Annotated in this window: 64 protein-coding genes (2 of these 64 running past the window's edge); 41 read left to right on the top strand and 23 right to left on the bottom strand. The window is 64.3% G+C overall.

Features of this window, described 5'->3' with window-relative positions:
• The 16 genes from rpmC to JNM03_RS12740 all read left to right on the top strand — a co-directional run.
• On the top strand, window positions 1-28 hold the end of the coding sequence (gene rpmC, locus JNM03_RS12815) for a 50S ribosomal protein L29 (RefSeq protein WP_294037117.1). It extends 176 nt beyond the left edge of the window; only the last 28 of its 204 coding nucleotides appear in the window; its start codon lies beyond the left edge, outside the window; it ends in the stop codon at window positions 26-28.
• A 12-nt stretch (window positions 29-40) separates the two neighbouring features.
• Window positions 41-307 carry a 30S ribosomal protein S17 gene (rpsQ, locus tag JNM03_RS12810; RefSeq protein WP_294037116.1) on the top strand — a complete coding sequence of 89 codons (267 nt, stop codon included), beginning with the start codon at window positions 41-43 and terminating at the stop codon, window positions 305-307.
• Window positions 308-371: 64 nt separating this feature from the next.
• Window positions 372-740 carry a 50S ribosomal protein L14 gene (rplN, locus tag JNM03_RS12805; protein ID WP_011543078.1) on the top strand — a complete coding sequence of 123 codons (369 nt, stop codon included), beginning with the start codon at window positions 372-374 and terminating at the stop codon, window positions 738-740.
• Between the two features lie 2 nt (window positions 741-742).
• Complete coding sequence (rplX, locus tag JNM03_RS12800; protein WP_294037114.1) at window positions 743-1060, top strand: 50S ribosomal protein L24; 318 nt, start codon at window positions 743-745, stop codon at window positions 1058-1060.
• Window positions 1053-1631 (top strand): 50S ribosomal protein L5, encoded by a 579-nt coding sequence (gene rplE, locus JNM03_RS12795; protein WP_294037112.1) that lies wholly within the window; start codon window positions 1053-1055, stop codon window positions 1629-1631. The genes rplX and rplE overlap by 8 nt, the downstream gene beginning before the upstream one ends.
• 50 nt (window positions 1632-1681) lie before the next feature.
• Window positions 1682-1987, top strand: a complete 306-nt coding sequence (gene rpsN / locus JNM03_RS12790; RefSeq protein ID WP_294037111.1) for a 30S ribosomal protein S14 — start codon at window positions 1682-1684, stop codon at window positions 1985-1987.
• Between the two features lie 12 nt (window positions 1988-1999).
• The gene (gene rpsH, locus JNM03_RS12785; protein WP_037515661.1) at window positions 2000-2404 is read left to right on the top strand and encodes a 30S ribosomal protein S8; all 405 of its coding nucleotides are present in this window, start codon (window positions 2000-2002) and stop codon (window positions 2402-2404) included.
• A complete protein-coding gene (gene rplF / locus JNM03_RS12780) occupies window positions 2404-2937 on the top strand; it encodes a 50S ribosomal protein L6 (RefSeq protein ID WP_294037108.1) in 534 nt (177 codons plus the stop codon). The genes rpsH and rplF overlap by 1 nt, the downstream gene beginning before the upstream one ends.
• 3 nt (window positions 2938-2940) lie before the next feature.
• On the top strand, window positions 2941-3294 hold the full coding sequence (gene rplR, locus JNM03_RS12775; protein WP_294037106.1) for a 50S ribosomal protein L18: 354 nt from the start codon (window positions 2941-2943) through the stop codon (window positions 3292-3294).
• A gap of 2 nt (window positions 3295-3296) precedes the next feature.
• Window positions 3297-3995, top strand: a complete 699-nt coding sequence (gene rpsE, locus JNM03_RS12770; RefSeq protein ID WP_294037104.1) for a 30S ribosomal protein S5 — start codon at window positions 3297-3299, stop codon at window positions 3993-3995.
• A 4-nt stretch (window positions 3996-3999) separates the two neighbouring features.
• Window positions 4000-4185 (top strand): 50S ribosomal protein L30, encoded by a 186-nt coding sequence (gene rpmD / locus JNM03_RS12765; protein ID WP_294037103.1) that lies wholly within the window; start codon window positions 4000-4002, stop codon window positions 4183-4185.
• 6 nt (window positions 4186-4191) lie between these two features.
• Entirely contained in the window at window positions 4192-4398 is a 207-nt protein-coding gene (locus tag JNM03_RS12760) for a DUF1737 domain-containing protein (protein ID WP_294037102.1), read from the top strand.
• Window positions 4399-4443: 45 nt separating this feature from the next.
• On the top strand, window positions 4444-4965 hold the full coding sequence (gene rplO, locus JNM03_RS12755; protein ID WP_294037100.1) for a 50S ribosomal protein L15: 522 nt from the start codon (window positions 4444-4446) through the stop codon (window positions 4963-4965).
• A 203-nt stretch (window positions 4966-5168) separates the two neighbouring features.
• Complete coding sequence (secY, locus tag JNM03_RS12750) at window positions 5169-6542, top strand: preprotein translocase subunit SecY (RefSeq protein WP_294037098.1); 1374 nt, start codon at window positions 5169-5171, stop codon at window positions 6540-6542.
• A gap of 54 nt (window positions 6543-6596) precedes the next feature.
• On the top strand, window positions 6597-7253 hold the full coding sequence (locus JNM03_RS12745) for an adenylate kinase (RefSeq protein WP_294037134.1): 657 nt from the start codon (window positions 6597-6599) through the stop codon (window positions 7251-7253).
• Window positions 7254-7299: 46 nt separating this feature from the next.
• On the top strand, window positions 7300-7974 hold the full coding sequence (locus tag JNM03_RS12740; protein WP_294037096.1) for a hypothetical protein: 675 nt from the start codon (window positions 7300-7302) through the stop codon (window positions 7972-7974).
• On the opposite strand, the gene JNM03_RS12735 is transcribed toward JNM03_RS12740, so the two are convergent.
• Together JNM03_RS12735 and JNM03_RS12730 are read right to left on the bottom strand one after the other, a co-directional pair.
• Window positions 7971-8498 carry a YceD family protein gene (locus tag JNM03_RS12735; protein ID WP_294037094.1) on the bottom strand — a complete coding sequence of 176 codons (528 nt, stop codon included), beginning with the start codon at window positions 8496-8498 and terminating at the stop codon, window positions 7971-7973. The two genes, JNM03_RS12740 and JNM03_RS12735, sit on opposite strands and share 4 nt — an antisense overlap.
• Window positions 8495-9028, bottom strand: a complete 534-nt coding sequence (locus JNM03_RS12730) for a ubiquinol-cytochrome C chaperone family protein (protein ID WP_294037092.1) — start codon at window positions 9026-9028, stop codon at window positions 8495-8497. Before JNM03_RS12730 ends, JNM03_RS12735 begins: the two co-directional genes overlap by 4 nt.
• Before the next feature lie 170 nt (window positions 9029-9198).
• Between JNM03_RS12730 and JNM03_RS12725 the strand changes: the two genes are divergently transcribed.
• A complete protein-coding gene (locus tag JNM03_RS12725; protein ID WP_294037090.1) occupies window positions 9199-9693 on the top strand; it encodes an outer membrane protein assembly factor BamE in 495 nt (164 codons plus the stop codon).
• Window positions 9694-9757: 64 nt separating this feature from the next.
• Here the strand turns inward: JNM03_RS12725 and JNM03_RS12720 are convergent, their stop codons facing one another.
• Window positions 9758-12022: an NADP-dependent malic enzyme gene (locus tag JNM03_RS12720; RefSeq protein ID WP_294037088.1), complete on the bottom strand. Its 2265-nt coding sequence runs from the start codon at window positions 12020-12022 to the stop codon at window positions 9758-9760.
• Between the two features lie 133 nt (window positions 12023-12155).
• Here JNM03_RS12720 and mutS point away from each other — a divergent pair, with 133 nt between their 5' ends.
• Together mutS and JNM03_RS12710 are read left to right on the top strand one after the other, a co-directional pair.
• The gene (gene mutS / locus JNM03_RS12715) at window positions 12156-14816 is read left to right on the top strand and encodes a DNA mismatch repair protein MutS (RefSeq protein WP_294037086.1); all 2661 of its coding nucleotides are present in this window, start codon (window positions 12156-12158) and stop codon (window positions 14814-14816) included.
• A complete protein-coding gene (locus JNM03_RS12710) occupies window positions 14813-17572 on the top strand; it encodes a [protein-PII] uridylyltransferase (protein ID WP_294037084.1) in 2760 nt (919 codons plus the stop codon). The genes mutS and JNM03_RS12710 overlap by 4 nt, the downstream gene beginning before the upstream one ends.
• Here the strand turns inward: JNM03_RS12710 and JNM03_RS12705 are convergent.
• The 10 genes from JNM03_RS12705 to JNM03_RS12660 form a co-directional block, all read right to left on the bottom strand.
• Window positions 17569-18525: an alpha/beta hydrolase gene (locus tag JNM03_RS12705; protein WP_294037082.1), complete on the bottom strand. Its 957-nt coding sequence runs from the start codon at window positions 18523-18525 to the stop codon at window positions 17569-17571. The genes JNM03_RS12710 and JNM03_RS12705 overlap by 4 nt on opposite strands.
• A 36-nt stretch (window positions 18526-18561) precedes the next feature.
• Window positions 18562-20943 (bottom strand): phenylalanine--tRNA ligase subunit beta, encoded by a 2382-nt coding sequence (gene pheT / locus JNM03_RS12700; protein WP_294037080.1) that lies wholly within the window; start codon window positions 20941-20943, stop codon window positions 18562-18564.
• Window positions 20940-22034 carry a phenylalanine--tRNA ligase subunit alpha gene (gene pheS, locus JNM03_RS12695; RefSeq protein ID WP_294037079.1) on the bottom strand — a complete coding sequence of 365 codons (1095 nt, stop codon included), beginning with the start codon at window positions 22032-22034 and terminating at the stop codon, window positions 20940-20942. The genes pheT and pheS overlap by 4 nt, the downstream gene beginning before the upstream one ends.
• A 144-nt stretch (window positions 22035-22178) precedes the next feature.
• Window positions 22179-23081, bottom strand: coding sequence for an AraC family transcriptional regulator (locus JNM03_RS12690; RefSeq protein WP_294037078.1), 903 nt, complete (start codon window positions 23079-23081; stop codon window positions 22179-22181).
• A 328-nt stretch (window positions 23082-23409) separates the two neighbouring features.
• Window positions 23410-23775 carry a 50S ribosomal protein L20 gene (rplT, locus tag JNM03_RS12685; protein WP_294037076.1) on the bottom strand — a complete coding sequence of 122 codons (366 nt, stop codon included), beginning with the start codon at window positions 23773-23775 and terminating at the stop codon, window positions 23410-23412.
• 13 nt (window positions 23776-23788) lie between these two features.
• On the bottom strand, window positions 23789-23992 hold the full coding sequence (gene rpmI / locus JNM03_RS12680) for a 50S ribosomal protein L35 (protein WP_037555449.1): 204 nt from the start codon (window positions 23990-23992) through the stop codon (window positions 23789-23791).
• A 129-nt stretch (window positions 23993-24121) separates the two neighbouring features.
• A complete protein-coding gene (locus JNM03_RS12675) occupies window positions 24122-24472 on the bottom strand; it encodes a GFA family protein (RefSeq protein ID WP_294037074.1) in 351 nt (116 codons plus the stop codon).
• 16 nt (window positions 24473-24488) lie between these two features.
• A complete protein-coding gene (gene hisN / locus JNM03_RS12670; protein WP_294037072.1) occupies window positions 24489-25271 on the bottom strand; it encodes a histidinol-phosphatase in 783 nt (260 codons plus the stop codon).
• A gap of 43 nt (window positions 25272-25314) precedes the next feature.
• Window positions 25315-25947, bottom strand: coding sequence for a hypothetical protein (locus JNM03_RS12665; protein WP_294037071.1), 633 nt, complete (start codon window positions 25945-25947; stop codon window positions 25315-25317).
• Window position 25948: 1 nt separating this feature from the next.
• The gene (locus JNM03_RS12660; protein ID WP_294037069.1) at window positions 25949-26884 is read right to left on the bottom strand and encodes a ribose-phosphate pyrophosphokinase; all 936 of its coding nucleotides are present in this window, start codon (window positions 26882-26884) and stop codon (window positions 25949-25951) included.
• 264 nt (window positions 26885-27148) lie between these two features.
• Here JNM03_RS12660 and JNM03_RS12655 point away from each other — a divergent pair, with 264 nt between their 5' ends.
• The 5 genes from JNM03_RS12655 (at window position 27149) to JNM03_RS12635 (ending at window position 31860) form a co-directional block, all read left to right on the top strand.
• Entirely contained in the window at window positions 27149-28807 is a 1659-nt protein-coding gene (locus JNM03_RS12655; RefSeq protein ID WP_294037067.1) for an NAD+ synthase, read from the top strand.
• A 47-nt stretch (window positions 28808-28854) separates the two neighbouring features.
• Complete coding sequence (locus tag JNM03_RS12650; RefSeq protein WP_294037066.1) at window positions 28855-30162, top strand: glutamate--tRNA ligase; 1308 nt, start codon at window positions 28855-28857, stop codon at window positions 30160-30162.
• 172 nt (window positions 30163-30334) lie between these two features.
• Complete coding sequence (locus JNM03_RS12645) at window positions 30335-31063, top strand: energy transducer TonB (RefSeq protein ID WP_294037064.1); 729 nt, start codon at window positions 30335-30337, stop codon at window positions 31061-31063.
• A 216-nt stretch (window positions 31064-31279) separates the two neighbouring features.
• A complete protein-coding gene (gene rpmG / locus JNM03_RS12640) occupies window positions 31280-31447 on the top strand; it encodes a 50S ribosomal protein L33 (RefSeq protein WP_037515700.1) in 168 nt (55 codons plus the stop codon).
• Between the two features lie 167 nt (window positions 31448-31614).
• Window positions 31615-31860 carry a hypothetical protein gene (locus JNM03_RS12635; protein WP_294037062.1) on the top strand — a complete coding sequence of 82 codons (246 nt, stop codon included), beginning with the start codon at window positions 31615-31617 and terminating at the stop codon, window positions 31858-31860.
• Window positions 31861-31877: 17 nt separating this feature from the next.
• Here the strand turns inward: JNM03_RS12635 and JNM03_RS12630 are convergent, their stop codons facing one another.
• Window positions 31878-32354 (bottom strand): Lrp/AsnC family transcriptional regulator, encoded by a 477-nt coding sequence (locus JNM03_RS12630; protein WP_294037060.1) that lies wholly within the window; start codon window positions 32352-32354, stop codon window positions 31878-31880.
• A gap of 156 nt (window positions 32355-32510) precedes the next feature.
• Between JNM03_RS12630 and JNM03_RS12625 the strand changes: the two genes are divergently transcribed.
• The gene (locus JNM03_RS12625) at window positions 32511-32633 is read left to right on the top strand and encodes a hypothetical protein (RefSeq protein WP_294037058.1); all 123 of its coding nucleotides are present in this window, start codon (window positions 32511-32513) and stop codon (window positions 32631-32633) included.
• A gap of 113 nt (window positions 32634-32746) precedes the next feature.
• Here the strand turns inward: JNM03_RS12625 and JNM03_RS12620 are convergent, their stop codons facing one another.
• Together JNM03_RS12620 and JNM03_RS12615 are read right to left on the bottom strand one after the other, a co-directional pair.
• Window positions 32747-33304 (bottom strand): GNAT family N-acetyltransferase, encoded by a 558-nt coding sequence (locus JNM03_RS12620; protein WP_294037057.1) that lies wholly within the window; start codon window positions 33302-33304, stop codon window positions 32747-32749.
• A gap of 30 nt (window positions 33305-33334) precedes the next feature.
• A complete protein-coding gene (locus JNM03_RS12615; protein ID WP_294037055.1) occupies window positions 33335-33697 on the bottom strand; it encodes a response regulator in 363 nt (120 codons plus the stop codon).
• A 90-nt stretch (window positions 33698-33787) separates the two neighbouring features.
• On the opposite strand from JNM03_RS12615, the gene JNM03_RS12610 reads away from it, so the two are divergent.
• The 4 genes from JNM03_RS12610 to JNM03_RS12595 are packed head-to-tail and all read left to right on the top strand — an operon-like array spanning window position 33788 to window position 36334.
• Window positions 33788-34060, top strand: coding sequence for a DUF3572 family protein (locus JNM03_RS12610; protein WP_294037053.1), 273 nt, complete (start codon window positions 33788-33790; stop codon window positions 34058-34060).
• Window positions 34057-34698 carry an HAD family hydrolase gene (locus JNM03_RS12605; RefSeq protein ID WP_294037051.1) on the top strand — a complete coding sequence of 214 codons (642 nt, stop codon included), beginning with the start codon at window positions 34057-34059 and terminating at the stop codon, window positions 34696-34698. Before JNM03_RS12610 ends, JNM03_RS12605 begins: the two co-directional genes overlap by 4 nt.
• 12 nt (window positions 34699-34710) lie before the next feature.
• Window positions 34711-35178, top strand: coding sequence for a RidA family protein (locus JNM03_RS12600; RefSeq protein ID WP_294037049.1), 468 nt, complete (start codon window positions 34711-34713; stop codon window positions 35176-35178).
• Between the two features lie 7 nt (window positions 35179-35185).
• The gene (locus JNM03_RS12595; protein WP_294037047.1) at window positions 35186-36334 is read left to right on the top strand and encodes a GNAT family N-acetyltransferase; all 1149 of its coding nucleotides are present in this window, start codon (window positions 35186-35188) and stop codon (window positions 36332-36334) included.
• A gap of 63 nt (window positions 36335-36397) precedes the next feature.
• Here JNM03_RS12595 and JNM03_RS12590 read toward each other — a convergent pair whose 3' ends face one another.
• Entirely contained in the window at window positions 36398-36712 is a 315-nt protein-coding gene (locus JNM03_RS12590; RefSeq protein ID WP_294037045.1) for a hypothetical protein, read from the bottom strand.
• A gap of 141 nt (window positions 36713-36853) precedes the next feature.
• Entirely contained in the window at window positions 36854-37693 is an 840-nt protein-coding gene (gene panC / locus JNM03_RS12585; RefSeq protein ID WP_294037043.1) for a pantoate--beta-alanine ligase, read from the bottom strand.
• Window positions 37694-37777: 84 nt separating this feature from the next.
• Between panC and JNM03_RS12580 the strand changes: the two genes are divergently transcribed.
• The 6 genes from JNM03_RS12580 to JNM03_RS12555 all read left to right on the top strand — a co-directional run bounded on the left by JNM03_RS12580 (window position 37778) and on the right by JNM03_RS12555 (window position 43395).
• On the top strand, window positions 37778-38587 hold the full coding sequence (locus tag JNM03_RS12580; protein ID WP_294037042.1) for a division plane positioning ATPase MipZ: 810 nt from the start codon (window positions 37778-37780) through the stop codon (window positions 38585-38587).
• 29 nt (window positions 38588-38616) lie between these two features.
• Window positions 38617-39999 carry a phosphoglucomutase/phosphomannomutase PgmG gene (gene pgmG, locus JNM03_RS12575; protein WP_294037041.1) on the top strand — a complete coding sequence of 461 codons (1383 nt, stop codon included), beginning with the start codon at window positions 38617-38619 and terminating at the stop codon, window positions 39997-39999.
• Window positions 40000-40113: 114 nt separating this feature from the next.
• Window positions 40114-40926, top strand: coding sequence for an LPS export ABC transporter ATP-binding protein (gene lptB, locus JNM03_RS12570; RefSeq protein ID WP_294037039.1), 813 nt, complete (start codon window positions 40114-40116; stop codon window positions 40924-40926).
• Window positions 40927-40955: 29 nt separating this feature from the next.
• Window positions 40956-42428 (top strand): RNA polymerase factor sigma-54, encoded by a 1473-nt coding sequence (gene rpoN / locus JNM03_RS12565; RefSeq protein ID WP_294037038.1) that lies wholly within the window; start codon window positions 40956-40958, stop codon window positions 42426-42428.
• Window positions 42429-42557: 129 nt separating this feature from the next.
• On the top strand, window positions 42558-42683 hold the full coding sequence (ykgO, locus tag JNM03_RS12560; RefSeq protein WP_003046794.1) for a type B 50S ribosomal protein L36: 126 nt from the start codon (window positions 42558-42560) through the stop codon (window positions 42681-42683).
• 97 nt (window positions 42684-42780) lie between these two features.
• Window positions 42781-43395, top strand: coding sequence for an HAD family phosphatase (locus tag JNM03_RS12555; protein WP_294037036.1), 615 nt, complete (start codon window positions 42781-42783; stop codon window positions 43393-43395).
• On the opposite strand, the gene JNM03_RS12550 is transcribed toward JNM03_RS12555, so the two are convergent.
• Together JNM03_RS12550 and JNM03_RS12545 are read right to left on the bottom strand one after the other, a co-directional pair.
• Window positions 43377-43880, bottom strand: coding sequence for a DUF805 domain-containing protein (locus JNM03_RS12550; RefSeq protein ID WP_294037035.1), 504 nt, complete (start codon window positions 43878-43880; stop codon window positions 43377-43379). The genes JNM03_RS12555 and JNM03_RS12550 overlap by 19 nt on opposite strands.
• A gap of 2 nt (window positions 43881-43882) precedes the next feature.
• Window positions 43883-46051 (bottom strand): S9 family peptidase, encoded by a 2169-nt coding sequence (locus JNM03_RS12545; RefSeq protein ID WP_294037034.1) that lies wholly within the window; start codon window positions 46049-46051, stop codon window positions 43883-43885.
• 64 nt (window positions 46052-46115) lie between these two features.
• Here JNM03_RS12545 and JNM03_RS12540 point away from each other — a divergent pair, with 64 nt between their 5' ends.
• From JNM03_RS12540 to JNM03_RS12515, 6 genes are all read left to right on the top strand, one after another.
• Entirely contained in the window at window positions 46116-47954 is a 1839-nt protein-coding gene (locus JNM03_RS12540; protein WP_294037033.1) for an aminopeptidase P family protein, read from the top strand.
• Between the two features lie 10 nt (window positions 47955-47964).
• A complete protein-coding gene (locus JNM03_RS12535; protein ID WP_294037032.1) occupies window positions 47965-48426 on the top strand; it encodes a thioesterase family protein in 462 nt (153 codons plus the stop codon).
• A 260-nt stretch (window positions 48427-48686) separates the two neighbouring features.
• Window positions 48687-49166, top strand: a complete 480-nt coding sequence (locus tag JNM03_RS12530) for a hypothetical protein (protein ID WP_294037031.1) — start codon at window positions 48687-48689, stop codon at window positions 49164-49166.
• A 29-nt stretch (window positions 49167-49195) separates the two neighbouring features.
• Window positions 49196-50140 (top strand): bifunctional diaminohydroxyphosphoribosylaminopyrimidine deaminase/5-amino-6-(5-phosphoribosylamino)uracil reductase RibD, encoded by a 945-nt coding sequence (ribD, locus tag JNM03_RS12525; RefSeq protein ID WP_294037132.1) that lies wholly within the window; start codon window positions 49196-49198, stop codon window positions 50138-50140.
• A gap of 7 nt (window positions 50141-50147) precedes the next feature.
• On the top strand, window positions 50148-50762 hold the full coding sequence (locus JNM03_RS12520; protein ID WP_294037029.1) for a riboflavin synthase: 615 nt from the start codon (window positions 50148-50150) through the stop codon (window positions 50760-50762).
• A 16-nt stretch (window positions 50763-50778) separates the two neighbouring features.
• Window positions 50779-51105 (top strand): hypothetical protein, encoded by a 327-nt coding sequence (locus JNM03_RS12515; RefSeq protein WP_294037028.1) that lies wholly within the window; start codon window positions 50779-50781, stop codon window positions 51103-51105.
• A gap of 6 nt (window positions 51106-51111) precedes the next feature.
• On the opposite strand, the gene JNM03_RS12510 is transcribed toward JNM03_RS12515, so the two are convergent.
• The 3 genes in view from JNM03_RS12510 to JNM03_RS12500 are tightly spaced (at most 33 nt apart) and all read right to left on the bottom strand, a layout consistent with a single transcriptional unit that may run on beyond the window.
• Complete coding sequence (locus JNM03_RS12510; protein ID WP_294037026.1) at window positions 51112-51582, bottom strand: MmcB family DNA repair protein; 471 nt, start codon at window positions 51580-51582, stop codon at window positions 51112-51114.
• Between the two features lie 12 nt (window positions 51583-51594).
• A complete protein-coding gene (gene ssb / locus JNM03_RS12505; protein ID WP_294037024.1) occupies window positions 51595-52149 on the bottom strand; it encodes a single-stranded DNA-binding protein in 555 nt (184 codons plus the stop codon).
• A gap of 33 nt (window positions 52150-52182) precedes the next feature.
• Window positions 52183-53907, bottom strand: the 3' portion of a protein-coding gene (locus JNM03_RS12500; RefSeq protein WP_294037022.1) for a ferrous iron transporter B. Its footprint extends 135 nt past the window's final position; 1725 of the gene's 1860 nt are visible here — the last part of the coding sequence; its start codon lies beyond the right edge, outside the window — the gene reads right to left on this strand; the stop codon is at window positions 52183-52185.

The raw sequence follows: 53907 nt of genomic DNA, 5'->3' as shown, positions 1-53907 counted from the left end.
CGGGCGTTCGCGCTCGGCTGCCAAGTAAGGAGACCGACCCATGCCGAAGCGCATTCTGACTGGCACGGTGGTGTCCGACAAAGGCGACAAGACCGTCGTGGTGAAAGTGGAGCGTAAGGTGAAGCACCCGCTCTACGGCAAGATCATCCGCCGTTCGAAGAAGTATCACGCCCATGATGAGAACAACAGCGTCAAGGCTGGCCAGACCGTCCGCATCGAGGAGACGAAGCCGATTTCGAAGCTGAAGACCTGGAAGGTTCTCGACACCGTCGAAACCTCGATCAAGGCCAAGGCAGCCGAAGTCTGAGGCTTCATCGTTTCACGGAACCGCCGGGACGACCCGGTAGGCCAAGGAAGAAGGAAATGCATCGATGATTCAGATGCAGTCACAATTGGAAGTCGCGGACAACAGCGGCGCGAAGCGCGTTCAGTGCATCAAGGTGCTGGGCGGGTCGAAGCGTCGCACCGCCGGCGTCGGCGATGTGATCGTCGTGTCGATCAAGGAAGCACAGCCGCGCGGCAAGGTGAAGAAGGGCGACGTGCATCGCGCCGTCATCGTCCGCACCGCAAAGGATGTGCGCCGCGCCGACGGCTCGGTCATCCGTTTCGACAGCAACGCCGCCGTGCTCGTCAACAAGAATGAAGAGCCGATCGGCACCCGTATCTTCGGCCCCGTCGTCCGCGAACTGCGCGGCCGTGGCTATATGAAGATCATCAGCCTGGCGCCGGAGGTACTCTGACCATGGCGAACAAGATCAAGAAGGGTGACACCGTCATCGTCCTGTCCGGCAAGGACAAGGGCAAGACCGGCGAAGTGACGCAGAGCCTGCCCAAGGACGGCAAGCTCGTCGTCGCGGGCGTCAACGTCATCACCCGCCACCGCAAGCCGAGTCAGGCGAACCCGCAGGGTGGTCTGGAACGCAAGGAAGCGCCGCTCTTCGCGAGCAAGGTCGCGCTCGCCGATCCCAAGACCGGCAAGCCGACGCGCGTCCGCTTTGAAACCAAGGACGGCAAGAAGGTCCGCGTGGCCGTGAAGTCCGGGGAGACGATCAATGGCTGATGCTTACACCCCCCGCATGCGCAAGCGCTATGACGATGTGATCGTCAAGGCGATGACCGAGAAATTCGGTTACAAGAATGCGATGGAAGTGCCGAAGATCGAAAAGATCACGCTCAACATGGGCGTCGGCGAAGCCACGCAGGACAAGAAGAAGGTCGAAGCGGCGGCTTCCGAGATGGAGCTGATCGCGGGCCAGAAGCCTGTCGTGACCAAGGCAAAGAAGTCGATCGCGCAGTTCAAGCTGCGCGAAGGCATGCCGATCGGTTGCAAGGTCACCTTGCGCCGCGCCCGCATGTACGAGTTCCTCGATCGCCTGATCACGATCGCGATGCCGCGCATCCGCGACTTTCGCGGCGTGTCGGCAACCAGCTTCGACGGCCGTGGCAACTATGCCATGGGCCTGAAGGAACAGATCATCTTCCCCGAGATCAACTATGACCGCATCGACCAGGTGCGCGGCATGGACGTGATCGTCACCACCACCGCTCGTACGGACGACGAAGCGCGCGAACTGCTCAAGCTGTTCGGCTTCCCCTTCCCGATCGAAGCGCAGGAAAAGGAAGCCGCCTGATCCCTTTGGGACCAGGCCGGCTCTTTCAAGAAGGAAAGAGAACTTAAGTCATGGCGAAACTGAGTTCGACGAACAAGAACGAGCGTCGCAAGCAGCTGATGAAGAAATATGCCGGCCGTTATGCGAAGCTGAAGGCGATTGCGGCAGACACCTCGCTCGACGATGGCGAACGTCTGATCGCCCGCCTCAAGATGGCGGAAATTCCGCGCAACGGTAACCCGACCCGCATCCGTAACCGGTGCGAACTGACCGGGCGTCCGCGCGCTTATTATCGCAAATTCCGGCTGTGCCGCATCCAGCTCCGCGATCTGGCCAACAAGGGCCTGATCCCCGGTGTTGTGAAGTCGAGCTGGTAAGGGACTTAACAGATGGCAATGACCGATCCCCTGGGTGATATGCTCACCCGCATCCGCAACGGCCAGACGGCGAAGAAGGACAGCGTCCTGACGCCGGCCTCGACGTTGCGTGTCCGCGTTCTCGATGTTCTCCAGCGCGAAGGCTATATCCGCGGCTACAGCGAAGAAGCGCTGGGTGCCAAGGGCCAGCACAAGGGCATCCGCATCGAACTCAAATATTTCGAAGGGCAGCCGGCGATCCGCCATGTGGCGCGCGTTTCGAAGCCGGGCCGCCGCGTCTATTCGGGTTCGAAGGAACTGCCGATCATTCGCAACGGCCTGGGCATCACCATCGTGTCGACCCCGCGCGGCGTTCTTTCGGACGCCGAAGCACGCGAACATAATGTCGGCGGCGAAGTGCTGGCGGAGGTGTTCTGATGTCGCGCATTGGTAAAAAGGCAGTATCGATCCCCAGTGGCGTCACCGCCGCGATCGATGGCGGCCAGCTGTCGGTCAAGGGGCCGAAGGGCACGCTCGCGATGCCGCTGTCCGACAACATCACCTATGAAGTCGGTGAAGGCAGCATCTCGGTGCAGCCGGCGAACGGCACCCGCGAAGCACGCGCTTTCTGGGGCATGCAGCGCACGCTGGTCCAGAACCTGATCACGGGCGTGACCGAAGGCTTCACCAAGGTCCTCGAAATCACCGGTGTCGGCTATCGCGCCAACTCGCAGGGCAAGACGTTGAAGCTGCAGCTCGGCTACAGCCACGATGTCGATTTCGCGGTGCCTGAAGGCATCGAGATCAAGACGCCGGACAACACGACGATCGAGATCAGCGGTATCGACAAGCAGAAGGTCGGTCAGGTCGCGGCGGAAATCCGTCGCTGGCGTAAGCCCGAGCCCTATAAGGGCAAGGGCATCAAATATCGCGGCGAGTACATCTTCCGCAAAGAAGGCAAGAAGAAGTAAGCCATGGCACATCTTACCACTTTCCAAAAACGTCGCCAGCGTGTCCGTACCGCGCTCCGCCAGCGTGCCGCCGGGCGTCCGCGCCTTTCGGTTCACCGCTCGGGCCGTCATATCTATGCGCAGCTCATCGACGACGCCGCCGGCGCAACGCTGGCTGCGGCTTCGACGCTCGACAAGGACGTCCGCGGCAAGACCGGCGCGACCACCGCGGCTGCAGCTGACGTTGGCAAGCGCCTCGCCGCTGCCGCCAAGAAGGCGGGCGTGACGCAGGTCGTGTTCGACCGCGGCGGCTTCCTGTTCCACGGGCGCATCAAGGCGCTGGCCGACGCGGCTCGCGAAGGCGGATTGGAGTTCTGATTATGGCAGACGAAGTACAGAACGTCGAAGGCGCTCCCGAAGCTGCCCCCACCGATGGCCAGGCCCCGCGCCGCGGCCGTGGCGGCGGGCGTGATGGCGGCCGTGGTGGCCGTGACGGTGGCCGTGGCCGCCGCGACGATCGCCGTCCGCGCGACGAAGAAGGTGGCGAAGAGCTGATCGAAAAGCTCGTCCACATCAACCGCGTCTCGAAGACCGTGAAGGGCGGCAAGCGCTTCGGTTTCGCCGCGCTCGTGGTCGTCGGTGACGGCAAGGGTCGCGCCGGTTTCGGTCATGGCAAGGCGCGCGAAGTGCCCGAAGCCATTTCGAAGGCGACCGCTGCGGCGAAGAAGGCGATGATCCGCGTTCCGCTGCGCGACGGCCGCACGCTGCACCATGACGGTCGCGGCGTGTTCGGTGCGGGCAATGTGACGCTGCGTTCGGCGCCTGCCGGTACCGGTATTATCGCCGGTGGCCCGATGCGTGCCGTGTTCGAATCGCTGGGCGTTGCCGACGTGGTGACCAAGTCGGTCGGCACCTCGAACCCCTACAACATGATCCGCGCGACTTTCGAGGCGCTCGGTGAACAGACCAGCCCGAAGTCGGTCGCGCAGCGTCGCGGCAAGAAGGTTTCGGACCTGATCAAGCGTGGCGGCGCGTCCGACCGCGCAGCCGAGGCGGAAGCCGCGGCGGTGACGGAGTAAGACCATGGCCGACAAGACAATCAAGATCCGCCAGATCGGCTCGCCGATCCGTCGTCCCAAGGGCCAGCGCGCCATCCTGACCGGCCTCGGCCTGGGCAAGATGCACCGCGAGGTCGAACTGGTCGACACGCCGGAAGTGCGCGGCATGATCCGCAAGCTTCCACACATGGTGGAAGTCATCGAGGGCTAAACGCCAGTGAAGCTCTATCGCCTGTTGACCGGTCCCGACGACGCAGCCTTTTGCGCGCGCGTCGAGGGGCTGCTCAACCGGGGGTGGCAGCTCCATGGCAGTCCAGCGATCACCAGTGTCGATGGCCGGGGCTATGTCGCCCAGGCCATTGTGATGGACAAGGCCGGCGACTATCCGGGCTTCCAGCCATCGAGTGAAATCGAACCGGACTGAAATTTTTCGGTCCCAGCGCGACAACAGCGAAAGCGAGTGCAGACAATGACGATCAAGCTTAACGAACTTCGTGACAACAACGGTGCCCGCAAGGGCCGGATGCGCGTCGGACGCGGCATCGGCTCGGGCAAGGGCAAGACCGCCGGTCGGGGCCAGAAGGGCCAGAAGGCGCGCAGCGGCGTTGCCATCAACGGCTTCGAGGGCGGCCAGATGCCGCTCCACATGCGCATTCCGAAGCGTGGCTTCAACAACATCTTCGGCAAGGATTTCGCGATCGTGAATCTGGGCCAGGTCCAGAAGCTCGTCGATGCGAAGAAGCTCGATACCAAGAAGACGATCGATCACGACGCGCTGAAGGCCGCTGGTGTTGCCCGTGGTGGCAAGGACGGCGTCCGCCTCCTCGCCAAGGGTGAGCTGACCGCGAAGCTGACCTTCGCCGTTGCGGGTGCGTCGAAGGGCGCGATCGAGGCGGTTGAAAAGGCTGGCGGCAAGGTCGAACTGCCTGAAGCCAAGCCCGAAGGCGACGGCAAGAAGGCCCAGCGCCGCGCCAAAGCCAAGGCTGAGTAAGAATTTTCGAAGGGGCGGTTCGAAAGGACCGCCCCTCGTTGCATGACGAGATCGAATCGCCGTTCGATGCGAACGGATGATGCAGCCGGTATCGACGAGCTGCGTCGCAAAATAGGCCTTTCCCCTTGCGCTTCGTGACCTCCGAACGCACATAGGCGCCGGGTCGCGGGGGGCGCGGTCCGGACTATCCGAGGAAGACACCCATGGCCTCTCGCGCCGACCAGCTTGCATCCAATCTGAATTTGTCGAAGTTCGGCCAGGCGACCGAACTCAAGAACCGCATCTGGTTCACGATCGGCGCGCTGATCGTCTTTCGTTTCCTGTCGTTCGTGCCGTTGCCGGGGGTCGATCCCGTGGCGCTGTCGCGGCTCTATTCGCAGGCGGCGTCGGGCGGCGTGCTCGATATCTTCAACACCTTTTCGGGCGGCAGTCTGGAGCGGATGAGCATCATCGCGCTCGGCGTCATGCCCTATATTACCGCATCGATCGTCGTTCAGCTCGCCTCGGCCCTCGCACCGAGCCTCGCCGCGCTGAAGAAAGAGGGCGAGAGCGGACGCAAGAAGCTCAATCAGTACACGCGCTACGGCACGGTCTTCCTGACCGCGATCCAGGGCTATTTCATCGCCGTCGGCCTCGAAACGCTTGGCGGTAGCCAGGGCATCGCGGCGGTCGTCGATCCCGGCATGATGTTCCGCATCGGCGCGGTGATCAGCATCGTCGGCGGTACATTGTTCCTGATGTGGCTTGGCGAACAGGTCACCAGCCGCGGCATCGGCAACGGCGTTTCGTTGATCATCATGGCCGGCATTCTCGCGCAGCTGCCGCGCAGCTTCGGGCAGATGTTCACGCAGGTCCGCGAAGGGTCGATGGGCGGCGGGACGATCATCGCGGTCGTCGGCGGCGCGGTCATCATCATCGCCTTCATCAGCTTCATGGAACTGTCCCAGCGCCGGGTTCTCGTCCAATATCCAAAGCGCGCGACGCAGCGCGGGGTGATGCAGGCCGACCGCAGCCATCTGCCGCTGAAGGTCAATACCGCGGGCGTCATCCCGCCGATCTTCGCGTCGTCGCTGCTGCTCATGCCGCTCACCATCACGCAGATGATGGGCAACAGCGTGTCGGGCGAATCGGCATGGGGCGATTTCCTGATCACCATGAACCAGTATCTCGCGCATGGGCAGCCGCTCTACATGGCGTTGTACGGCGCGGGCATCATCTTCTTCTGCTTCTTCTATGTTGCGGTCGTCTTCAATCCCGAAGAAACCGCGGACAATCTGAAGCGTCAGAACGGGTTTATCCCGGGGATCCGTCCGGGCAAGAACACCGCCGCCTATCTCGATTTCGTGCTGACGCGAATCACGGTGATCGGCGCGGCGTATCTCGCGGCCATCTGCCTCATCCCCGAATATTTCATCGCCCAGTCGGGTCTGCCGTTCCAGCTTGGCGGCACCAGCCTGCTGATCATCGTCAACGTGACGATCGACACGATCAGCCAGATTCAGAGCCACATGCTTGCCCATCAATATGGCGACCTCATCAAGAAGGCGAAGTTGAAGGGCGGCGTTGCGCGCCGCTGATCGAACGGCTAGGCGCGTTTCGGACAAGGCAGGGGAAACAGGGCCGTCATGACGCTGAACATCATTTTGCTTGGGCCGCCGGGAGCGGGCAAGGGTACGCAGGCTTCGCGGCTCGAGGACGAGTGCGGCATGATTCAGCTTTCGACCGGCGACATGCTCCGCGCCGCGGTCAAGGCCGACACCCCGATCGGCGTCCAGGCAAAGGCCGTGATGGATGCGGGCGAGCTTGTTTCGGACGAGATCGTCTCGGGCCTTATCGGCGAACGCCTCGACGCGCTCGGCGGGACGACCTCGGTGATTTTCGACGGCTATCCGCGTACCGCGGCACAGGCCGATGCGCTGGACGGGATTCTCGCCGCCCGCGGCCGCAAGCTCGACCATGTTATCGAGCTGGTGGTTGAAGAGGATGCGCTTGTCGATCGCATCACCGGCCGCTTCAGTTGCGCCAAATGCGGCGAAGGCTATCATGATCGCTACAAGCTGCCCAAGGTGGCGGATGTTTGCGACGTCTGCGGCAGCACGGAATTCAAGCGCCGGCCTGACGACAATGAAGAAACGGTCCGCACGCGGATGGCCGAATATCGCGCCAAGACCGCCCCGATTCTGCCGATCTACGAAGCGCGTGGGATCGTGAGTCAGGTCGACGGCATGGCGCCGATCGATCAGGTCAATGGCGCGATCGAATCCATTCTGGACAGCAGCGCCGGCTAGCCAGCCTTCTCGCCGCCTTCTATGAAGGGCCGAAAGGGGACAGGGCATGGATTTCAGAACAGGCGTCGTCGCGTCGTTGCTTTCGGTCGCGGCGTTCGTCGCGACCCCAGCGCAGGCAAAGGTCATCGACCAGAGCGACCTGGGCTTTACCGTTGCGCACACGGCGCAGGTCGCCGCCTCGCCCGAAGATGTGTGGAAGATGTTGCGGACCCCCGACAAATGGTGGTCGAAAGACCATAGCTGGTCGGGCGATGCGGCGAATTTCTGGCTCGATTCGCAGGCGGGCGGTTGCTTCTGCGAAAAACTGCCGGGAGAGGCGGGCGGCGCGATGGGAAGCGTCCAGCACGCGCGGATCATCTTCGCCAAACCCGATGAAATGATGCGGCTGTCGGGGGCCTTCGGTCCGCTGCAGAGCGAGGCCGTTACCGGCACGCTGACCATCCAGATCAAGCAAACCGCAACCGGCAGTTCGATCCGTTTCGACTATGTCGTCGGCGGCTATATGCGTTTCAAGGTCGCCGATGTCGCACCGGGCGTAGACAAGGTCCTTGGCGAACAACTGGTCGGACTAGCCAACGCGCTCGGTGGCGCGCTTCCGGTGGCGCATGATGAGCGGGACGGCGAGGCGAAGGATGCGTCCGCGAAGAGCGAACCGGGTCTCGACGCCGTCGCCGCCGATCTCGCCGATGAAGCGCCAAAGGACGCGCCCGAATCCGACTAGGCCGAAGGCTTGCCGCGCAGTTTGGCGAGGGCAGCGAAAGGCCCCGCTTGCTCTTCGCTCAGCACGCCCTTTTCGGCGAGGATGCGATCAGCGTCTGGATGACGCGGAAACGGGTCGAGCGCGAGCGACAGTGTCTGCACTGCGGCTTCGCCAAGATCGATGCGTTCGCCCTCGAGCGGCAAGACATCGCAGTCCGCGCTGCTGATCTCGACTTCTTCTTCCTCGCCGCCCGCTGCGGCGATGTCGCGCAGGAAGCGAAGATCGAAGGTTTCGTTGAGCGTCGCGGATATCGGCAGATCGGTCGCGGCGCAGCTTTGCACGACATCAGCCTCAATCGCGCCTTTCGCCTCGATCCCGCCCGCGATCGCGCGTACCTCGGCGGTTACGATAAAGCGATCGAGCGCAACGAGATCGAGCCGTTTCGCGATTCCCGCGCGCAGCTCCGCATCGACGTCCAGTTTCACGCTTCGTCCCTGCGACGCTTCGGGAACGGTCACGGGATACGAGAATTCGGGCGGCGTCACCGGCCCTGTCCCGGCAATGTGTCCGCCGCGATCAGCGCATCGACGGGCATGGCAGCCAGTCCGGCGCGAAGCTTCGCGACTTCGGTCATCACATGGGCGATCCCCGCTTCGGGCGCATCCTGACCCCTCCACAGGTTGCGGACGAGCGCTGCGCTCAGTTCGCTCGAGCCATCGGCCGCTCGGTAGGCGCCCAGGCGGCCGCCGAGTGCGCCGACCATTCGCCCGATCTGCTTGCCGACAACCATGTCGCCGAAGCCGATCTGGCGCATCTGCCCATCCATGTCATCGACGAACAATTCGGTAAGCTGGACACCGGCAAGCGCCTGATCGGGATCCTGGTCGATGCGATGCAGAACGAGTGCGAGCACGAGGCTGATCATGTCAAAGCGCCCGTCAAGCGTGTCGGGCACGCCGCCTGCGCTGTACCAATGCGGCATGCGGGCGGTGGCAACGACGGCATTCCAGAGCGGACGGCGCGCCTCGCGCGGATCGGGTTCGGACCTGAACAGCCCGCGGAGCAGGGAAAACATGCGGCAACGCTTAGGCGCATTCCGTCTGCCGGAAAAGTCCCCTCGGTCAGCTTGGCGCAAGCTTTCGGGCGGCATAAGCCGCTTGTGCGTTCCGTCCGCTTGCGGTTAAGAGGCGCGAGAACCAGTGCCCGCTTCCCGGCCAGGGAAAATGGCGCAGCGGAGATATGTTGATGTCGACCCAGAATGCCTCGTTTTCCGCCCGTCCCGTGCGTCTGGTCGTGGCGGGATTGGCTCTAGCGTTTACGGTCAGCGGCTGTGCGCAGTTGAAGGGGCGGCAGGGTTATGTCGTCGACCCCGTCCTGACCGCAGCTGTTGCCCCCGGTGTCGATAACCGCGAATCGGTCGAAAAGACGCTTGGTCGTCCGACATTTGTCGGCCAGTTCGGCGACAGCGAATATTATTATGTATCGCGCGAGACGCGGCAGCTTGCCTTCGCCAGGCCGCGCCCGGTAGCGCAGCAGGTGCTGCGGGTGCGGTTCGATCCCGCCGGCAACGTCGTTGCTGTCGACAAGACCGGCCTTGAACTGGTGAGCAAGCTCAGCCCCGAAGGCGACAAGACGCCGACGCTTGGTCGCCAGCGTAGCTTCTTCGAAGACATCTTTGGTAACATCGGTGCGGTTGGCGCGCCGGGAGCCGGTGCCGGCGGCGGATCGCAAGGCCAGTAGCACCGCGTCTTTCGGGTCGGTTGAACGTGGCGGCGCCTTTCGGGCGACCGCCACTTTTCCAATATTATTGTGCGATACCGCCTGCCGCGAGTACGGCCAGCGTGACCAGATCCGATGCGGGCGAAGCCATCGTTGCGACCTGCACCGGCTTTTCCATTCCGATCAGCATCGGGCCGATCACCGCGCCACCGCCCAGTTCGCGCAGAAGCTTGGCCGATAGGTTCGCCGACTGGAGTCCGGGCATGACTAGAACGTTGGCGGGCCCCGAAAGCCGGCAGAAGGGATAGCTTTTCATCAGGCGCGGGTTGAGTGCGACGTCGGGTGCCATTTCCCCTTCATATTCGAAGCCCGGCTGGCGCTGGTCAAGGATGTGGACCGCTTCGCGGATATTGTCGAGCCAGCTCCCCGGCGGGTTGCCGAAGGTCGAATAGGACAGAAACGCAACGCGCGGTTCGTGTCCCATGCGCCGAGCGACCTGTGCGGTGCGTTCGGCGATGTCGGCGAGCATTTCGGCTGATGGTCGCTCGTTGACCGTCGTATCCGACATGAAGATGGTGTGATGCTGGCCGACGAGGACGTGGATGCCGAATGGCGTCTTGCCCTCGGCATGATCGATCACGCGCCGCACCTCGCGCATCGATTGCGAATAGGTGCGCGTCGTACCGGTGATCATCGCGTCGGCAAGACCAAGCTTGAGCAGCAGGGAGCCGAAGATGTTGCGGTCACGATTGACCATGCGCTCGACGTCGCGGCGCAGGTAACCGCGCCGTTGCAACCGCTCGTAGAGCATGTCGACCATCTGCGGTACGTGCGGCGAATTGACGCTGTTGTGCACTTCGAAGCTTTCGGCGTCGGGAACCCCCATTGCCCGCAACTTGTCATGCAGCCCTTCGCGGCCGACAAGAACCGGAATCCCGTAGCCGCCATCGCGGAACTGGATCGCGGCGCGCAGGACGACTTCTTCCTCGCCTTCGGCGAACACGACGCGCTTCGGATTGGCGCGCGCCGCCTCGTAGGCGAGCGTGAGCACCGACGTCGTGGGATTGAGGCGCGCGCGCAGCGTGTTGCGATATTCCTCCAGATCCTCGATTGGCTGACCCGCCACGCCGGTTGCCATGGCGGCTTTCGCGACCGCAGCGGGGACGATTTCCATCAGGCGCGGATCGAAGGGTGAGGGGATGATATACTCAGGGCCGAAGCTGGACGCGCGGCCCCCATAGGCTGCGGCAACCTCTTCGGGTACCTGCTGGCGCGCGAGGTCCGCGATGGCATAGGCTGCGGCAATCTTCATCTCTTCGTTGATCGCGGTGGCGCGCACGTCGAGCGCACCGCGGAAGATGAAGGGAAAGCACAGCACATTGTTGACCTGGTTCGGATAGTCCGAGCGGCCGGTGGCGATGATGGCGTCGGGACGCGCTGCACGCGCATCGGGCGGTGAGATTTCGGGATCGGGATTTGCCATCGCGAAGATGATCGGCGCCGGCGCCATGTCCCGCACCATTTCGGGCTTCAGCGCACCAGCGGCCGACAGGCCGAGGAACACGTCGGCGCCGACCAGCGCTTCGGTCAGATTGCGTGCTTCGGTCGGCACGGCATGTGCCGACTTCCACTGGTCCATGCCTTCCGTGCGGCCCTGATAGATCGTGCCTTTGCGGTCGCACATGATGACATTTTCGTGCCGCACACCCATCGCCTTGATCAGGGCGGTGCAGGCGATCGCCGCGGCGCCGGCGCCGTTCACGACGACCTTGACCGTCGAGAGGTCGCGGCCGGTCAGATGGCAGGCGTTGATCAGGCCGGCGGCGGTTATGATCGCGGTGCCATGCTGGTCGTCATGGAACACCGGGATATTCATCTTCTCCTTGAGCGCCTGCTCGATGATGAAGCAATTCGGTGCCGCGATGTCTTCGAGATTGATCCCGCCGAAGCTCGGTTCCAGGAGCGCGACGGCGTCGATGAACGCCTGCGGGTCTTCGGTATCGACCTCGAGATCGATCGAATCGACGTCGGCGAAGCGCTTGAACAGCACTGCCTTGCCTTCCATCACCGGTTTTGAAGCGAGCGCTCCGAGATTGCCGAGGCCGAGGATCGCGGTGCCGTTCGAGATGACCGCGACAAGGTTGCCCTTGATCGTATAATCATAGGCCGTGGCGGGGTCCTCGGCGATCGCCTTTACCGGAACCGCAACACCGGGCGAATAGGCCAGGCTGAGATCGCGCTGAGTCGCCATCGGTTTCGATGCGACGATTTCGATTTTCCCGGGACGCCCATATTCGTGATAAAGCAGGGCCTCGCGGTCCGAAAACTGCACCTTGCTCCCGCTGTCCATCCTTTTTTCCCCTATACTCGATTGTCGGACGCGCGCCCGAGGCCAATCCCTAGCGTCACGAACCGCGATTGTAACGGCCAATGTTGCGGTCGTGCGCCTTGCCATGGCGTGGCCATCGACTAAGCAGGGTCGGATGTCCGCCACCATCCGTACCGCCGCCAACAGCAACAGCGTTCCTGCCGCCACACCGATGATGGCGCAATATTGGTCGCTGAAGGAAAAGGCAGGCGACTGCATGCTTTTTTACCGCATGGGCGACTTCTTCGAACTTTTTTTTGACGATGCCAAGGCGGCCGCTTCCACACTCGACATTGCCTTGACCGCGCGCGGCGAGCATGGCGGCGAGCCGGTGCCGATGTGCGGTGTCCCTGTCCATGCCGCCGAATCATACCTTGCCCGGCTGATCAAGGCAGGGCACCGCGTGGCGATCGCCGAACAGGTTGAAAGTCCGGCAGAGGCGAAAGCGCGCGGCGGGTCGAAGGCGCTCGTCCAGCGCGCGATCGTGCGCTTCGTCACGGCGGGGACGCTCACCGAGGAATCTTTGCTCGAAGGACGCAGTGCGAACCGCCTCGCTGCGCTGGCACAGGTCGGCAGCGACATCGAAGTGGCGATTGCCGCGGCGGATATTTCGACGGGGCGGTTCGAGGTTGTTGCCGTGCGCCCGGAGGCCATCGATGCCGAACTCGCGCGGCTGGCGCCCACGGAGCTGCTCGTCAGCGAGGCCGCCGACCATGTCCCCGACTGGGCCGCGCGTCAGGTCGTGCGCCGCCCGCAAGCTGATTTTTCGAGTACGGGGGCGCAAAGGCGCCTCGAAAGTTTCTTCGGCGTCCAGACGCTCGACGGCTTTGGTGCGTTCTCGCGCGGCGAGATTGCGGCGATGGGAGCCATTGCCGCCTATCTCGACCATGTCGGTACCGGTCAGCCGATCTTTCTTCAGCCACCGCTGCGGCACCAGGCGTCGGGTCGGATGGCGATTGATGCCGCGACGCGCGAGAGTCTGGAACTTGTTCGCACGATGGCAGGCGCGCGTGACGGCAGCCTGCTTGGGACGATTGACCGTACAGTGACGGCGGCGGGCGCGCGCATGCTTGCCGACGATCTCGCCAGCCCGCTCACCGACAGGGGGGCGATCGTCGATCGGCTGGATCTTGTCGACGCGCTGGCGCGCGATGCCTTGTGGCGCGGCGATCTGCGCGCGGCGCTTCGCGCGCTGCCCGATGCGGGCCGTGCACTCGGCCGGCTCGTTGCCGGGCGTGGTGGCCCGCGCGATCTGGCTCAACTCCGCGATTCGCTGGGGGGTGCGCGGTTGCTGCGCGAACGCCTTGCACAGCGACCCGACCTGCCGCCCTTGCTCGCGCACCTGCTGCCAGGCCTCGACGGACATGGCGCGCTCGTCGACGAACTGACGCGGGCGTTGATCGAAACTCCGCCGGTCGATGGCGCGCAGGGCGGCTTTGTCGCAGAAGGCTATGACCACGCGCTCGACGCGCTTCGCGAGACGGCGCGCGACGGCCGCAAGGCCATCGCCGCTCTCGAGGCGCAATATCGCGATCGCACCGGCATCGCATCACTCAAGATCCGTCACAATGGGGTACTCGGCTATCATGTCGAAGTGCCGGCAAAACATGCCGACACGCTGATGGCGCCCGATTCGGGTTTTACCCATCGCCAGACGCTTGCGGGGGTCGTGCGCTTCAACTCCTCCGACCTCCACGAGGCCGCGAGCCGGGTCACGCAGGCGGGCGTCCACGCCGTTGCTGCCGAGGCCGCGCATTTCGAAACGCTGACCCATGCGGCCGTTGCCCGCCGCGAAGCGATTGCCGCGAGCTGCGATGTCCTGGCGCGGATCGATGTCGCCGCCGCGCTCGCCGACCACGCGATGAGCCACAGTTGGTGTCGCCCCGATCTGGTGGACGACCCGTGCCTTGACATCGTGGGCGGACGGCATCCGGTGGTGGAGGCGGCGCTGGCGAAGTCGGGCGACCGCTTCGTGCCCAACGACGTGTCGCTGTCGGAGGCCGATCGGCTCTGGCTCGTCACCGGTCCGAACATGGGCGGCAAATCGACCTTCCTCCGACAAAATGCCCTGATCGTGGTGCTCGCGCAGGCTGGTGGTTTCGTCCCCGCGGCGTCGGCGAAGCTCGGGCTCGTCGACCGTCTCTTCAGTCGCGTCGGCGCCAGCGACAATCTCGCGCGCGGCCGCTCGACCTTCATGGTCGAGATGGTCGAGACCGCCGCTATTCTGGCGCAGGCAACGCCCCGGAGTTTCGTCATTCTCGACGAGGTCGGACGGGGAACCTCGACCTATGACGGCCTGGCGCTCGCCTGGTCGGTGGTCGAGGCGGTGCACGAGATGAACCGGTGCCGCTGTCTCTTCGCGACGCACTATCACGAACTGACGCGCCTTGCCGAAACGCTGGACGCGCTGTCCCTCCACCACGTTCGCGCGCGCGAATGGCAGGGTGATCTGGTCTTGCTTCACGAGGTCGCCGAAGGGCCGGCGGATCGCAGCTATGGTCTCGCCGTGGCGCGACTCGCGGGGGTTCCCACCGGCGTCGTGAAGCGGGCGGAGGCCGTCCTTGCGAAGCTGGAGGCGGGGCGCGAGGCGACTGGGGGTCTTGCTGCGGGGCTTGACGACCTGCCTCTCTTTGCCGCTACGCTTGCTGCGGCTCCGCAGGCGGCGAAGGACTCGCTGCGTGAGGCGCTTGCGGCGATCGATCCCGATGCGCTCGCGCCGCGGGAGGCACTCGATGCGCTGTACCGGCTCAAGACCTTGTTGATCGCGGAACAATGAGCGGTCTCGCGGATGATCTCGACGACCGGCGCGCGATCATCGATCGCCGTGCGCTTTCGGACCGGCTCGACGATATAGCGGCAGAGGCGCATGATTCGGGTGCGCGCCGCCGTGCGATGGTCGCGCTGCTCCGGGACGCGCTTGATGCAGGGCGGGAGGAGATCGACCGCCGGCTGCTCGCGCATCCCTCGTCGGGTCGCCTCGCGGCGAGCGCGACCGCCTTCCTGATCGACCAGATCGTTCGCCTGTCGCACGATTTCACCGTCGATTACCTTTATCCTGCCGGCAATCGCTCCGCGGGGGAGCGGATCACCCTGATCGCGGTCGGCGGTTACGGGCGCGGCGAGATGGCGCCATACAGCGATATCGATATTGGCTTCCTCACCCCGTTCAAGCAGACGAGCTGGACCGAGCAGGTGATCGAGGCGCAGCTCTATACCTTGTGGGATCTCGGGCTGAAGGTGGGGCATAGCTCGCGCTCGATCGACGAGATGATCCGTGCAGCGAAAGAGGATCTGACCATCCGCACGGCGCTGCTGGAATCGCGTTTCATTTGGGGGGACCGGCCACTCTATGATCAGGCGGCGGCCCGGTTCGATGCCGAGGTGGTCGCCGGCAACGCGCGGGCCTTCGTTGCCGAGAAGCTGGCCGAGCGCGACGAACGACACCGTCGGATGGGTGATTCGCGTTACGTCGTCGAACCCAATGTGAAAGAAGGGAAGGGCGGGCTCCGCGATCTCCATACGCTGTTCTGGATCGGGAAATTCATTCACCGCGTTCGCACGGTCCCCGAGCTTGTCGATGCCGGCCTGCTCACGGGTCGCGAGCTGCGCCAGTTTTCGCGGGCCGAAAATTTCCTGCTCGCAGTGCGCTGTCACCTTCATACGCTGGCGGGACGCGCCGAGGATCGGCTGACCTTCGACTTCCAGCGTGAAATCGCGCAGCGCATGCACTTCGCGGAACGGCCGGGGAAAAGCGCGGTCGAGCGCTTCATGCAGCTCTATTTCCTCCACGCGAAGGCGGTCGGCGACGTCACCGGAACCTTTCTGGCCCACCTCGACGAACAGATGGCATCGCGCGGGCGCCGCTTCCTGCCCACGATCCGGCGGCGCCCCGGCAAGCTTGGCGGTTTCGTTCTCGATCGCGGTCGGCTGGCGCTGCCCTCCGACGATTTCTTCGAGGCCGACCCGGTGCGGCTTATCGAGATCTTTGCGCTTGCCGACAAACATGGCCTCGAAATCCACCCGCAGGCAATGCGGCAGGCGCGTCACGACGCAAAGCTGATCGAGACGCAGGGGGTGCGTCGCAATGCGCGCGCCAACGAGCTTTTCCTCGACGTGCTGACCAGCCGGCGGGATCCGGAGACGGTGTTGCGCTGGATGAACGAAGCGGCAGTGTTTGGCCGGTTCGTTCCCGACTTCGGGCGCGTCGTCGCGCAGATGCAGTTCGACATGTATCACCATTATACGGTCGATGAGCACACGATCCGCGCGATCGGACTCCTCGCCGACATCGAACAGGGCCGATTGAAGGACGATCATCCACTCTCGACCGTCATCATGAACCAGCTTCATTCGCGGCGCGTGATCTATGTGGCGGTGCTGCTCCACGACATCGCAAAGGGGCGCGGCGGCGACCACAGCGTACTGGGCGCCGAACTCGCGCTGCGCGTCTGTCCCCGGCTCGGATTGAACGAGGCGGAAACCGAGACGGTCTCATGGCTGGTGCGCCATCATCTGCTGATGTCGGCGACCGCCTTCAAGCGCGACCTTGCCGACTTCAAGACGATCCTCGATTTCGCGCAGGTGGTGCAATCGCCCGAGCGCCTTCGCCTGCTGCTCGTCCTTACCGTGGTCGATATCCGCGCTGTCGGGCCCGGTGTGTGGAACGGCTGGAAGCGCCAGCTCCTGACCGAATTGTACGACGCCGCTGAGGAAGTTCTCCGCCTGGGTCACAAGCAGCGCGGCCGGGAGGCGCGGATCGAGGCCAAGAAGGAAGCGGTCGCGGGGCTGCTGGCGCTGGAGGACAAGGTGTTCGCCCGGCTCGTCAAGCGGCTCCCTGAAAGCTACTGGATCGCCGAGCCGGTCGAAGTGATCGCGGCCAATCTTCGGCACATCCAGGAAGCCGGCGACGGCCCGCTCCATATCGCGGCGGTGCCTGACGAGGATCGCGGCGCGACGCTGGTGATGGTGCTGGCCGCCGATCATCCGGGCCTGTTCTACCGGATGGCGGGTGGCATCCACCTGGCGGGTGGCAACATCATCGATGCGCGCATCCACACGACGCGCGACGGCCTCGCGCTCGACAATTTCCTCGTCCAGGATCCTCTCGGCCGGCCATTCGCCGAAAGCGGCCAGATCGCGCGCCTGACCCGCGCGATCGAGGACGCACTCGCCAACCGACAGAAACTGCTTCCAAAACTGGAAGCGCGCGCTCTGCCGCGCACCCGCGCTGAAGCCTTCCGCATCGCCCCCAACGTCTTCATCGACAACAAGGCCTCGAACCGATTCACGGTGATCGAGGTCAATGCGCAGGATCGTCCCGCGCTTCTCAACCAGCTCGCTTATGCGCTCTTCCAGTCAAAGGTCACGGTGCATAGCGCACATGTGGCCACCTATGGCGAGCGCGCGGTCGACACATTCTATGTCACCGACCTGATCGGCGACAAGATCGACAGTAGCGCGCGTGTGAAATCGCTCGAGAAGCGCCTGCTCGAAGCGGCTGGAAGCCGGAGCGAGGAGGCGGTGGCGGCCTAGACGCCGGGAGCCGTCATCGCGGCAGCCGCCGCCAGCAGCCCGCCGTTGAAACGCTGCGACAGTGGCGCATCCGGGATCGCGTTGAAGGCATGGATCGCGCCGGCATAGCTGTGCAGGTCGACGGGGACGCCCGCCGCGACGAGGCGACGCGCATAATCCAGATTTTCGTCGAAGAAGAGGTCGAGGCTGCCGGTCGCGATATAGGCGGGAGGCAGGTTCGACAGATCGTCGGCCAAGCTCGGTGAAAACCAGCCGCGCCGTGCGTCGTCGATCTTGTAATCGCCCTGCAGCGCCTGCCAGCCGAAGCGATTGCTCGCGCGCGTCCAGATGAATTCGCCGGTCGTCGGATTGTTGTAAGGGCAGGCATCACTGCCGGTACGGTGATCGAGCATCGGATAGGTGAGAAGCTGGCCGGCGATTGCGGGACCGCCCAGATCCCGCGCCATGATCGCCAGCGCGGCGGCCAATCCGCCGCCTGCGCTCTCGCCGGCGACGATGATCCGGCTGGCATCGAAGCCAAGCGCGCCCGCCTGGCTGGCGAGCCATGTCAGAACCGAATGGCAATCTTCCTGTGGCGCGGGAAAGGGGTTTTCGGGAGAAAGGCGATATTCGACCGATGCGACGGGTACTCCGGCGGCAGCGGCCATTGCCGCAGGTCCGGCCTGCATCTGTTCGACCGATCCCATCACCATGCCGCCACCATGGATGTGCAGGATGGCGCCGCTATCCGGGCGCGTTCCCGCCGGACGAAACAGAAACACCGCTATGTCGGGCCCGCCATGGATCGACGGCACCACCAGCCTTTCCGGCGCGATGACCGGGGGAGGGAGGATCGAATAGGTCTCCGCCGCCTTTGCCCGGATCTGGTCGATCGGGGCCGAGGTGAGATCAACCCGCGGAAACAGGTCGATCAGCGGCACGATCTGCGCGTCCACGAGGTGGCGGGTGTCCATATCAAACTCTCCCCTTTGTCCCCGCCGATCCGAAGATCAGCTGCGCAGCATGGCCCCCAGCTTCGCCGCCGCGGCGACGACCTTGTCGGCGATCGCCTTCAGTTCGGCATCGGTGAAGCTCTTTTCCAGTGGCTGCAGTTCGACCTCGACCGCCAGGCTGACCTGGCCGTCGGGTACACCTTGCCCGGCAAAGCGGTCGAACAGCCGCGCCTCGATGATGCTGGCCTTGTCGGCGCCGCGGATCGCGCGGACCAGGTCGCCTGCTGCCAGCGTGTCAGACGCAAGGAAGGCGAAGTCGCGGCGAACCGATTGCAGAGCTGGCGGCGAGAACGCGGTCCGCGCCGGACCGCTCGCGCGCTTCGCCGGAATCGCGTCGAGGAAAATCTGCACCGCCATCGCCGGCCCGTCGACGTCGAAATGCTTCGTCAGGGCGGGATGAAGGGCGCCGAACTCCGCGAGTACGGCCTTGGGCCCGAGGCGCAGCGTCGCGGCCTGCCCGGGGTGCCAGATGCCGCTCGCTTCGACAGGCTCCATGACCTGAAGCCGGTCGGCGGGGGCGCCCGCGGCTTCCAGCAGCGCGATGGCGGCGGCTTTCGCGTCGAACGCATCGAACGGCCGGGCCTTGCCGGCTTGCCAGCTGCGCGGCGCCTTGTCGCCCGCCATCAGGATACCGAGCGTCGGATGCTCCGTTGCGCCAAGGTAACGGCGGCCGATTTCGAACAGGCGGATACTGCCGGCGCCGCGGTTCTGGTTCCGCTGTGCCGCGGCGAGCAGGCCGGGGAGCAGCGACGGGCGCATGACTTTCAGATCTTCACTGATCGGGTTGGCGAGCGTCCACGTGCCACCACCGAACGGTGCGGCTTCGCGCTCGCTGACGAACGACCAGGTCACAGCCTCGTGAAACCCGGCGGCGGCTGCGGCGCGCCGTACGCGCCGCTCGACCAGCTGTTCGGCCGTTGCCGTTGGCCGTGCGACACCGTCGGCGCGTGGCAGCGGGGCCGACGCGATCGCGTCGAACCCGGTGATGCGTGTGACTTCTTCGACGAGATCGGGTGCGCCATCGACATCGCGGCGCCAACTGGGCACCGTGACCTGCCAGCGGTCCGCCTGTTCGATCACGTCGAAGCCGAGCGCGACCAGAATCTCCTTTTGCCGCTCGGGCGCGATCGCGATGCCGCCAAGCGTTTCCGAAAGCGCGGGATCGTAATCGACGATCTTCACGTCGGCGGGCGGCGAGCCGGCCCGCGTCACCGCCGACGGCACGCCACCGCAAATGGTCAGGATATGCCCGGTGACGATCGCGGTCGCGTCGTCGAGGAAGGCCGGATCGACGCCGCGTTCGAAGCGGCTGCGCGCGTCGCTGGCCAGCGCGAGCGCCTGCCCGGTCAGCGCGATGCGCTCGGGCGTGAAATAGGCGATCTCGATCAGGACGTCGGTTGTCGTGTCGCTGCAGCCGCTGTGCTCGCCGCCCATGATGCCGGCGATGTCGTGAACCTGCACCGCGTCGGCGATGACCGTCATTGTGTCGGCAAGAGTATATTCCTTACCGTTGAGAGCGATTGCGGTTTCGCCCTCGCTGGCTCGGCGGGCGACGAGAGCGCCGGTCAGCTTGCTCCGGTCATAGATATGGCTCGGGCGGCCAAGGTCGAACATGACATAGTTGCTGATATCGACGAGCGCCGAGATCGAGCGTTGCCCGACCGCTTCCAGCCGGCGGCGCATCCATTCGGGAGCGGTGCCGTTGGTGACGCCCGAAATCGAGCGGCCAAAGAATGCCGGGCAGGCTTCGGGATCATCGGTCCGGATTTCGGTTGCGGGAGGACCTTCGCCCGCGATCGTCGGAACCGCAAGCGGCTTCAGCGTGCCGAGACCGGCGGCCGCGAGATCGCGCGCGATACCGCGAACGCCCATGCAATCCTGCCGGTTCGGTGTGATCGAGATGTCGATCACCGGATCGCCGGCGCCGGAATAGTCGGCGAACAGCGTGCCGACCGGCGCGTCCCCGGGAAGCTCGATGATTCCGTCATGATCGTCACCGAGCTCGAGTTCGCGCGTCGAACACATCATCCCGTTCGATTCGACGCCGCGAATTGCCGAGACTTTCAATTCCATTCCGTTCGCGGGCACGACCGCGCCGGGAAGTCCGAGGACGCCGACAAGTCCCGCACGGGCGTTGGGTGCGCCGCACACGACCTGAAGAACGCCATCGCCCGTGTCGACGGAGAGGACCTGCAACTTGTCGGCCTGCGGATGGCGTTCGGCGGTCAGCACCTTGGCGACGCGGAAGCCCGCCAGCTTTTCGGCGGGATTCTCCACGCCTTCGACCTCATGCCCGATCCGGTTGAGGGTCGCGACGACATCGTCGACGGTGAAGCCGCCTTCGAGATGCTCTTTCAGCCAGTCCAGGGTGATCTTCATGCCGAAATCCCCCCGCTCAGCGTCGGCACCGACAGCGCGCCGAACCCGTAGTGCGACAGCCATCGGAGGTCGCCGTCGAAGAAAGCGCGAAGGTCATCCATGCCATATTTCAACATTGCGAGCCGGTCGACACCGACACCGAATGCGAAACCCTGCCACACATCTGGATCGAGCCCGCAATTGGCGATGACGCGGCGGTTGACCATGCCGCTGCCCAGGAGCTCCATCCAGGCATGGCCTTCGTCGTCGCCATTGCCGCCGACGATCCGGCGACCCTTTTCCTGCTTATAGCCGACATCGACCTCCGCCGAAGGCTCGGTGAAGGGGAAGTAGCTGGGGCGCAGGCGCAGGACGATGTCGTCGCGCTCGAAATAGGCCTTGAGGAAGGTTTCGAGCGTCCATTTGAGATGGCCCATATGGATGCCGCGATCGATGACCAGCCCTTCGACCTGATGGAACATCGGCGTGTGCGTCGCGTCGCTGTCGCTGCGATAGACGCGGCCCGGCGCGATGATACGGATCGGCGGTTCCTGACTCATCATCGTGCGAATCTGCACCGGCGAGGTGTGCGTACGCAGCAGCATCGCCCGATCTTCCTCGTCCCTGTCGGGGAAATAGAAAGTGTCGTGCATTGCGCGCGCCGGGTGCGTTTCGGGAATGTTGAGCGCCGTGAAGTTGCGCCAGTCGTCTTCGATCTCCGGCCCAGTCGCGACCGCGAACCCCATGTCGGCGAAGATTTCAGCCAGCTCGTCCATGACCTGGCTGACCGGATGGATGCTTCCGGCGGGTGTTGCGACGGCGGGAAGCGTCATGTCGAGCTTTTCGCCCGCGAGCTTCGCTTCGAGCGCTGCGCCTTCGAGCGCGGCCTTGCGGGCGGCGATCGCGGCGGTAACGGCTTCACGCAGGGCGTGGATCCTGGGGCCTTCGTCCTGCCGTTGCTCGGGCGACATGCCGCCGAGGGTCTTGAGCAGCCCGGTCACGCTGCCTGCCTTGCCCAGCGTTGCGACGCGCAGTGCCTCGATGGCATCGAGGTCGGTCGCCGCTTCTATCTCGCCCACCAGTCTTGTGTGCAGGGCCTCTGTCTCGCTCATCGTCGTTCGTCCTGTTCCGGCGCGGTCGCCGCTGCCGGCCTGTGTTTCTGGTATGTCCTGGAACCGGCGGCTGCCCGCGCGTTCGTTGCCAGCCGCTTGCACCGAAGGCAGCGCGCGGGTCAAGCCTTCTGGCGGGAAACAGCGCTATCCGCCGGGCTTGTGGAGTCCCTGGACTGCCTCGCCCGCCGCCGCCGCGCGGGCGTGCGCGGCGGCGCCCAGGATCGGTTTGGGCCGGACGGCATAGGCGCGCGGGCTCATCCCCATGAAACGCTGGAAGTCGCGTGTGAATTGCGCCTGGTCATAATATTGATAATCGAGCGTCTCGATCCAGCTCATCGACGGATCGAGCATGAAGCGCGCAAGACTGCGCAGGAAACGCTGGCGACGAAGCAGCAGCTTGGGCGGAAAGCCGAACGCGCGTCGCGACAGACGCTCGACCGAGCGTTGGGACAGGTCCAGCTTTTCGGCGAGATCCGCCACGCTCGTCAGATCGTCGTCGATCAGCGCGGCGTGAGCCGCGAAGATCGCCGGATCGTCGAGGGGCGCATCGGCGAGCCGGGCGACGAAATGGTCGTCGAGGATCCGCGCGGCCGCTTCGACGTCGTTCGCCTGCCGTAGCTGGGTGGCCAACGGCGCGCAGGTCGCAAATGCCGGGTGTTGCGTGCCGTCGATCGATCGATCGGCGAGTTCTTCCGCAGGAAGCGCGAAGAATTTTGCCCAGCCTGCAGGAAGGATGCCGATTCCCCAGGCCTTCATCGTTCCCGCCGTGAAGTGAGTCGCCTGGCTGGTTGGTCCGGTGACGATGAAATTCGGTGCAACCGCAGGCGCCCGGTTGCCGACGGCAGCCAGCGCCGGTTCGCCCTCGATGAAACGCAGATTTGCCCATTCGGGATGCAGATAATCCTCGACCCGCACGCCGGGGGAGGCTTCGACCTCGGTCAGGTAAATAATGCTGCAATAGGGGCGCAGCGATTCCGACACCGGAAAGAAGCGCGTTACGACGCGCACGCCGGCTGGCAGCCCGCTTGCAGATTCTCCCACGGTCATGGGATTCTTCCATGCGGAGGTGCGCGAAAAAAAACAACAGCCTAGCGGGGTTGTTTGTCGCGTTTTTACAATTTTTATGTGCCGCACGACTGCATATGTCGCCGGATAGAGACAACTCCGCCGGCCGGCAGCTTTCTGCGACCCACGGCTTTTCGGTTCGGTGGGAGGGGGGCGATGGTTTTCCATTGGAGCCATTGTCGGAACGGCGCGAAGGGAAACTTTCGCGCCGTTCCTGTTTGGCGTCCGGAGGGCGGGACGCCGCCGTTCCAACGAAAAAGGGCGGCCCCGTCGGGACCGCCCTTTTAAATTCAGCGTTGGCGCTTTTGGCTCAGGCTGCCTTGGGCAGCGCCGCCTTTGCCTGCGCGATAATTGCGGTGAAGACACCGCCTTCGTTCATCGCGAGGTCGGCCATGACCTTCCGGTCCAGCTCGATGCCCGCCAACTTCACGCCGTGCATGAACTGCGAATAGGTCAGGCCTTCGGCGCGGACCGCAGCATTGATGCGCTGGATCCACAGAGCGCGGAAGGTCCGCTTTTTCACCTTGCGGTCGCGATAGGCGTACTGGCCGGCCTTTTCGACTGCCTGCTTGGCGACGCGAATGGTGTTCTTGCGACGGCCATAATAGCCCTTCGCCTGGTTCAGAATCCGCTTGTGCTTGGCGTGCGTCGTCGTGCCGCGTTTGATGCGTGACATGGTCTAGCGCTCCTTACTTCAGGCCGTAGGGCGCCCAGAGGCGCACATGGGCCGCGTCCGAATCGCTGAGCACGCTGGTGCCGCGGTTGGTGCGGATATATTTCGAATTGTGCGAAATCAGGCGGTGGCGCTTGCCGGCAACGCCGTGCTTCACCTTGCCCGAGGCGGTGAATTTGAAGCGTTTCTTCACACCGCTCTTGGTCTTCATTTTGGGCATTTTCGTCTCCTTGTTGAGCGACGATATCGACCGGCCCTGGCAGCCCTTTCAGCCAGGCAGGTCAGCTATTTATCGTGCGAAGGCGCGCGCCTAGACGGATTCGCCCCGAAATGCAAGGGGCGGTGCGCCTCAGAAGCTGGCGCCATCGACCTTGTGGATGGTCAGCGAATCGAGATCGGCGTCCGGCACGCAGCGCAGGTTCACGGCCGCCATCTCCTCACCCGAAGGCCCTGTGCCGACGGCAAAGCCCTGGCAGCCGCAGTCGATGCAGAATTGATGATCGATATTATGCTTGTGGAATTGGTAGCTGTTCAGCTTTTCGGCGCCCGTTTCCAGCCGGAACCGGTCGAGCGGGACGAAAGCGAGGAGAAAACCTTTGCGGCGGCAGTGCGAGCAGTTGCAACTCATCGCCTCGTCGGGGATGTCCCCCTCGACCGTATAGGTCACCGCGCCGCAATGGCAGCTTCCTTCAAAAGCCATGGTCCGTTCCCCTCTCTCAATGGTGGCAGGCGAGCCCCTCGATCACATCTTCCAGCCGCGCGGGGTCGCCCAGCGCGATGACATGGCCTGAGCTATCGGCGTTCAGCGGATCGCCGTTCCAGTCGCACATCGTGCCTCCAGCCCCTTCGACCACGGGCACGAGTGCTGCAAAATCGTGGAGCTTCAGCCCCGCCTCGACGACCAGATCGATATGCCCGCTCGCGAGCAACCCGTAATTATAGCAATCGCCGCCGAAGACCATGCGCTTGTGTGAGGTCTTCGCGGCGAGCGCCATGAAATGTTCGCCGTCATGATCGCTGAAATATTGCGGGCCCGTCGTGGCGAGAACGGCGTCGGCAAGGTTCCGGCAGGGGCGCGTCGTCACCGGCGAGCCGTTGAACAGCGTCGGTTGTCCCATCGCGCCGACCCAGCGCTCGCCCGAAATCGGCTGGTCGATGACGCCGATCAGCGGCCAGCCGTCCTGGAGCAGCGCGATCAGGGTACCGAAGATCGGACGGCCAGCCATGAAGCTGACCGTTCCGTCGATCGGATCGAGGACCCACTGGCGTGCCGCGTCGGGGCGCTCGGCCCCATATTCCTCCCCGATGATCCCGTCGCGCGGCGCTTCGGCATCGAGCAGGCGGCGCATCGCGGCCTCGGCGGCGCGGTCCGCCTCGGTCACCGGCGAGGCGTCGGCCTTTGCTTCATGCGCAAAGGCGGCGCGGAATAGCGGGCGGATGGCGGCGCCGGCGGCGTCGGCGAGGCGATGGGCGAGGGCGATGTCGGATTCGAGGCTCATGTGACTGCGCTAGCCGACCCTCGACGACCGCGCCAGTGCGGAGCTACTTGGTTTTTGGAACCGGAGTGTGTGCTCCATCTCTCACATCGCGGGGCGGCGGTGGAGGCGGTGGAGGAGGCTCGTTCTGATTGGCCATGGATACGTTCCCGATCATTGTCCTATCAATGAAGCCAACTGTACCTGTGATCAAGGAGGCGAGCAAGATCGGCGCGAGCATAGCCAGAACTGATGCGTTCATTTTGAACAACAACCGTGATTTCTCGTCATTGTTCTGGCAATTGATCGAGGCACAGAATGAAAATGTATCCGAAAGATAACCACGAAACAGGTCGTCGTGCGAACCGGATTTGGGATACTTCGTAGAATGCAGCCGTAGCTCCTCACTGTGTTTTTCGATGACATTCGCCAACGGTATGTACTTATAAACCGGACCCCAAAAGAACCTAACCGTCGTGTAGAAAAAGAAAAATCCGGTCAATGCTCCGAGAGATATTAGCGTGATCGATAGCCAATCGGCGAAACCGAGAGGTGGTCTGATCGCATCGGCACAATAAGCAATGGATGCTGAGCTTAGCGTCGCAAAGCCGATCGGAATGGAGCTCGCGGAATTCAGCTTGTCACGACGCCCGATCTCGAAAAAGTAGAGTTCCTTACTTAGATCGAGAGTGTGGCTCATATCAATCGAACAGCGAGGAAACGCTCGATTCGTCGGCGATGCGCTTGATCGCTTCGCCAAGCAAGGGGGCGACGGTCAGCGCGCGAACCTTGTCGCTGTCGTTGACGGCGTCGGTGGGCTGTATCGAATCGGTGATGACCAGTTCGGTAAGCTCGCTTGCATCGACGCGGGCGACCGCCCCGCCCGACAGCACGCCGTGCGTACAATAGGCGACAACACCTTCGGCCCCTGCCGCCTTCAGCGCCGCGGCGGCATTGCACAGCGTTCCCGCCGAATCGACGATATCGTCGATCAGGATGCAGAAGCGGCCCTTTACGTCGCCGATGATGTTCATCACTTCCGATTCGCCCGCGCGTTCCCGCCGCTTGTCGACGATGGCCAGCGGGGCGTTGTCGAGCCGCTTGGCCAGCGCGCGCGCGCGCACCACGCCGCCGACGTCGGGCGACACCACCATCAGATTCTTGCCGCCGAACCGCGCCTGAATGTCAGCGCTCATCACCGGTGCGGCGTAAAGATTGTCGGTCGGGATATCGAAGAATCCTTGGATCTGCCCCGCGTGCAGGTCGATCGCGAGGACGCGGTCCGCGCCCGAGGTGGTGATCAGGTTCGCGACCAGCTTGGCCGAAATCGGCGTCCGCGGGCCGGGCTTCCGGTCCTGCCGGGCATAGCCGAAATAGGGGACGACGGCGGTGATGCGCTTGGCCGAAGCGCGGCGCAGCGCATCGGTGATGATCAGCAATTCCATCAGATTGTCGTTCGCCGGGAAATTGGTCGGCTGGACGACGAATACATCCTGGCCACGGACATTTTCGTGGATTTCGACGAAGACTTCCTCGTCGGCGAAGCGGCGCACGCTGGTATCGGTCAGCGGCAGTTCCAGATAGTCGGCGATTGCGCGGGCCAGCGGAAGATTGCTGTTGCCGGAGATGAGTTTCATGGCGTGCAAGGCCCTTTCGCGGCGGGAGGGATTGCGCGCCCCCTTAGCCAGCGAGGGCGAAGAGGGGAAGGCCCTAAAGCCATCCGGCGGTGCGTAATTGCGGCATTATGTCGCGCGCGACCGGCACGGCGTGCCTTCGGTTCGGGGCCGATCTGCTGAAGGGCGGCGGGGACAGCAGACATTCGATCCGATCGCACACGGTCGGACCTTGTAGGCTCTTCTCTTCGGTTGAACGAAACGGGTGGTTGGTCGTAAGGCCGGAGCATGACCGAGCAGCTGACGATCGTCCTCTCCCAAATGACCCAGGCGGTCGGCGATCTTGCCGCCAATGTCGCCGCCATACGCGACGTGCGCGCGCGCCACCGCGACGCCGACCTGATCCTCTATCCCGAACTGCAACTGATCGGCTATCCGCCCGAGGATCTGGTGCTGAAGCCTGCGCTGGCCGAGCGGGCGGCAAAACTGCTTGCGGACCTGGCGGCCGACACCGCCGATGGCGGTCCCGCGATGCTGGTCGGCTCGGTCGAGCGCGAAGGCGGGGACCTCTATAATATCGTCGCGCTTCTCGACAACGGTCGGGTCGTCGCGACGCGACGCAAGCACGAACTGCCCAACTATGGCACCTTCGACGAAAAGCGGGTTTTCGCGCCGGGCCCGCTGCCCGACGTGGTGGAGTGGCGCGGCATCAAGCTTGGCCTTCCGATCTGCGAGGATGGCTGGTTGCCGAAGGTCAGCGGGCATCTGGCGGCAGCGGGGGCAGAGATGTTGATCTCGGTCAACGGCAGCCCGTACGAGATCGACAAGGACGACCGCCGCCTCGGGCAGGTCTTTGCCGCTCGCGTTGCCGAAACCGGGCTGCCGCTGATCTTTCTCAATCGCATCGGCGGGCAGGACGAGCTGGTATTCGACGGCTGTTCGTTCGTACTCAACGCTGATGGCGGTACCGCGCACCGGCTGACCGACTGGGAGCCCGAGGAGCGGGTGACGCGCTGGACGAAGGCGACCTGCGGCTGGACGTGCGATGCCGGCGCGATCGCCGAATGGGAAGCACATCCCGCCGACATCTACAGTGCGATGATCCTGAGCCTGCGCGACTATGTCGAGCGCAACCGCTTTCCCGGCGTCGTACTCGGCCTGTCGGGCGGAATCGATTCGGCGATCTGCGCAGCGATCGCGGCCGATGCGCTCGGCGCGGACAAGGTCTGGTGCGTGATGCTGCCGAGCCGCTTTACCAGCCAGGAAAGCCTCGACGATGCCGCAGGCTGTGCGGGCATGATCGGGTGCCGGCTCGACACGATCCCGATCGTGCCCGCGGTCGAGGCGTTCGACCAGATGCTGGGGGGCAGTTTCGCCGACCGCGACGTCGACATCACCGAGGAAAATGTCCAGTCGCGCATTCGCGGCGTGACCTTGATGGCGCTCAGCAACAAATTCGGGCCGATGCTGCTGACGACGGGCAACAAGAGCGAGATGAGCGTCGGCTATGCGACCATCTACGGCGACATGGCGGGCGGCTACAATCCGCTGAAGGACGCCTACAAGATGACGGTCTTTGCGCTTGCCGAATGGCGCAACGCGCATGTTCCGAGGCTGTCGCGCAACCCTGTGACGCCAGTGATGCCCGCCAATATCGTCACCAAGCCGCCGAGCGCCGAACTGCGCCCCGACCAGAAGGACGAGGACAGCCTGCCGCCTTACGTGGACCTCGACCGCATGCTCCACATGCTTGTCGAGGAGGAAGCGAGCGTCGATGATGTCGTTGCGAAATACGGCTTCGACCGCGACGCCGTGGTGCGGATTGAGCGCCTGCTGATGCTCGCCGAATACAAGCGCCGTCAGGCGCCCCCCGGGGTCAAGCTGTCGACGCGCAACTTCGGCCGCGACCGACGATACCCGATCACGCACGGGTTCCGGACGGCCTGACGGTCCCGGACTCGCGTCGCCCGCGAATCAGGCTATAGGCGCTGTCCATGACCGTAGTGACCCGCTTCGCCCCCTCGCCGACCGGCACGCTCCATGTCGGCAACGTCCGCACCGCACTGCATAACTGGCTGTGGGCGCGAAAGGCGGGCGGGCGCTTTCTGCTGCGGATAGACGACACCGATGCCGAGCGCTCGAAAGAGGCCTATGTCGATGCTATCCGCGCCGACCTCGCCTGGCTGGGGCTCGATATCGACGGCGAAGAGCGGCAGTCGGAGCGTTTCGCGCTTTATGAGGCCGAGTTCGAAAAGCTGAAGGCGGCGGGGCGTGTCTACGCCTGTTACGAGACGCCCGAGGAACTCGACATACGGCGCAAGGTGTTGCTGTCGCGTGGCCTTCCGCCGGTTTATGAGCGCAAGCCCTTCGATGCGCCTGTTCCGGAAGGTGTCGCACCGCACTGGCGCTTCAGGCTCGACCATGGCGCGCCGATCGAGTGGACCGATATGGTTCGCGGATCCCAGCATTTTGAACCAAAAACGATGTCCGATCCCGTGGTGCGGCGCGCAGACGGGAGCTGGCTGTATCTGCTGCCAAGCGTCATCGACGATATTGCGATGGGGATCACCCATGTCGTGCGCGGTGAAGACCATGTGTCGAACACTGCAGCGCAGATCCAGATGTTCGAAGCTCTGGGTGCCAGACCGCCGCAGTTCGCGCACGAAGCGCTGCTCATCGGCACCGAAGGCAAATTGTCGAAACGTCTGGGCTCGCTCGGGATGGCGGCTCTGCGCGACGCGGGGATCGAGCCGATCGCGCTCGTCGCGCTGCTGGCGCGCCTCGGTACGAGCGATCCGGTCGAGCCGGTCACCGCGCCCGCGCCGCTGATCGAAAGCATCGACTTCGCGCGCTTCGGTCGCGCGCCGGCGCGTTTCGACGAGGCGGAACTGGCGTTGTTGAATCAGAAGATCCTGCATCACACCGATTATGCCGCTGTGGCGGACCGGCTGCCGGTTGCGATTACCGAGGCGCGCTGGAACGCGATTCGCCCGAACCTGATGACCGTCGCGGAGGCGACCGAATGGGTCGTGGTGTTCGATGGCCCGTTCGACGGGCCCGTTGCCGAAGAAAGCGACCGGCCGGTGCTCGCCGCTGCGGCGGCGGCTATGCCCGGTATCGACTGGACGGCGGACCCGTGGCACGCGCTGACCGCCGAAGTGAAGGAGGCGACCGGCGCAAAGGGCCGCGCGCTGTTCCTGCCGCTGCGCCGTGCGCTCACCGGCCGCGACCATGGTCCCGACATGGCCGAATTGTTGCCGCTGATCGACAAGGGCCAGGCGGCGGAGCGTCTCTCGCGCTGAGGCACGCCCCGGCGAAGGCCGGATCCCCGCTCTCCGAAACCGTCGGCGCGCGCCCTTTGCCGACTTCACCGCTTGACAATTTGAGTAATGTTATACTATTACAAAACTCTCCCCGGCCGATAGCCGCGCGGACCGCGGCGGGGCCGGGCTATCCGAGGCAAGGAGAGGTGCCATGACCCTTATTCCGTTGATTTCGAGTATCTTTACGGCGCCCGAGCGCACGGCCGTCCCGGCCGGCACGGTGCTGCGTCGCGACAGCTATGATCCCGGCGCTGGCCATCGCCCGGTCGCGGCGACTCTGGCGATCGGCGTGCCGGTTGCATTGGTGGTCGCGGCCGCGCTGTCGCCGATGATCGTCAAACCCAAGCCGGTCCTTGCGCCGCTGACCGGAACGCTGATCGAGATCGAAAAGCCCGTCGAGCCGCCGCAGGACAAGAAGCCCGAAACCTCGCCGACCCCGAAAAGCGCGTCGGCGACCGAAGCGGTCAAGCCGATCCTCGACACGTTTCCGCTGACCAGCCTCGGCGCCGAGGTGAAGCCGTTCATTCCCGATCCGCTACCCTATGACCCCGGTCCGCCGTCGCGGCCCGCCGATCCGCCGGCACTGCCGCCGTTGCTCCTTGCAAAGCTCGACTCGCGATATGCCGCGAACTTCCAACCCGACTATCCGGCGAGCGAACAGCGTCGCGAGGTCGAGGGGGTCGCGCGCGTCCGCGTGCTGATCGGCACCGACGGCCGTGTGAAGGCGGTCGAACTGGTCAGCACCGACAGCCCCGGCTTCTTTGAGGAGACGAAGCGTCGTGCGCTCGCCAAATGGCGTTTCAATCCCGCGACGCGCGGCGGGGTGCCTGAGGAAAGCTGGCAGGTGATGACCGTGCGGTTCGAGATCAAGGCCGCCTGAGCGGACAACCGACCCCTCCCGGGGTGGGCGGTTTCGTGCCGTCCGCCCCTCCTTTTGCTTGACACTCGTGCCGAATCCGGCCAATGGCGCGCGGATAAATGGGGGCGGCGCCCGGTGCGCGGCCCTCTTGTTTTTCAAACCAACCGTCGGGGCAACGGGTCCCGCCGCATCGGTCGGACCTCCGGCGGATGCGCAGATTTTTCGAGGAACAGGGCCATGGCCAAGCCGACGACCGTCAAGATCAAGCTGGTGAGCACCGCCGATACGGGCTTTTTCTATGTCACGAAGAAGAACCCGCGCACGATGACCGAAAAGATGTCGGTGCGGAAGTACGATCCGCGCGTTCGCAAGCACGTCGAGTTCAAGGAAGCCAAGATCAAGTGATGCATTTTCCCGCGCGGCCCGGCCGCGCGGTCTGAGACTGTGTCATTCCGGACCTGATCCGGGACCCGGAAGGGCGGCCTCGCGCCGCCCTTTTTTGTGCGCGCGCGGGCATTATCCAGCCGTTTACCGCGATTCTCTAATCGGATCGTACTAAACGGAGGGCGGCGATGAGCCTTGAAGGTTTCTCGCGTGAAGTGATGGGAAAACCTCCGAAGAACCGGAGCTGGCTCGATCGGGCCGCTTTTACCGACGAAGATGGTTGCAGCTACGATCAGCAGGTGGTCGTTACGCGACTCCCGCTCGGTGTCGGCTTCGTGGTGATCGGCGGTATGCTGCTCGTTGCCTGGGCCAGCGACGATCCGACCTGGACCGAATTGATGGCCCGAATCAGCGCGATATCGAGCATCTTCTAAAGCCCCTGATGCGTCGCTCAGAAATCCTGGAGCGGCCGCCGAGCGGCTTCATTCTCGATGATGTGCCGAATCGTGATCATCGTCTTGAACGAATGAACACCCTTGTCTTCGCCAAGCGCGCGGCGTGTGAAGACGTCATAGTCCTCCATCGATCCGACCTGTACCTTCAACAGGAAATCATCGTCGCCCGTTACGTCCCACGCCGCGGTAATTTCGGGGTGTCGCACAATCTCGCGCGCGAAATTGTCCATGGTCTGCGGTCCTGCCTGTTGCATCCGGACGAGGACGTGCATTGTCAGCGCCGAGCCGGTGAGTGCCGGATCGACCAACGCGATATCGGCGACGATCACCCTCTCCTCGCGCAGCCGGCGCAAGCGGCGCAGCACCGCCGAAATCGAGAGGCCGACCTTGTCCGCCAATACCCGCGCGGGCTGAAGATTGTCGGCGCGGACGAGTTCGAGCAAGCGGCGGTCAAAACTATCAAGATCAACCATTTTTCGCATGATCAACATCATAACGCCAAAATTGGTCACAGTAACGGCAAATTTCGGCGCCCATGGTTGACGCTGTCGCGATAGAAGATCCTCGTCCGGACCGGGACACCCCAATCCCTCTCCCGAGGTCCCGGTTGTCGAGACAGGAGACCCGACATGACCCGTACCACCCCCGACACCAACTGGATTCAGCGCTTCTGGACGACGGTCGTGGAAGCATCGGCCGCAGCCGTCGCGGTTCAGTATCACGCGCCATGGGAGCGCCCGGCGAAACGCTGAGTCGCGCGCAAGATTGTCGCGATCCGCCGCCGCGGCTGCCGGTGCAGCGGCGGCGGCCATCAGCCGAATTGGGGCAGCCGGCCGCGGGCAAGCGGATCGCTGATCGGCCGTTGTCAGATGTCCGTTTGCCAGAACTGCCGTTGGCGATCGTCAAATCGCAACAGCATGTCCCACCGATCCAGCCCGGGCCCGTAGCCATCCTGCGTGACCTCCAAAGCCTCGAAGCCGAAACGCGCGTAGAATCCCTGGGTATGCTGACTGGTATCAAGCCTGACCCGCAAAACGCCGGGCGTGGCTGCGGCGGAGCGCAATCTTGCTTCGGTGAGGATGCGGCCCAGCCCGATCCCATGGAGTGTGCTGTCGACCATACCCCAGCACAGAGCCGCCGTGCTGCCGTCCGGCTCCAAGGCGAAGCCACCGCAGCCGACGATCCGGCCGTCGCGTTCCAACACCTGATACGGCCATTTCTTTGTCTGTTGCGCCAGGAAATCGGCGAAGTCCTGACGCTCCGAAGGCAAGAAAAAGGTCGGCACATTGCTGTCGAACAAGGCGAGACAGGCTTCCTGATCCGATGGTGCATAGGCGCGGGCGATCACGCTATGGTTGTTTGGCGTTTGGGGCATTTGCCCATCGATGACGCTTTTCGGGGCCCGCCGCAACATCGCATCCATCCCCGGGACGGTCGCGAAGGGTATCGCGCTTCAGGCGAAGGCGCCGACGCTCTCGATGAACTTGATGACGGAGATGGGCTTCGAGACATAGGCCTCGGCCCCCGCGGCGCGGATCTGTTCCTCGTCGCCTTTTCCGGCGTAGGCGGTGACCGCCATGATCGGCACGGCGCGCAAGGTGAGGTCGGCCTTCATCTGGCCGATCAGTTCGAGCCCGCTGACATGCGGAAGCTGGATGTCCATGATGATCAGGTCGGGCGACACTTCGCGTGCCCTGGACAGTGCATCGCGCCCGTCGCGCACCGGATGCGCTCTATAGCCGTGCGCGTTGAGGAGGTCGCAGAACAGGCGGAGGTTCAGCTCGTTATCCTCGACGACCAGGATGGTCTTGTCCATGTGACTTCTGTTCCCCACCTTGCATGCGCGGCCCGTTTAGGCGAATCGGCTGCCTGACACAATTGTATCGCGGTGAAGGGACATCGAGGCGTGCAGGACGATGACGCGGCGCTGGCGCTCCATGCGCTTGGCTGGATATTGAGCGACGAGCCCCGCGCCGAACGGTTGCTGGGCATGACCGGGCTCGATCCCGCCGCGTTGCGCGCGTCGCTTGGCGAGCGGGCAACGCTGGCCGCGATCCTGTCGTTTCTGACAGCCTATGAAGCCGATCTCGTCGCCTGTGCCGAAGCGCTCGACGTCGCGCCCACAACGCTTGCCGCCGCGGCGCACCGCCTCGAAGGCCCCGAAAGGATCGATTCATGAACCGCCCTCTCGTCATCACCGACTGCGATGAGGTGCTGATGCACATGGTCGTCCCCTTCGCGCGGTGGGTGGATGAGGCGCATGGCGTATTGTTTCGCATGGAGGATGCGAGTTTCGCCGGGGCGCTGAAGCGCAAGGAATGCGGGACGCCGCTGGAGGCCGCCGAAATCTGGCCCTTGCTCGACGGTTTCTTTCGCACCGAGATGGGTCGGCAGACCGAAATTCCGGGCGCGATGGCGGCGATGGCGGCGATCGGTGCTGAGGCCGATATCGTCGTGCTCACCAATGTCGGCCCCGACCATCAGGCGGCGCGCGGCGAACAGCTCGCCGCGCTCGGCCTGCGCGCGCCGGTAATCGGCAGCCGCGGCGGCAAAGGTGATCCGGTGCGGGCGCTGATCGATGAACGCCGGCCGTCGGTCGCCATTTTCATCGACGATCTGCCGAACCATCATCATTCGGTTGCGATCGCGGCGCCTGACGTCTGGCGTCTGCATTTCGTCGGCGAGCCCGCGATCGCCGACAAGGTCCGGCCAGCCAAGTATGCGCATGCCCGAATCGACGATTGGAACGCAGCGCAGGACTGGATATTGGCGCGGCTCAACGAGAACATCCCGGCTCCGGCCATCGAACCCGCCTAGGAAGGAATCCCTATGTCCGACGTCCCCGCCAAGCTTGCCGAACTCGGCCTTGAACTGCCCAGGCCCGCCGCGCCGGTCGCGGCCTATGTGCCGGTCGTCGAACATGGCGGGCTGCTTTACATCAGCGGCCAACTGCCGTTCCGCGACGGGCAGGTCGTCGCCGGCCGCCTCGGCGACGATACCGACGTGGCGAGCGGTTATGACGCCGCGCGTCGCTGCGCACTGATGCTGGTCGCGCAGATCGGGCAGGCGCTGGACGGCGACTGGTCCCGGGTCGAGCGCGTCGTGAAGCTGGGCGTGTTCGTCAACAGCTCGCCCGCCTTCACCGATCAGGCGAAGGTCGCGAACGGAGCGTCCGAATTGTTCGAATCGCTGTTCGGCGAAGCGGGCCGCCACGCGCGCGCTGCTGTGGGCGTCGCGGTGCTCCCGCTGGGCGCCGCCGTCGAGGCGGATGCGGTCGTCGCGGTGCGGCCGGCGTAAGGCGACGGTGGCCGAAGCCGATCCGCCAGTCCGTACCGTTTCGCTCGGCACCGGCGTCGCCGCAGTCGATGCGGCGGCGTGGGATGCGCTGGTCGGCGGCGGCAATCCGTTCATCGGCCACGACTTCCTGGCGCTGCTCGAGGAATCGGGCAGCGTCGGGCCCGGTACCGGCTGGCAGGCGGCGCCGATCCTGGTCGAGGATGACGCCGGAGCCCTGATCGGCGCGGCGCCGGCATATCTCAAATCGCACAGCCAAGGCGAATATGTCTTCGACCAGGGCTGGGCCGATGCCTGGGCCCGCGCCGGCGGTGACTATTATCCGAAACTGCAGATCGCGGCGCCTTTTACCCCGGTGCCGGGCCCGCGCCTGCTCGCGGGCGATGACGACGTCGCGATGCTGCTGATCCGCGGTGCCGAGGCGGTGGTACGACAAAATGGGCTATCGTCGGCGCATGCGACCTTCGTCGCGCCCGATCAGATGCCGCTGTTCGAACGCGCGGGATGGCTCGTTCGCCGCGACATCCAGTTTCATTTCGCGAACGGCGGCTATGCCAGCTTCGACGATTTTCTCGCCACGCTGACCTCGGCCAAGCGCAAGCAGCTTCGCAAGGAGCGGGCGCGCGCGATCGAGGGACTGCGGATCGAGGAGCTGACCGGCGCCGCGCTGAAGGCCGAGCATTGGGATGCGATGTGGGCTTTCTATCAGGACACGGGCGCGCGCAAATGGGGCCACCCCTATCTGACCCGCGCGGCGTTCGACCTGTTGGGCCGACGGATGGGCGATCGGGTCATCCTTATCCTTGCCTATGATGGCGGCGTCCCGGTCGCGGGCGCGATGCATTTCGTCGGCGCCGATACGCTCTATGGCCGCTATTGGGGATGCGTTCGCGACATTCCCTATCTGCATTTCGAACTTTGTTATTACCGAGCGATCGATATTGCGATCGCGCGCGGGCTGGACCGGGTCGAGGCGGGTGCGCAGGGTGGGCATAAGCTCGCGCGCGGTTACGGCCCGGTGGCAACATGGTCGGCGCATTTCATCGCCGATCCGGGATTTCGGCGCGCGGTGGCGGACTACCTCGAACAGGAACGCCGCGCCGAAGAGACTGAAATGGAATGGCTCGAAGGGCATACGCCCTTCAGGCGGGCGGATTGAACGGCATCCGCAGCACGAGTTTCGCGCGAACCCACATCGCGCCGTTGTCGAATGAGAACGGCCTCAGGCAGCGAAGCGGCGCGCGGCGGGACGGCGTGCCGTCTCATCGAGCCATGCGCGGGCCTGACGCTGCGCTTCGGCGATTTCGTCGCGGCTCATCTCATCGGACAGGTCGGCGCGGCATTGCTGGCCTTCCCTGTTGCCGCCGAGCGCCGCAAGGTTGAACCATTTATGCGCCTGGATCAGGTCGACATCGACGCCGCCGGTGCCGGTGGAAAATGCGATGCCAAGATCGAAATAAGCGTTGGCGTCGCCGCGCGCTGCGTCAAGCAGACGGCTCTCGATCAGAAACTGGGCAGACTTCAGACTGTTCGCCATGATAACCCCCTTTGCCTCCACCCCACATGGAGATCTCGGGGTTGAAATTTGCCGCTTATGGTCAACAAAGCGTTAACGATGGACCGACTTTTTTGTGGATATCGTCCAAAATCGGCAGAAATGCGTGATTTTTGACGTTAATCAACCCACCGCCATATTGTCGATCAGGCGCGTTTTTCCGATCCTCGCCGCCGCAAGCAGCCGTGCGGACGACTTGAAAACATGCAATCTTTCCAGGCTGACCGGGTCGGCGAGCGCAACATAATCGACGCTGTCGAACCCGCCTTCGACGATATCGGCTTCCGCCCTGGCGATCGTCTGCACGACATCGGCCCCGCCTGCGATCGCCTTCGCCGCCGCCTTCAAGGCGTTCGGAAAGACGACGGCGGCCTTGCGCTGCTCCTTCGACAGATAGGCATTGCGCGACGAGAGCGCGAGTCCGTCGGCGTCGCGCGCGATCGGCGCACCCAATATGTCGAGCGCGAAGTCGAGGTCGCGCGCCATCCGGCGGATGATCGCGAGTTGCTGCCAGTCCTTCTCGCCAAAGAGGGCGATATCGGGGCCGACCTGGTTGAAGAGCTTCGACACGATCGTCGCGACCCCGTCGAAATGGCCAGGCCGCGCCGCGCCGCAATAATCGGCACCAAGCTCCGCCACTTCGATGTGGGTCGAGTGGCCGGACGGGTACATGGTGGCGACATCGGGCGCCCAGAGCAGCGCCACGCCTTCCTGGGCCAGCAGCGCGGCATCGCGCGCCTCGTCGCGCGGATAGGCGGCATAATCCTCGTTCGGACCGAACTGCGTCGGGTTGACGAAGATCGATACGACGACATGATCGGCGACGCGCCTGCCCATGTGGACGAGCGAGAGGTGCCCCGCGTGCAGGGCCCCCATCGTCGGCACCAGCGCCACGCTCTTGCCGCCTTGCTGGAGTGCCGAAACGGCACGGCGCAGCATCGCGATGTCACGGATGATTTGCACGCTCGCCCGGCCTCCGATATTGGCGGCGCAACTGCACTGCCCACGCGGCTCCCATGCGCCGCCAACAGGAAAATCGCAACGATCATGACGAAGCCCGCACCGCACCGCATCATCTTTGCCAATGAAAAGGGCGGAACCGGCAAATCGACTTGTGCGGTGCATTTCGCGGTGGCGCTCGCCAGTCAGGGGTGGCGCGTCGCGGGACTCGACCTCGACCCGCGCCAACGCACCTTCCATCGCTATCTCGAAAACCGCGTGAACACCGCCAAGCGTCGCGGCATCGAATTGCCGACCCCCTTATTCGAGGTTTTCGAGGGCACGACGCTTGAGGAGCTCGATGCACAGGTCGCGCGGCTGAGCGCCGACGTCGATTATTTCGTCGCCGATACGCCGGGCCGCGACGACGTCTTCGCGCGCCACCTCGCGACCAGCGCCGATACGCTCGTCACGCCGATCAACGACAGCTTCATCGACTTCGACCTGATCGGGCAGGTCGATCCCGAAACTTTTCAGGTCGTCCGTCCGAGCTTCTATTCGGAGCTGATCTGGGACACGCGAAAGGCGCGCGCCAAGACCGACGGCCGGACGATCGACTGGATCATCCTGCGCAACCGCCTTCAGCATGTCGACGCGCACAATATGCGCCGCGTAGGTGAAGCGTTGACGCAATTGTCGCGCCGCGTCGGCTTCCGGGTCATTCCGGGCCTTGGCGAGCGCGTCATCTATCGCGAACTGTTCCCGGCCGGCCTGACCCTGCTCGACAAGGCGCATCTCGGCGGCATGGGGATCGGCCATGTCGTCGCGCGGCAGGAACTGCGCGAGGCAATGGCGGGGCTCAACGTGCCTGCGCGCGAACGCTTGCACCCCGACGGCGACCTCTTCGCCGCCGCCTGACTTTTCTTCTCCCTCCCAAGAGGATTATCATGACCCACGTCTTTCATCCGACGATGCTCCGCGAATATGACATTCGCGGCGTGGTCGGCGACACGCTATCCGAAAAGGATGCCTATGCCATCGGTCGCAGCTTCGCGACCCTGATCGCGCGCGCGGGCGGGCGCCGGGTCGCGGTCGGCTATGACGGCAGGCTTTCGTCGCCGATGCTGGCCGAGGCGCTGATCGACGGGATCAACGCCGCCGGAATCGATGCGTTGAACGTCGGGTTGGGGCCGACACCGATGCTCTATTACGCGGCGTCAACCGAAGATGTAGATGGCGGCATACAGATAACCGGCAGCCACAACCCCCCCGACTATAATGGTTTCAAGATGGTGTTTCAGGGGCGTCCCTTCTTCGGCGCCGATATCCAGCGGATCGGTGAGATCGCGGCGGCCGGCGACTGGGAGACTGGCGAAGGCACGGCGGAGAGCATCGATATCGTCGACGCCTATGTCGACCGGCTGGTCGAAGGCTTCGCGGGTGGCGCTTTCCGCATCGGCTGGGACGCCGGCAACGGGGCTGCGGGCACCGTCATCGAAAAGCTGACCGCGCGCCTTCCGGGTGAGCATCATCTGTTGTTTACCGATATCGACGGCCATTTTCCGAACCATCATCCCGATCCTACCGAAGAGAAGAATCTGGCGGACCTCAAAAAACTCGTCGCCGAAAAGAGCCTCGATTTCGGCGTCGCATTCGATGGAGACGGTGACCGCATCGGTGCGATCGACGGACAGGGTCGGGTGATCTGGGGCGATCAGCTCTTGCAGATCTATGCCGCGGCTGTGTTGCGGGAGCGTCCCGGTGCCACGGTGATCGCGGATGTGAAGGCAAGCCAGGCGCTGTTCGATCGCGTCGCCGCGCTGGGCGGCAAGCCGCTGATGTGGAAGACCGGCCACAGTCTGATCAAGGCGAAGATGAAGGAAACCGGCAGTCCGCTCGCGGGCGAGATGAGCGGACACATCTTCTTCGCCGACCGCTACTACGGATATGACGACGCTCCCTATGCGGCGATCCGGTTGATCGAGGCAGCCGCGTCGCTCGGCAAGAGCGTGACCGAATTGCGCAGCGCCATGCCCGCCATGGTCAACACGCCCGAGCTGCGCTTTCAGGTCGACGAGGTCCGCAAGTTCGCCATTGTGGACGAGGTTCTGGCGCGGCTCGCCGCATCGGGCGCAAACGTCGATCGGACCGACGGTGCCCGGGTGCTCACCGACGACGGCTGGTGGTTGCTCCGCGCATCGAACACACAGGATGTGCTTGTCGCGCGCGCCGAGGCAAAGGATGCAGCGGCGCTCGACCGGCTGATGGCGGCAATCGACGACCAGCTTGCCCGATCCGGGGTCAAGCGAGGCGCGCAGGCCGCGCACTGATGCCGCGCCCGTATGCGGTCGAGGCTTCGGCCCTGCAATAATCTTGCCAGATTGACGTTCGCCGCGTCGCTGGGGTAACCCGCGCATGGGGCTAGACATGGAACCGACCGATCTATGACCGACGAATCGACTGTGGCGACGCCTGCCGATGGCGATCATGGCGTCGCCGAACACAAGGCGCATGCGCAGGAAAATGCAGCGGCCGGTAACGGCCTCGCGGTCATTTCGATCGCGAAGAGCTATGACAAACGTGTCGTGCTGTCGGACGTGTCGCTGTCGGTCGGCAAGGGCGAGGTGGTCGGCCTGCTCGGCCCGAACGGCGCGGGCAAGACGACTTGCTTCTATTCGATCATGGGGCTGGTGAAGCCCGACGCCGGGCGCATCATGCTCGACGGCGCCGACATCACCGCGTTGCCCATGTATCGCCGCGCGATCCTGGGTCTGGGCTATCTCCCGCAGGAAACATCGATCTTTCGTGGCATGACCGTTGCCCAGAATATCGAGGCGGTGCTCGAACTCGCCGAACCCGACAAGATCGCGCGCGAACGGCGACTGGAGGAACTGCTCGACGAGTTCGGCTTGACGCGGCTGCGCGATGCGGCGGCGATGGCCCTGTCGGGCGGCGAACGCCGCCGCGCCGAAATTGCCCGTGCGCTGGCGGCGAATCCTTCGATCATGCTGCTCGACGAACCGTTCGCGGGCATCGATCCGCTGTCGATCAGCGATATTCGCGATCTGGTCGCCGACCTTAAGACGCGCGGGATCGGCGTGCTGATCACCGACCACAATGTGCGCGAGACGCTCGACCTCGTCGATCGCGCGGCGATCATCTACGATGGCAAGGTGCTGCTTGCCGGATCGCCGGCCGAGCTTGTCGCCGACCCCGAGGTCCGCCGCCTCTACCTCGGCGAAGGCTTCTCCCTGTGATGCCATGAGCGGGATGTCATGAACCGCTGATGGCGTTGGGTCCACGCCTCGATCTCCGCCAGTCGCAATCGCTGGTGATGACGCCGCAGCTACAGCAGGCGATCAAGCTGCTTGCGCTGTCGAACCTCGAACTCGAAGCCTATCTGGCCGAAGCGCTGGAGGGCAACCCCTTGCTCGATGCGGCGCCTGCCGACCGCGACGACGGTGGCGCCGACGAGCAGACGGGCGAAGGGGGCGACGAGGGTCTGGGGTCAGCACCGTCGGGCGAGATCGGTACCGATCAGGCGCTGTCTTCCGATGCGGGCACCGCCGACGACCTCGATGTCGATTTCGGCGAAGAGCGCTTCCACCATGACAGCACAAGCGATTCGGTTGGCCTGTCGGGTTCGGGCGAAGACATCGATTTCGACAGCTTCGCGGAGCATGAGGGGACGCTGCACGATCATCTGCTCGCGCAGGTCGGCGAGCGGTTCGACGGTATCGAAGCGATCGTCGCGGCGCAGCTTGTCGCGCTGATCGACGAGGCCGGCTATCTGCGCGCCGACCTGTCCGAGGTCGCGGCGCAGCTCGGCGTCCCGCTTGCGCTGATCGAGCGGGTACTGGCCGGTGTGCAGACCTTCGATCCCTCCGGCGTCGGTGCGCGCGATCTTGCCGAATGCATCGCGATCCAGGCCCGCGAGGCCGACCGCTACGATCCCGCGATGGCGACGATGATCGCGCATCTCGACCTGGTGGCGAAAGGCGCCTTCCCGCAGTTGAAGCGCATCTGCGGGGTCGATGACGAGGATCTGGCCGACATGATCCGCGAATTGCGCGGCTACGATCCCAAGCCCGGCCTCAAATTTGGGGGCGATGCAACCCAGGCGGTCGTTCCCGATCTGTATATCCGCCAGACCGCGAAGGGCTGGGCGGTCGAAATCAACAGTGGCACCCTGCCGCGCCTGCTCGTCAATCGTCGCTATTACGCTGAACTTGCCCAGGGCGCGGCGGCCAAGAGCAAGGCATGGTTGTCCGAACAGCTTGCGGGCGCAAACTGGCTCGTCCGGGCGCTTGATCAGCGCCAGCGCACGATCGTCAAGGTAGCGAGCGCGATCGTCAAGCAGCAGGAGGGCTTCTTCCTGCACGGCGTCGCGCATATGCGTCCGCTGACGCTGCGTCAGGTTGCCGAGGAAATCGGCATGCACGAATCGACCGTCAGCCGCGTCACCAGCAACAAATATTTGTCCTGTGCGCGCGGGCTGTTCGAACTTAAATATTTCTTTTCGAGCGGTATTTCGGCGACCGAAGGCGATGGTGCGGTCTCGGCCGAGGCGGTCAAGAGCCGGATCAAGGCCATGATCGAGGCCGAGGACGCCAAGGCGATCCTGTCCGACGAGACGATCGCGCAGAAGCTGTCGGCCGAAGGGCATGATATCGCGCGGCGGACCGTGGTCAAATATCGCGAGGCGATGGGTTATGGCTCGTCGGTGCAGCGGCGGCGGCAGAAGGCGCTGGCGGGATAGGTCCGACCATTGTCCCGGCGGATCAGGTCCAAGGTGACGAAATTAGGCGCGCGAGCCGGTTGACTTTTCACCCGCTTCCCCATAGGTGCGCCGCTTCGCGTACAACGCTTGAATTGACGGACGAGAACCATGAAGATTCGCAACAGCCTGAAGTCGCTGAAGGACCGCCACCGGGATAACCGCGTGATCCGTCGCCGTGGCCGCACCTATGTGATCAACAAGACCAACCGCCGCTTCAAGGCGCGCCAGGGCTGATGCTTCGGCGCGGGGCGGATTCGCCCCGTTTGCGTTTGGTGAACAGCGTAACGCCGTCGGATGCTTCCGGCGGCGCTTTCGCGTGTCCGGAGTGCGCATGATCGGCCGCTGCGTGGTCTTCGACGTTGGCCGCGTCCTGTTCGATTGGGATTTGCGGTATCTGTTCGCGAAGCTGATTGACGACAAGGACCGGCTCGAATGGTTCGTGACTCATGTCGTGACCCCCGAATGGCATTTCCAGCACGATGCGGGCCGCCCGCTCGCCGGGATGTTACCAGAGCTGAAAGCCGAATTTCCCGGGCATGACGCGCTGATCGACGCCTATGCGGCGCGGTTCAACGAGACGATTCCCGGGCCGATGCCCGGCAGCCTCGAACTGGTCGAACGGCTCGACGAGGCCGGTGTGCCGCTGTTCGCGATCACCAATTTCGGGCATGAATTCTGGGAGGGGTTCCGCCCGACGCAGCCGATCTTCGGCCGCTTTCGCGGGATCGTCGTGTCGGGGACCGAACAGATCGTGAAACCCGACCCCGCCATCTACCGCCTCGCAATCGAGCGATTCGGCGTCGACCCGGCGGGCGCGCTCTTCATCGACGATGTCGCCGAGAATATCGCTGGCGCCGAATCGGTCGGGATGGCTGGGCATCACTTCGTCGATGCGGCGACGCTGGAGCGTGAACTTGTCGCGCGCTTCTATCTGTCGGCCGCCTGATCCTCCGCGGGAGGGTTTTGGCGGAGCGCGGCCCGCTGCGCCTCATAATGATCGCGCGATGTCCAGCCACGCGGATCGGCACCATAAATGTTCGGTCCGATCGTAGGCGACCAAAAAATCAATGCCAGCCACGCGATCAGCGAAACGAAGGCTATTTCGGGCAGTCCGACCAGATCGCTAGCGTAAGGGAGCGCGAACAGGATGGCGAGCCACCATCCGGGCCGGGCGATATCGTGCAATCGGCCCACAGCCAAATAAGCGAGGCACAGGCCAAAGAGGGCCTCCGTCGCGACGTACCACAGTGGATAGTTCGCCGGATCGGTGAGCGCTTCGAGTCCAAAGCCCAGGTTGAGGGTCAGGCTCACTTGTTCGAAAGCAATGAAATTAAAGAAAAACTTCAAGATGCTGATGGAAACCAATAGGGCCAGAATCTGGCCGCGCGTGCATCGACCGATCGGGAAGAGTCGTCGTTTGACTTCTTCCATCGCTATTTCTCCACCCCCAACTGCGTCAGCACGAAGGCGAATTCTTCGGCATCTTCGCGCAGAGCACCCCAGCGGCCCGACTTGCCGCCATGCCCGGCGCCCATGTTGGTGCGCAGCAGTAGTGTCGAATCGTTCGTGCGCGTCGCGCGGAGCTTGGCGACCCATTTGGCCGGCTCCCAATAGGTCACGCGCGGGTCGTTCAGCCCGGCCGACACCAGCATCGGCGGATAGGCCTTGGCGGTGACATTGTCATAGGGGCTGTAGCTCAGCATATAGTCGAACGCCGCCTTGTCGGTGATCGGGTTGCCCCATTCGGGCCATTCGCCCGGGGTCAGCGGCAGCGTTTCGTCGACCATCGTGTTGATGACATCGACAAAGGGCACGCCCGCCAGCACCGCGCCCCACAGTTCCGGCGCTTCGTTGTAGATGACGCCCATCACCTGCCCGCCCGCCGAGCGGCCCTCGACTGAAATCTTGCCCGCGCTGGTGTAATGTTTCGCGATCAGCCCCTTCGCGACGTCGATGAAGTCGTTGAACGTATTCTTGCGCTCGGTGGTCTTGCCCGCGAGATACCAGGCGCGACCGAGATCGTCGCCGCCGCGGACATGCGCGATCGCATAGATCATCCCCCGATCGACTAGGCTGAGCCGCGTCGTCGAAAAGCCCGGCGGGACGCGATAGCCGTACGAACCATAGGCATAGAGATGCGTCGGTGCGCTACCGTCGAGCTTGGTACCCTTTTTGTAGACGAGCGAAGCGGGAATCATGGTCTTGCCGTCACGGCTTGGCAGATTAACCCTTTCAGTTACATATTGTGTTGCGTCGTAACCAGATGGGATTTCCTGCACCTTCAGCGTTTCCAGCTTTCCGGCCGCAAGGTCGTAATCATAGACGGTGTCGGGCGTGACCATTGATTCATAGTCGAGCCTGAGCTTGTCCTGATGATATTCGGGATTGTCGCCGAGGCCCGCCACATAAGTGGCCTCCGGGAACTTGATCCGGCCGGGAGTCAATGGCGCATCATATTTGCGGATGTCGACCTGATCGAGCCCGTCCTCGCGTGCTTCGATCACAAAATAGTCGCGAAACACCGACAGGCCGGTGATGTAGCTATGGTCGGTTCCGGGGATCAGGGTCTTCCATTCGCCTGGTGTTTTCACGCTCGCGGTCGCGATGCGGAAGTTCGGATGCTCGTCGTTGGTGTGGATGTAGAGCGTGCCGTCGCGTTCATCGACGCTATATTCGCGGCCCTTCTTGCGCGCCGAGACGAGTTGCATCGGTGCTTCGGGATTATCGGCGGGGAGCAGATAGACCTCGCTCGTTTCGTTGTCGCCCGCCGCGATCACGATATAATTGTCGGCCGCGGTCTTGCCGATGCCGACGCCGAAGCCGATGTCCTCCTCCTTGTAGAGCAATTTGTCTTGCGCGATCGGGGTGCCGAGCTTGTGCAGTCGGACATTGTCGGTGCGCCAATTTTCGTTCGCGAGGCCATAGAGGATCGCGTCATTGCCCGACGTCCAGACGAGCGACGACAGGGTACCCGGAATCACATCGGGGAGGAGTTCACCGGTGTCGAGATTGCGGATGCGCGCCTCGAACCGCTCCGACCCATTGTCGTCGAACGAATAGGCCATCAGCTTGCCGTCCGGGCTGACCGACAGTTCGGCGAGGCGGAAATATTCCTTGCCCTCGGCCATCGCGACCTCGTCCAGGATCAGAACGGCTTCTCCCGCCCCTGACGCCGGCTTGCGATACCATTTCTTGTATTCGGCGCCGTCTTCATATTCGACCCAGTAGATCCAGTCGCCGTCTTTCTGCGGCACCGAGGAATCGGCCTCCTTGATGCGGCCCTTCATTTCCTGAAACAGCGTTTCGACCAGCTTCGCATGCGGTTTCATCGCGGCGTCGAAATATTCGTTCTCGGCCTTCACATAATCGAGGATGTCCTTGTCATCGACGACCGGATAGCTCTGGTCGCGGAGCCAGAAATAAGGATCGGCCAGCGTTTCGCCGTGCATCGTCAATTCGTGCGGCCGCTTTTCGGCGACCGGAGCGGCGGGCAGGGCAGGGCTGTCGGTCAATTCACTCTCTTTCTCTTCGGCAAAAGCATTCGGTGCGGCGACAAGCGGGGTGGTAATTGCGGCAAGAAACATCCAAATAGCGCGCATCATAAAAACTCCCGCGGCGGCGCCCCGATGGGGCGGATCGCCGCGATGTAGGAACAAGGAACGCTGCATGTCCAGCCCCGTCCCCAGCACGATCCATGCCGACCGTCTCGCCCGCGTCCGCGCCGCGCTCGCCGCGCGCGGCCTCGACGGCTTCGTCGTCCCGATCAGCGACGAACATATGAGTGAATATGTCGGCGCCTATGCCCAGCGCATGGCCTGGCTGACGGGCTTCGGCGGCTCGGCGGGAACGGCGGCCGTGCTGCCCGCCAAGGCCGCAGTGTTCGTCGATGGACGCTATACGGTGCAGGTGCGCGATCAGGTCGACGGATCGCTGTTCGACTATGTCGGCGTGCCGCAGTCGAGCGTTGCGGAATGGCTGGGTGCAAACGTCAGCGCGGGGCAGAAGGTCGGTTACGATCCCTGGCTCCACGGCATCGACTGGGCGCGTGGGCTGGAACGCGCGCTGGCGGCGAAGGGCGCAAGCCTCGTCGCCGTCGACAGCAATCCGCTCGATGCCGCGTGGGACGACCAGCCGGCGCCGAGCGACGCCGTGGTGACGGTTCACGACGCCGCGCTCGCGGGGCAGGGGGCGGTCGACAAGCGCGCGATCATCGCCGACTGGCTGAAGGCGAAGGGTCTCGACACGACCGTGATGACCGCGCTCGATTCGATCGCCTGGACGTTCAATATTCGCGGCACCGACGTCAGCCACACGCCGGTCGGGCTCGCTTTCGCGCTGCTGCACGCCGATGCGACCGCCGATCTGTTCATCGCGCCCGAAAAGATCACCGACGCGGTGCGTGCGCATCTGGGTAATAGCGTGCGAATCCATGATCGTGATGCGTTCGAGGCAGCGCTAGCCGGCCTCTCGGGCAAGAAGGTCACCGTCGATCCCGATCGCGCCGTTGCCGCGATCTTTGCCGCGCTCGAGGCGGCGGGGGCGACGATCGAGCGCCATCGTGACCCCGCGGTGCTGCCGAAGGCGATCAAGAATGAAACCGAGCTCGGCGGCACCCGTGCGGCGCATGTCCGCGACGGCGTCGCGGTCGCGCGCTTCCTGAAGTGGATGGAAGCGGCTGCGCCGCAGGGCGGGCTCGACGAATTGGGAGCGGCGGCAAGACTCCGCGCGTTTCGCGATGAGAGTGGCGCGCTCAAGGATTTGTCGTTCGATACGATCTCGGCGGCCGGACCGAACGGCGCGTTGCCGCACTACAAGGTCGACGAGACAACGAACCGGGCGATCGAGACCGGCACGCTCTACCTCGTCGATTCGGGCGGGCAATACGCCGACGGCACGACCGACATCACGCGCACGATCGCGATCGGGACCCCGACCAACGAGATGCGCCGCCGCTTCACGCAGGTGCTCAAGGGGCACATCGCCCTTGCAACCGCTCGCTTCCCCACCGGCACGCGGGGCAGCCAGCTCGACATTCTCGCCCGTCAGTATCTTTGGGCGGACGGCGTCGATTATGCCCATGGCACCGGCCATGGCGTCGGCGCCTATCTTGCGGTCCACGAGGGGCCGCAGCGCATCGCCAAGCCGTCGGGCGGGCAGGCCGGAACGGAGGAGCCCCTGCATGCGGGCATGATCCTCTCGAATGAGCCCGGCTATTACAAGGCAGGCCATTTCGGGATCCGCATCGAGAATCTTGTCGTCGTGGAACGGCAGGCGATCGCGGGGGCGGAAGAGGATATGCTCGGTTTTGAGACGATCACTTTCGCGCCAATCGCGCAGAATCTGGTTGATACCGCGCTGCTCTCGCCCGCCGAAGCCGACTGGCTGGATGCCTATCACGCCGACGTCCTGGAAAAGCTGGGCGCCGAAATGACCGGCGAGGATCGCGCCTGGCTCGAGGCTGCGTGCGCGCCGCTCGACCGTGCCACCGCCGCGCTTGCTGCCTGAAGGGGCCCACATGACCGACCATCGCAGCGCTGTGCCGCTCGCGGACTTCCGCGTGCAGGAAAAGGTTCGCGTGCGCTTCAACGAAATCGACGGTCAGAACATCGTCTTCAACGCCAATTATCTCGTGTACGCCGACATCGGGGTTACCGAATATTTTCGCGCGCTGGGCGAGGGGCAGCCCGGCCCCTATTTTCACCAATATGGTACAGATATTCGCGAGACGCATTGCGAGATCGACTATCACGCACCTGCGCGGCTCGATGAGCTGATCACCATAGCGGCGCGGATAAGCGCGTTCGGGCGCGCCAGTTTCACGCTCCATTGCGGGATTTTTCGCGGTATGGAGCGGCTGACCGATATCGAGATTCGCTATGCCCATCTCGATAACGACAGCGGACAGCCGACCCCGCTGCCGGGCAGCTTCATTGCCGAGGTGCGGCGATTCGAGACCCGGACGCCCCTTCAGGCGTGATTCGATCGCGCGGCGATTCGAACCGAATCGCGTTTCTCCACCAAAAAGGTCGAAAAAAAAGGGCCACCCGAGGGTGGCCCATGAAAGTTTTGGGAGAGGATGCCTAAAAGGCATGCTCATATTGCACTGCACCAAAATTGTTGCAACTGCGAAAAGAGCATTTATTGTTGCATTTTTTGCAATCGTGATGCGGTTCGGTTTGCAGTGCGCGCAATCTTCGCCCTCTCGCAAATTGCCGCGACATCGCCTAGATTGGGCGCATGGGAATGTTCAACCATTGGGATGTGACCGGCGGTGTGTCCGACTTCTGGACCTATATCCGCGAACCGCGCCCGCATCGCTGGGCGAGCTGGGGTGTCGCGATCGTGGCACCGATCGTCATTTTCTGGGGCTTCTCGACCTATCTGATCCCCTATGAAAAGCCCAGGCCGTCGATCCTCTATTTCGAGAACTGGACGAAGGACCGCAGCGAGGCCGAGATTCGCGCCGAATGGGTCGCGCGTGCAAAGGCAACGACGCTCCGCAACGCCCAGACGCGCGCCGAGTATCAGCGGCTCGCCGAAGGCCTGGGGATCGAATATGATTCGACCGAGGCAGACCGCGTGACGCGCGAGACGCTGGGCGCGGACGCCGCGGCGGCAGCGATGAAGAAGCCCGAGCTGCCGAAGACCCGCTCGACGCTTGCCGAACGCGCCGCGCGCGGTCCGAAACCCGCTACGACGGGTGACGTCAGGCCCTGATGCGGCGCGCCCCGGCCGATACCGACTGGATGGCGGTCGCCATCGCGCTGTCGCGGCGTGCGCGGCCCGGCGCGGCGCCCAATCCGAATGTCGGCTGCCTGATTGTTCGAAATGGTCGGGTCGTCGCGCGTGGCTGGACCGGTGCTGGCGGCCGGCCGCACGCCGAAGCGGCGGCATTGGCGGTCGCGGGCGCCGGCGCGCGCGGTGCGACAGCCTATGTCAGTCTTGAACCCTGCGCGCATGAAAGCATGCGGGGACCGGCGTGCGCCGATTCGCTGATTGCGGCCGGCGTGTCGCGCGTCGTGATCGCCTCGCAGGACCCCGATCCGCGTACCGACGGCGCGGGAATCGCGCGACTGCGTGCCGCGGGGGTCGAAGTCGTGACTGATGTCCTGACGGCCGACGCGCGCGCGGCGATGGCGCCATGGTGGACGCGGCAAGTCGCGGCGCGGCCCTTCGTCACCCTCAAGCTGGCAACCTCGCTCGACGGCTGCATCGCCCTCGCCGACGGATCGAGCCGCTGGATCACCGGCCCGCGCGCCCGCGCGCACGGTCATCTCGAACGTGCGGGACATCAGGCGATTCTCGTCGGACGTCGGACGCTCGACATCGACGCGCCGCGGCTCGACGTCCGGTTGCCGGGGCTTGAGAAGCGCAGCCCGGACAAGCTGCTGCTGACGCGCGGAACCGCGCCCGAGGGCTGGGCCGCGGTCGCATCGCCAGAGGCCGTTACGGGCCTCGATTCGGTGCTGGTCGAGGGCGGAGCCGGCGCGGCGGCCGCCTTTCTCGCTGCCGATCGCGTCGATCGCCTCCTGCTCTACCGTGCGCCCATCCTGATCGGCGGCGGTCGCCCCGCGCTCGGTGACATCGGGCTCGGCGACCTTGCCGACGCGCATGACCGCTGGCGCCTTGTCGACAGCCGCCTGCTTGGCAGCGACCGGCTCGACGTCTACGAGCGGACCCGAAGGGATTGAGGTTCATATGTTCACCGGCATCATCACCGACATCGGCACCATCCGCAGCCGCGAAGATCGCGGCGACACGCGGCTTGTCATCGGTACCGCCTATAACACGGCGACGATTGACCTTGGCGCGTCGATCGCCTGTTCGGGCGCGTGTCTGACCGTCGTCGACAAGGGCAGCGATGCCGCCGGCCACTGGTTCGCGATCGACGCCAGTGCCGAAACGCTGGCCTGCACTGCGCCGGGCATGTGGGATGCCGGACGCCGCCTCAATCTCGAGCGTGCGCTCAGGATCGGCGACGAGCTTGGCGGGCATATCGTCACCGGCCATGTCGATGGTGTCGGTCGTATCGTCTCGGTCACGCCCGTCGGTGACAGTGTGGGCGTCGTGATCGCGGCGCCGGGCGATCTTGCGGCGCATATCGCGGCCAAGGGATCGGTCACCGTCGACGGCGTCTCGCTGACCGTCAACGACGTGACCGACCAAGCCGACGGCACCGCGCATTTCACGCTCAACATCATCCCGCACACGCAGGAGATGACCACGCTGAACGAAGCGGCAGCCGGGCGCCTGGTCAATCTGGAGATCGACATCCTCGCGCGCTACCTCGCGCGGATGCAGGCGCGGGGATGACGGTGAGCCGCGCCTGATGCGGTGGCGCTATGCGGTATGGCTGGCGGCTGCGACGCTTTTCCTGCTGAATTTCCTGCGCCGCGGGATCGACGCTTTCGACACCGTGCTCACGGCTATCGTCGTGGCATTCGGTTTCGCGATCGAGCATGTCGAAACGCGGACGCGGCGCCCCCGAAAGACATTTCTGCGAGGAGCGCTGTTTTCGTTGGCGCTCGCGATTGTCTTTGTCGGGATGCCGTTGACGATGGGGGCAAGCTTGTGGCTCGGCCTGATCCTTTGGATCGCCATGTCGGGCGCCGCGATCTTCTGGTGCTTTTACTATGAGCGCACCGAGCCGCTCTAGCGGGCGCTAGCCTTCGATCCAGCTCGCTGCGAGTTCGGGGTCGGCAGCCAGCATCGAGCGTCGCATCGCGATCCGGCCGATGCGCAGCAGCTCGGCCTTGCGGCGCGCGGGCGCCAGGTTGCAGCTTGCTGCCTCGCGCACAACCGCCGCGCCATAGCGGTCGGCGACGATCAGCCCCGAGCTTTCGGGGCGATAGCCCTCGGTTTCGAGGATCGCGGGGTCGAGCCCGGCGGCAAGCGCCCAATAGAAATGGTCGCACCAGTCGCAATAGTCGGGCCATTTGCCGTCGCCATGCAAGTCGGCGCGGCTCACCTTGATCTCGACGATCGTGATATGGCCCCTGGCATCGATCGCGGTGAGGTCGGTGCGCCGGCCGTTCGGCAGCGTGACCTCGGGAATCGCGACCAGCCCCTGCTGCGCGAACAGGCGACATACGCCGCGCGCGACATCCGCGGCGGTCAGCAGCTCAGTCGCCATGCGTCGCTATCCTCAGAACGGGACGTCGTCGTCCAGATCGTCGTCGAACGGCGGACGTCCGCCGCCCGAGCCTCCACCGCTGCCCTGGTTCCAGCCGCCGCCCGAGCCGCCGCCGCCCGCGCTTCCGCCTGAGCCGCCGCCCTGATCCCAGCCGCCCGACGATCCGCCGCCCTGTGACCAGCTATCGCCGCCGCGTGAGCCTCCACCGCCGCCAGGGGCGCCGTCGAGCATGGTCAGCGTACCGCCCATTCCCGCGATCACGATCTCGGTCGTATATTTGTCGTTGCCGTCACGATCCTGCCATTTGCGCGTGCGCAGGCTGCCTTCGATGTAAACCTTCGAACCTTTTTTCAGGTAGCGCTCGACCACCCCGACCAGTCCGTCGCCGTTGATGACGACATTGTGCCATTCGGTGCGCTCCTTGCGCTCGCCGGTCATCCGGTCCTTCCACTGCTCGCTGGTCGCGATGCGGATATTGGCGATCTTGCCGCCATTCTGGAACGACTTGATTTCGGGATCGGCGCCGAGGTTGCCGATGAGAATTACCTTGTTGACGCTGCCAGCCATCCGCTGCTCCGCTCCGCTTGAAAAGTGGGAGGATCAGCCGAGTCCGAAGGCGACGGCCGTCCAGTAAGTGATACCAGCAGCGGCATAGGCGAGCACGAACAAATAGCCAACCATGAAGAGCGGCCATTTCCACCCATTGGTCTCGCGCCGGGTGATCGCGATCGTCGAAATGCACTGCGGCGCGAACACGAACCAGGCGAGGAAGGCGAGCGCAGTCGCGAGGCTCCATTTGCCCTGAAGCCGTTCGCCCAGCGTCTCGGCCATCGCATCCTCGTCGCCGTCGGCGTCGATCGCATTGGCGGTGGCCATCGCCGACACCGCGACCTCGCGCGCCGCCATCGCGGGGATCAGCGCGAGCGCGATGTCATGGTTGAAACCGATCGGCTTGACGACGACCTCAAGGCCGCTCGCGATCCGCCCGGCGACGCTGTATTCGACCTGGCTTTCGCCTTCGGACGCTTTGGGAAAGCTCAGCAACAGCCAGAGGACGACCGTGGTCATCGCGATAATCGTTCCGGCGCGGCGCAGGAATATCCACGCGCGCTGCCACAGGCCCAGCGCGATGTCGCGCCACTGCGGCATCTGGTAACGCGGCATTTCCATCATGAAGCCGGCGGCATTGCCCTTGGCAACGGTGCGGCGAAGCACGAAGGCAACGACCAGCGCGCCGACGATGCCCGACAGATACAGGCCGAACAGCACCAGCCCCTGCAAGCCGATGGGAAGACCGGAGACGGTGCGATCGGGAATGAAGGCGGCGATGATCAGCGCATAGACGGGGAGCCGCGCCGAACAGGTCATCAGCGGTGCGATCAGGATCGTCGTCAACCGATCCTTTTCGTCGGGGATCGCGCGGGTCGCCATGATGCCGGGGACAGCGCAGGCGAAGCTGGAGAGCAGCGGGATGAACCCGCGGCCCGACAGCCCCACTTTCGCCATCAGCCCATCCATCAGGAAGGCCGCGCGCGTCATGTATCCCGACGCTTCCAGCAGCAGGATGAACAGGAACAGGATCAGAATCTGCGGCAGGAAGACGACGACGGCGCCGACGCCGGCCAGCAGCCCCTCGACGATCAGGTCGCGAACGAAATTCTCGGGCAGCGTGTCGATGACCCAGGATTGCAGAACGCCGACGCCTGCTTCGAGCGCGTCGGCGGGCGGGCCAGCCCAGGCGTAGACCGCCTGGAACATCACGAACATCAGCGCGAGCAGGATCAGGAGCCCGGCGACCGGATGCAGCACGACCGCATCGACGCGCTGGGTCCATCGCCGCACCGGGGTTTCGGTCACGATTGCGGCGCTGGCGAGCGCGCGGGCGCGCTGGTGCAGCGAGGCATCGGTTTGCGGGGCGGGAACGGCGTCGCGCGGCTGGTGCGAACGGATCGCGTCATCGACGGCCGCCAGCAGTTCGGTCAGCCCGCGCTTGCGCACCGCCACGGTCGGGACGACCGGGACCCCAAGTTCGCGCGACAGGCGCGCCGGGTCGAGCGTCAGCCCGTCACGCTCGGCGAGATCGAGCATGTTGAGCGCGATCACCGTCGGTAGCCCGAGCGCGAGGAGTTCCAGCGCGAAGCACAGGTGATTGTCGAGGTTCGCGGCGTCAACGACGACGATCAGCGCGTCGGGCCGGGCCTCGCCGGCTTGCCGGCCCAGCACCACGTCGCGGGTCACCGCTTCGTCGGGACTTGCCGGGGTGAGGCTGTAGGTTCCCGGCAGATCGATCAGCGCGATCGGGCGCCCGTCGGCGAAACTGGCATG

Origin of the sequence: Sphingopyxis sp. (assembly GCF_016793825.1) — a bacterium.
Taxonomy (GTDB): Bacteria; Pseudomonadota; Alphaproteobacteria; order Sphingomonadales; family Sphingomonadaceae; genus Sphingopyxis.
This window is presented reverse-complemented; position numbering and strand designations above follow the sequence as displayed.

Coding starts and splice junctions, on each gene's coding strand:
- JNM03_RS12555 (WP_294037036.1), top strand. CDS start 42,781: ATGATCGGCCGCTGCGTGGTCTTCGACGTTGGCCGCGTCCTGTTCGAT.
- JNM03_RS12705 (WP_294037082.1), bottom strand. CDS start 18,525: ATGGACACCCGCCACCTCGTGGACGCGCAGATCGTGCCGCTGATCGAC.
- rplE (WP_294037112.1), top strand. CDS start 1,053: ATGGCTGATGCTTACACCCCCCGCATGCGCAAGCGCTATGACGATGTG.
- mutS (WP_294037086.1), top strand. CDS start 12,156: ATGTCCGCCACCATCCGTACCGCCGCCAACAGCAACAGCGTTCCTGCC.
- pgmG (WP_294037041.1), top strand. CDS start 38,617: ATGACCCACGTCTTTCATCCGACGATGCTCCGCGAATATGACATTCGC.
- JNM03_RS12620 (WP_294037057.1), bottom strand. CDS start 33,304: ATGGATGCGATGTTGCGGCGGGCCCCGAAAAGCGTCATCGATGGGCAA.
- JNM03_RS12590 (WP_294037045.1), bottom strand. CDS start 36,712: ATGGCGAACAGTCTGAAGTCTGCCCAGTTTCTGATCGAGAGCCGTCTG.
- ribD (WP_294037132.1), top strand. CDS start 49,196: ATGGCGGTCGCCATCGCGCTGTCGCGGCGTGCGCGGCCCGGCGCGGCG.
- rpsN (WP_294037111.1), top strand. CDS start 1,682: ATGGCGAAACTGAGTTCGACGAACAAGAACGAGCGTCGCAAGCAGCTG.
- JNM03_RS12550 (WP_294037035.1), bottom strand. CDS start 43,880: ATGGAAGAAGTCAAACGACGACTCTTCCCGATCGGTCGATGCACGCGC.
- rplO (WP_294037100.1), top strand. CDS start 4,444: ATGACGATCAAGCTTAACGAACTTCGTGACAACAACGGTGCCCGCAAG.
- JNM03_RS12645 (WP_294037064.1), top strand. CDS start 30,335: ATGACCCTTATTCCGTTGATTTCGAGTATCTTTACGGCGCCCGAGCGC.
- JNM03_RS12625 (WP_294037058.1), top strand. CDS start 32,511: ATGACCCGTACCACCCCCGACACCAACTGGATTCAGCGCTTCTGGACG.
- JNM03_RS12720 (WP_294037088.1), bottom strand. CDS start 12,022: ATGGACAGCGGGAGCAAGGTGCAGTTTTCGGACCGCGAGGCCCTGCTT.
- rpmG (WP_037515700.1), top strand. CDS start 31,280: ATGGCCAAGCCGACGACCGTCAAGATCAAGCTGGTGAGCACCGCCGAT.
- rpmD (WP_294037103.1), top strand. CDS start 4,000: ATGGCCGACAAGACAATCAAGATCCGCCAGATCGGCTCGCCGATCCGT.
- rplX (WP_294037114.1), top strand. CDS start 743: ATGGCGAACAAGATCAAGAAGGGTGACACCGTCATCGTCCTGTCCGGC.
- rplF (WP_294037108.1), top strand. CDS start 2,404: ATGTCGCGCATTGGTAAAAAGGCAGTATCGATCCCCAGTGGCGTCACC.
- JNM03_RS12660 (WP_294037069.1), bottom strand. CDS start 26,884: ATGAAACTCATCTCCGGCAACAGCAATCTTCCGCTGGCCCGCGCAATC.
- pheS (WP_294037079.1), bottom strand. CDS start 22,034: ATGAGCGAGACAGAGGCCCTGCACACAAGACTGGTGGGCGAGATAGAA.
- JNM03_RS12730 (WP_294037092.1), bottom strand. CDS start 9,028: ATGTTTTCCCTGCTCCGCGGGCTGTTCAGGTCCGAACCCGATCCGCGC.
- JNM03_RS12740 (WP_294037096.1), top strand. CDS start 7,300: ATGGATTTCAGAACAGGCGTCGTCGCGTCGTTGCTTTCGGTCGCGGCG.
- JNM03_RS12655 (WP_294037067.1), top strand. CDS start 27,149: ATGACCGAGCAGCTGACGATCGTCCTCTCCCAAATGACCCAGGCGGTC.
- JNM03_RS12530 (WP_294037031.1), top strand. CDS start 48,687: ATGGGAATGTTCAACCATTGGGATGTGACCGGCGGTGTGTCCGACTTC.
- JNM03_RS12545 (WP_294037034.1), bottom strand. CDS start 46,051: ATGATGCGCGCTATTTGGATGTTTCTTGCCGCAATTACCACCCCGCTT.
- JNM03_RS12710 (WP_294037084.1), top strand. CDS start 14,813: ATGAGCGGTCTCGCGGATGATCTCGACGACCGGCGCGCGATCATCGAT.
- ssb (WP_294037024.1), bottom strand. CDS start 52,149: ATGGCTGGCAGCGTCAACAAGGTAATTCTCATCGGCAACCTCGGCGCC.
- JNM03_RS12510 (WP_294037026.1), bottom strand. CDS start 51,582: ATGGCGACTGAGCTGCTGACCGCCGCGGATGTCGCGCGCGGCGTATGT.
- rplN (WP_011543078.1), top strand. CDS start 372: ATGATTCAGATGCAGTCACAATTGGAAGTCGCGGACAACAGCGGCGCG.
- pheT (WP_294037080.1), bottom strand. CDS start 20,943: ATGAAGATCACCCTGGACTGGCTGAAAGAGCATCTCGAAGGCGGCTTC.
- JNM03_RS12540 (WP_294037033.1), top strand. CDS start 46,116: ATGTCCAGCCCCGTCCCCAGCACGATCCATGCCGACCGTCTCGCCCGC.
- hisN (WP_294037072.1), bottom strand. CDS start 25,271: ATGAGCCTCGAATCCGACATCGCCCTCGCCCATCGCCTCGCCGACGCC.
- JNM03_RS12650 (WP_294037066.1), top strand. CDS start 28,855: ATGACCGTAGTGACCCGCTTCGCCCCCTCGCCGACCGGCACGCTCCAT.
- JNM03_RS12615 (WP_294037055.1), bottom strand. CDS start 33,697: ATGGACAAGACCATCCTGGTCGTCGAGGATAACGAGCTGAACCTCCGC.
- rplT (WP_294037076.1), bottom strand. CDS start 23,775: ATGTCACGCATCAAACGCGGCACGACGACGCACGCCAAGCACAAGCGG.
- JNM03_RS12600 (WP_294037049.1), top strand. CDS start 34,711: ATGTCCGACGTCCCCGCCAAGCTTGCCGAACTCGGCCTTGAACTGCCC.
- JNM03_RS12605 (WP_294037051.1), top strand. CDS start 34,057: ATGAACCGCCCTCTCGTCATCACCGACTGCGATGAGGTGCTGATGCAC.
- secY (WP_294037098.1), top strand. CDS start 5,169: ATGGCCTCTCGCGCCGACCAGCTTGCATCCAATCTGAATTTGTCGAAG.
- JNM03_RS12520 (WP_294037029.1), top strand. CDS start 50,148: ATGTTCACCGGCATCATCACCGACATCGGCACCATCCGCAGCCGCGAA.
- rplR (WP_294037106.1), top strand. CDS start 2,941: ATGGCACATCTTACCACTTTCCAAAAACGTCGCCAGCGTGTCCGTACC.
- JNM03_RS12630 (WP_294037060.1), bottom strand. CDS start 32,354: ATGGTTGATCTTGATAGTTTTGACCGCCGCTTGCTCGAACTCGTCCGC.
- rpsQ (WP_294037116.1), top strand. CDS start 41: ATGCCGAAGCGCATTCTGACTGGCACGGTGGTGTCCGACAAAGGCGAC.
- JNM03_RS12515 (WP_294037028.1), top strand. CDS start 50,779: ATGCGGTGGCGCTATGCGGTATGGCTGGCGGCTGCGACGCTTTTCCTG.
- rpsH (WP_037515661.1), top strand. CDS start 2,000: ATGGCAATGACCGATCCCCTGGGTGATATGCTCACCCGCATCCGCAAC.
- rpmI (WP_037555449.1), bottom strand. CDS start 23,992: ATGCCCAAAATGAAGACCAAGAGCGGTGTGAAGAAACGCTTCAAATTC.
- rpoN (WP_294037038.1), top strand. CDS start 40,956: ATGGCGTTGGGTCCACGCCTCGATCTCCGCCAGTCGCAATCGCTGGTG.
- JNM03_RS12690 (WP_294037078.1), bottom strand. CDS start 23,081: ATGACCGTGGGAGAATCTGCAAGCGGGCTGCCAGCCGGCGTGCGCGTC.
- JNM03_RS12665 (WP_294037071.1), bottom strand. CDS start 25,947: ATGAGCCACACTCTCGATCTAAGTAAGGAACTCTACTTTTTCGAGATC.
- JNM03_RS12675 (WP_294037074.1), bottom strand. CDS start 24,472: ATGGCTTTTGAAGGAAGCTGCCATTGCGGCGCGGTGACCTATACGGTC.
- rpsE (WP_294037104.1), top strand. CDS start 3,297: ATGGCAGACGAAGTACAGAACGTCGAAGGCGCTCCCGAAGCTGCCCCC.
- JNM03_RS12725 (WP_294037090.1), top strand. CDS start 9,199: ATGTCGACCCAGAATGCCTCGTTTTCCGCCCGTCCCGTGCGTCTGGTC.
- JNM03_RS12535 (WP_294037032.1), top strand. CDS start 47,965: ATGACCGACCATCGCAGCGCTGTGCCGCTCGCGGACTTCCGCGTGCAG.
- ykgO (WP_003046794.1), top strand. CDS start 42,558: ATGAAGATTCGCAACAGCCTGAAGTCGCTGAAGGACCGCCACCGGGAT.
- lptB (WP_294037039.1), top strand. CDS start 40,114: ATGACCGACGAATCGACTGTGGCGACGCCTGCCGATGGCGATCATGGC.
- JNM03_RS12635 (WP_294037062.1), top strand. CDS start 31,615: ATGAGCCTTGAAGGTTTCTCGCGTGAAGTGATGGGAAAACCTCCGAAG.
- JNM03_RS12580 (WP_294037042.1), top strand. CDS start 37,778: ATGACGAAGCCCGCACCGCACCGCATCATCTTTGCCAATGAAAAGGGC.